57 protein-coding genes and 1 pseudogene (1 of these 58 cut by a window edge) are annotated in these 55,564 nt (G+C 61.1%); 18 read left to right on the top strand and 40 right to left on the bottom strand.

Annotated features, from left to right (window positions below; translation table 11 throughout):
- A protein-coding gene (locus P3T24_RS00290; RefSeq protein WP_429431428.1) for a diguanylate cyclase domain-containing protein crosses the window boundary here: on the top strand, window positions 1-907 show its 3' portion. 311 nt of this gene lie to the left of the window's left edge; only the last 907 of its 1,218 coding nucleotides appear in the window; its start codon lies beyond the left edge, outside the window; it ends in the stop codon at window positions 905-907.
- 234 nt (window positions 908-1,141) lie between these two features.
- On the opposite strand, the gene P3T24_RS00285 is transcribed toward P3T24_RS00290, so the two are convergent.
- Entirely contained in the window at window positions 1,142-2,443 is a 1,302-nt protein-coding gene (locus tag P3T24_RS00285) for an aspartate aminotransferase family protein (protein WP_429431425.1), read from the bottom strand.
- Between the two features lie 78 nt (window positions 2,444-2,521).
- Between P3T24_RS00285 and P3T24_RS00280 the strand changes: the two genes are divergently transcribed.
- Window positions 2,522-3,406, top strand: coding sequence for a LysR family transcriptional regulator (locus tag P3T24_RS00280; RefSeq protein ID WP_429431422.1), 885 nt, complete (start codon window positions 2,522-2,524; stop codon window positions 3,404-3,406).
- A gap of 16 nt (window positions 3,407-3,422) precedes the next feature.
- On the opposite strand, the gene P3T24_RS00275 is transcribed toward P3T24_RS00280, so the two are convergent.
- Both P3T24_RS00275 and P3T24_RS00270 read right to left on the bottom strand, forming a co-directional pair.
- On the bottom strand, window positions 3,423-4,145 hold the full coding sequence (locus tag P3T24_RS00275; protein ID WP_429408534.1) for an alpha/beta hydrolase: 723 nt from the start codon (window positions 4,143-4,145) through the stop codon (window positions 3,423-3,425).
- Window positions 4,146-4,386: 241 nt separating this feature from the next.
- Window positions 4,387-4,731: a DUF4148 domain-containing protein gene (locus P3T24_RS00270; RefSeq protein ID WP_074266262.1), complete on the bottom strand. Its 345-nt coding sequence runs from the start codon at window positions 4,729-4,731 to the stop codon at window positions 4,387-4,389.
- 589 nt (window positions 4,732-5,320) lie between these two features.
- Between P3T24_RS00270 and P3T24_RS00265 the strand changes: the two genes are divergently transcribed.
- On the top strand, window positions 5,321-5,578 hold the full coding sequence (locus P3T24_RS00265; RefSeq protein ID WP_074269206.1) for a DUF2866 domain-containing protein: 258 nt from the start codon (window positions 5,321-5,323) through the stop codon (window positions 5,576-5,578).
- Here P3T24_RS00265 and P3T24_RS00260 read toward each other — a convergent pair.
- Together P3T24_RS00260 and P3T24_RS00255 are read right to left on the bottom strand one after the other, a co-directional pair.
- The gene (locus P3T24_RS00260) at window positions 5,575-5,949 is read right to left on the bottom strand and encodes a GFA family protein (protein WP_074266263.1); all 375 of its coding nucleotides are present in this window, start codon (window positions 5,947-5,949) and stop codon (window positions 5,575-5,577) included. The genes P3T24_RS00265 and P3T24_RS00260 overlap by 4 nt on opposite strands.
- A 119-nt stretch (window positions 5,950-6,068) precedes the next feature.
- Window positions 6,069-6,692 carry a 2-hydroxychromene-2-carboxylate isomerase gene (locus P3T24_RS00255; RefSeq protein ID WP_429431419.1) on the bottom strand — a complete coding sequence of 208 codons (624 nt, stop codon included), beginning with the start codon at window positions 6,690-6,692 and terminating at the stop codon, window positions 6,069-6,071.
- Between the two features lie 552 nt (window positions 6,693-7,244).
- Here P3T24_RS00255 and P3T24_RS00250 point away from each other — a divergent pair.
- The gene (locus P3T24_RS00250; RefSeq protein WP_429431416.1) at window positions 7,245-8,099 is read left to right on the top strand and encodes an oxidoreductase; all 855 of its coding nucleotides are present in this window, start codon (window positions 7,245-7,247) and stop codon (window positions 8,097-8,099) included.
- A gap of 48 nt (window positions 8,100-8,147) precedes the next feature.
- Here the strand turns inward: P3T24_RS00250 and P3T24_RS00245 are convergent, their stop codons facing one another.
- A complete protein-coding gene (locus P3T24_RS00245) occupies window positions 8,148-9,629 on the bottom strand; it encodes an HD domain-containing phosphohydrolase (RefSeq protein ID WP_429431413.1) in 1,482 nt (493 codons plus the stop codon).
- Between the two features lie 70 nt (window positions 9,630-9,699).
- Here P3T24_RS00245 and P3T24_RS00240 point away from each other — a divergent pair.
- Window positions 9,700-9,810 (top strand): annotated as a pseudogene (locus P3T24_RS00240) (alpha/beta hydrolase); the annotation flags it as partial.
- 149 nt (window positions 9,811-9,959) lie between these two features.
- Here P3T24_RS00240 and P3T24_RS00235 read toward each other — a convergent pair.
- The 7 genes from P3T24_RS00235 to P3T24_RS00205 all read right to left on the bottom strand — a co-directional run bounded on the left by P3T24_RS00235 (window position 9,960) and on the right by P3T24_RS00205 (window position 13,823).
- The gene (locus P3T24_RS00235; RefSeq protein WP_074266267.1) at window positions 9,960-10,550 is read right to left on the bottom strand and encodes a BPSL1445 family SYLF domain-containing lipoprotein; all 591 of its coding nucleotides are present in this window, start codon (window positions 10,548-10,550) and stop codon (window positions 9,960-9,962) included.
- A 108-nt stretch (window positions 10,551-10,658) separates the two neighbouring features.
- Complete coding sequence (locus tag P3T24_RS00230; RefSeq protein ID WP_074266268.1) at window positions 10,659-10,838, bottom strand: CsbD family protein; 180 nt, start codon at window positions 10,836-10,838, stop codon at window positions 10,659-10,661.
- Window positions 10,839-11,106: 268 nt separating this feature from the next.
- Window positions 11,107-11,295: a hypothetical protein gene (locus tag P3T24_RS00225; protein WP_429286068.1), complete on the bottom strand. Its 189-nt coding sequence runs from the start codon at window positions 11,293-11,295 to the stop codon at window positions 11,107-11,109.
- 142 nt (window positions 11,296-11,437) lie between these two features.
- A complete protein-coding gene (locus tag P3T24_RS00220) occupies window positions 11,438-11,821 on the bottom strand; it encodes a DUF4148 domain-containing protein (RefSeq protein ID WP_429408535.1) in 384 nt (127 codons plus the stop codon).
- A 58-nt stretch (window positions 11,822-11,879) separates the two neighbouring features.
- Window positions 11,880-12,221 carry a DUF4148 domain-containing protein gene (locus P3T24_RS00215; RefSeq protein WP_429431410.1) on the bottom strand — a complete coding sequence of 114 codons (342 nt, stop codon included), beginning with the start codon at window positions 12,219-12,221 and terminating at the stop codon, window positions 11,880-11,882.
- A gap of 145 nt (window positions 12,222-12,366) precedes the next feature.
- Entirely contained in the window at window positions 12,367-12,633 is a 267-nt protein-coding gene (locus P3T24_RS00210; RefSeq protein ID WP_429286070.1) for a DUF4148 domain-containing protein, read from the bottom strand.
- Window positions 12,634-12,884: 251 nt separating this feature from the next.
- Window positions 12,885-13,823, bottom strand: coding sequence for a hypothetical protein (locus tag P3T24_RS00205; RefSeq protein ID WP_429431407.1), 939 nt, complete (start codon window positions 13,821-13,823; stop codon window positions 12,885-12,887).
- 352 nt (window positions 13,824-14,175) lie between these two features.
- On the opposite strand from P3T24_RS00205, the gene P3T24_RS00200 reads away from it, so the two are divergent.
- The 3 genes from P3T24_RS00200 (at window position 14,176) to P3T24_RS00190 (ending at window position 17,710) form a co-directional block, all read left to right on the top strand.
- Window positions 14,176-14,865: an O-methyltransferase gene (locus P3T24_RS00200; protein ID WP_429431404.1), complete on the top strand. Its 690-nt coding sequence runs from the start codon at window positions 14,176-14,178 to the stop codon at window positions 14,863-14,865.
- 759 nt (window positions 14,866-15,624) lie between these two features.
- A complete protein-coding gene (locus tag P3T24_RS00195) occupies window positions 15,625-16,719 on the top strand; it encodes a porin (RefSeq protein WP_429431401.1) in 1,095 nt (364 codons plus the stop codon).
- Between the two features lie 397 nt (window positions 16,720-17,116).
- Window positions 17,117-17,710, top strand: a complete 594-nt coding sequence (locus P3T24_RS00190; protein WP_074266277.1) for a LysE family translocator — start codon at window positions 17,117-17,119, stop codon at window positions 17,708-17,710.
- Window positions 17,711-17,735: 25 nt separating this feature from the next.
- Here P3T24_RS00190 and P3T24_RS00185 read toward each other — a convergent pair whose 3' ends face one another.
- Both P3T24_RS00185 and P3T24_RS00180 read right to left on the bottom strand, forming a co-directional pair.
- Entirely contained in the window at window positions 17,736-18,575 is an 840-nt protein-coding gene (locus tag P3T24_RS00185; protein ID WP_429433200.1) for an AraC family transcriptional regulator, read from the bottom strand.
- Between the two features lie 78 nt (window positions 18,576-18,653).
- Window positions 18,654-19,460 carry an alpha/beta fold hydrolase gene (locus P3T24_RS00180; protein ID WP_429431398.1) on the bottom strand — a complete coding sequence of 269 codons (807 nt, stop codon included), beginning with the start codon at window positions 19,458-19,460 and terminating at the stop codon, window positions 18,654-18,656.
- Between the two features lie 485 nt (window positions 19,461-19,945).
- On the opposite strand from P3T24_RS00180, the gene P3T24_RS00175 reads away from it, so the two are divergent.
- Both P3T24_RS00175 and P3T24_RS00170 read left to right on the top strand, forming a co-directional pair.
- Window positions 19,946-20,185, top strand: a complete 240-nt coding sequence (locus P3T24_RS00175) for a hypothetical protein (protein ID WP_074266279.1) — start codon at window positions 19,946-19,948, stop codon at window positions 20,183-20,185.
- A 41-nt stretch (window positions 20,186-20,226) separates the two neighbouring features.
- A complete protein-coding gene (locus P3T24_RS00170) occupies window positions 20,227-20,481 on the top strand; it encodes an H-NS family nucleoid-associated regulatory protein (protein WP_122158068.1) in 255 nt (84 codons plus the stop codon).
- 24 nt (window positions 20,482-20,505) lie between these two features.
- Here P3T24_RS00170 and P3T24_RS00165 read toward each other — a convergent pair whose 3' ends face one another.
- The 4 genes from P3T24_RS00165 to P3T24_RS00150 form a co-directional block, all read right to left on the bottom strand.
- Window positions 20,506-21,054: a glutathione peroxidase gene (locus tag P3T24_RS00165; RefSeq protein WP_429431395.1), complete on the bottom strand. Its 549-nt coding sequence runs from the start codon at window positions 21,052-21,054 to the stop codon at window positions 20,506-20,508.
- An 84-nt stretch (window positions 21,055-21,138) separates the two neighbouring features.
- Window positions 21,139-22,596 carry an efflux transporter outer membrane subunit gene (locus P3T24_RS00160; RefSeq protein WP_429431392.1) on the bottom strand — a complete coding sequence of 486 codons (1,458 nt, stop codon included), beginning with the start codon at window positions 22,594-22,596 and terminating at the stop codon, window positions 21,139-21,141.
- Between the two features lie 7 nt (window positions 22,597-22,603).
- The gene (locus P3T24_RS00155; protein WP_429408537.1) at window positions 22,604-24,193 is read right to left on the bottom strand and encodes an MDR family MFS transporter; all 1,590 of its coding nucleotides are present in this window, start codon (window positions 24,191-24,193) and stop codon (window positions 22,604-22,606) included.
- 19 nt (window positions 24,194-24,212) lie between these two features.
- Window positions 24,213-25,334, bottom strand: coding sequence for an HlyD family secretion protein (locus P3T24_RS00150; protein ID WP_074266284.1), 1,122 nt, complete (start codon window positions 25,332-25,334; stop codon window positions 24,213-24,215).
- Between the two features lie 105 nt (window positions 25,335-25,439).
- Between P3T24_RS00150 and P3T24_RS00145 the strand changes: the two genes are divergently transcribed.
- Window positions 25,440-26,210 (top strand): CerR family C-terminal domain-containing protein, encoded by a 771-nt coding sequence (locus P3T24_RS00145; protein ID WP_429431388.1) that lies wholly within the window; start codon window positions 25,440-25,442, stop codon window positions 26,208-26,210.
- Here the strand turns inward: P3T24_RS00145 and P3T24_RS00140 are convergent.
- The 8 genes from P3T24_RS00140 to P3T24_RS00105 all read right to left on the bottom strand — a co-directional run bounded on the left by P3T24_RS00140 (window position 26,151) and on the right by P3T24_RS00105 (window position 34,080).
- Window positions 26,151-27,293, bottom strand: a complete 1,143-nt coding sequence (locus P3T24_RS00140) for an NAD(P)/FAD-dependent oxidoreductase (RefSeq protein WP_429431385.1) — start codon at window positions 27,291-27,293, stop codon at window positions 26,151-26,153. The two genes, P3T24_RS00145 and P3T24_RS00140, sit on opposite strands and share 60 nt — an antisense overlap.
- A complete protein-coding gene (locus tag P3T24_RS00135) occupies window positions 27,286-28,680 on the bottom strand; it encodes an NAD(P)/FAD-dependent oxidoreductase (protein ID WP_429431382.1) in 1,395 nt (464 codons plus the stop codon). The genes P3T24_RS00140 and P3T24_RS00135 overlap by 8 nt, the downstream gene beginning before the upstream one ends.
- Window positions 28,670-29,044, bottom strand: coding sequence for a (2Fe-2S)-binding protein (locus P3T24_RS00130; RefSeq protein WP_074266288.1), 375 nt, complete (start codon window positions 29,042-29,044; stop codon window positions 28,670-28,672). Before P3T24_RS00130 ends, P3T24_RS00135 begins: the two co-directional genes overlap by 11 nt.
- Window positions 29,045-29,058: 14 nt before the next feature.
- Window positions 29,059-30,198: an NAD(P)/FAD-dependent oxidoreductase gene (locus P3T24_RS00125; protein WP_429431379.1), complete on the bottom strand. Its 1,140-nt coding sequence runs from the start codon at window positions 30,196-30,198 to the stop codon at window positions 29,059-29,061.
- Entirely contained in the window at window positions 30,195-30,992 is a 798-nt protein-coding gene (locus tag P3T24_RS00120) for an ABC transporter permease (RefSeq protein ID WP_429286083.1), read from the bottom strand. Before P3T24_RS00120 ends, P3T24_RS00125 begins: the two co-directional genes overlap by 4 nt.
- Window positions 30,993-31,005: 13 nt before the next feature.
- Entirely contained in the window at window positions 31,006-31,878 is an 873-nt protein-coding gene (locus P3T24_RS00115) for an ABC transporter permease (protein WP_429431376.1), read from the bottom strand.
- On the bottom strand, window positions 31,865-32,935 hold the full coding sequence (locus P3T24_RS00110) for an ABC transporter ATP-binding protein (RefSeq protein WP_429431373.1): 1,071 nt from the start codon (window positions 32,933-32,935) through the stop codon (window positions 31,865-31,867). The genes P3T24_RS00115 and P3T24_RS00110 overlap by 14 nt, the downstream gene beginning before the upstream one ends.
- A 77-nt stretch (window positions 32,936-33,012) precedes the next feature.
- Window positions 33,013-34,080: an ABC transporter substrate-binding protein gene (locus tag P3T24_RS00105; RefSeq protein ID WP_429431370.1), complete on the bottom strand. Its 1,068-nt coding sequence runs from the start codon at window positions 34,078-34,080 to the stop codon at window positions 33,013-33,015.
- A gap of 137 nt (window positions 34,081-34,217) precedes the next feature.
- On the opposite strand from P3T24_RS00105, the gene P3T24_RS00100 reads away from it, so the two are divergent.
- From P3T24_RS00100 to P3T24_RS00085, 4 genes are all read left to right on the top strand, one after another.
- Window positions 34,218-35,141: a LysR substrate-binding domain-containing protein gene (locus tag P3T24_RS00100; RefSeq protein ID WP_429286086.1), complete on the top strand. Its 924-nt coding sequence runs from the start codon at window positions 34,218-34,220 to the stop codon at window positions 35,139-35,141.
- Between the two features lie 94 nt (window positions 35,142-35,235).
- Window positions 35,236-35,961 carry a GntR family transcriptional regulator gene (locus P3T24_RS00095; RefSeq protein ID WP_143787623.1) on the top strand — a complete coding sequence of 242 codons (726 nt, stop codon included), beginning with the start codon at window positions 35,236-35,238 and terminating at the stop codon, window positions 35,959-35,961.
- A gap of 75 nt (window positions 35,962-36,036) precedes the next feature.
- The gene (locus P3T24_RS00090) at window positions 36,037-37,290 is read left to right on the top strand and encodes an MFS transporter (protein ID WP_429431365.1); all 1,254 of its coding nucleotides are present in this window, start codon (window positions 36,037-36,039) and stop codon (window positions 37,288-37,290) included.
- Window positions 37,291-37,312: 22 nt separating this feature from the next.
- The gene (locus tag P3T24_RS00085; RefSeq protein WP_429431362.1) at window positions 37,313-38,179 is read left to right on the top strand and encodes an amidohydrolase family protein; all 867 of its coding nucleotides are present in this window, start codon (window positions 37,313-37,315) and stop codon (window positions 38,177-38,179) included.
- Here the strand turns inward: P3T24_RS00085 and P3T24_RS00080 are convergent.
- From P3T24_RS00080 to P3T24_RS00040, 9 genes are all read right to left on the bottom strand, one after another.
- Window positions 38,176-39,126, bottom strand: a complete 951-nt coding sequence (locus P3T24_RS00080) for a dihydrodipicolinate synthase family protein (protein ID WP_429431359.1) — start codon at window positions 39,124-39,126, stop codon at window positions 38,176-38,178. The genes P3T24_RS00085 and P3T24_RS00080 overlap by 4 nt on opposite strands.
- Before the next feature lie 58 nt (window positions 39,127-39,184).
- Window positions 39,185-40,507: an MFS transporter gene (locus P3T24_RS00075; protein WP_429431356.1), complete on the bottom strand. Its 1,323-nt coding sequence runs from the start codon at window positions 40,505-40,507 to the stop codon at window positions 39,185-39,187.
- A gap of 66 nt (window positions 40,508-40,573) precedes the next feature.
- On the bottom strand, window positions 40,574-41,920 hold the full coding sequence (locus P3T24_RS00070) for an MFS transporter (RefSeq protein ID WP_429431353.1): 1,347 nt from the start codon (window positions 41,918-41,920) through the stop codon (window positions 40,574-40,576).
- Window positions 41,921-41,989: 69 nt separating this feature from the next.
- A complete protein-coding gene (locus P3T24_RS00065) occupies window positions 41,990-43,414 on the bottom strand; it encodes an FAD-binding oxidoreductase (protein WP_429431350.1) in 1,425 nt (474 codons plus the stop codon).
- A gap of 86 nt (window positions 43,415-43,500) precedes the next feature.
- Window positions 43,501-44,385, bottom strand: a complete 885-nt coding sequence (locus P3T24_RS00060; protein ID WP_429431347.1) for a dihydrodipicolinate synthase family protein — start codon at window positions 44,383-44,385, stop codon at window positions 43,501-43,503.
- Between the two features lie 203 nt (window positions 44,386-44,588).
- On the bottom strand, window positions 44,589-45,284 hold the full coding sequence (locus P3T24_RS00055; RefSeq protein WP_143787624.1) for a GntR family transcriptional regulator: 696 nt from the start codon (window positions 45,282-45,284) through the stop codon (window positions 44,589-44,591).
- A gap of 112 nt (window positions 45,285-45,396) precedes the next feature.
- Complete coding sequence (locus P3T24_RS00050) at window positions 45,397-45,636, bottom strand: hypothetical protein (protein ID WP_074266301.1); 240 nt, start codon at window positions 45,634-45,636, stop codon at window positions 45,397-45,399.
- Window positions 45,637-46,054: 418 nt separating this feature from the next.
- The gene (locus P3T24_RS00045; protein WP_429408436.1) at window positions 46,055-46,345 is read right to left on the bottom strand and encodes a DUF4148 domain-containing protein; all 291 of its coding nucleotides are present in this window, start codon (window positions 46,343-46,345) and stop codon (window positions 46,055-46,057) included.
- A gap of 159 nt (window positions 46,346-46,504) precedes the next feature.
- Window positions 46,505-46,954, bottom strand: a complete 450-nt coding sequence (locus P3T24_RS00040; RefSeq protein WP_429431344.1) for a hypothetical protein — start codon at window positions 46,952-46,954, stop codon at window positions 46,505-46,507.
- 116 nt (window positions 46,955-47,070) lie between these two features.
- Here P3T24_RS00040 and P3T24_RS00035 point away from each other — a divergent pair, with 116 nt between their 5' ends.
- Window positions 47,071-47,661 carry an IMPACT family protein gene (locus P3T24_RS00035; RefSeq protein WP_429431341.1) on the top strand — a complete coding sequence of 197 codons (591 nt, stop codon included), beginning with the start codon at window positions 47,071-47,073 and terminating at the stop codon, window positions 47,659-47,661.
- A gap of 14 nt (window positions 47,662-47,675) precedes the next feature.
- On the opposite strand, the gene P3T24_RS00030 is transcribed toward P3T24_RS00035, so the two are convergent.
- The 4 genes from P3T24_RS00030 to aldA all read right to left on the bottom strand — a co-directional run bounded on the left by P3T24_RS00030 (window position 47,676) and on the right by aldA (window position 53,524).
- Window positions 47,676-49,337 carry a GMC family oxidoreductase gene (locus P3T24_RS00030; RefSeq protein ID WP_429431338.1) on the bottom strand — a complete coding sequence of 554 codons (1,662 nt, stop codon included), beginning with the start codon at window positions 49,335-49,337 and terminating at the stop codon, window positions 47,676-47,678.
- Window positions 49,338-49,392: 55 nt separating this feature from the next.
- Window positions 49,393-50,610: a mandelate racemase/muconate lactonizing enzyme family protein gene (locus P3T24_RS00025; protein ID WP_429431335.1), complete on the bottom strand. Its 1,218-nt coding sequence runs from the start codon at window positions 50,608-50,610 to the stop codon at window positions 49,393-49,395.
- Window positions 50,611-51,933 (bottom strand): MFS transporter, encoded by a 1,323-nt coding sequence (locus P3T24_RS00020; protein WP_429431332.1) that lies wholly within the window; start codon window positions 51,931-51,933, stop codon window positions 50,611-50,613.
- Window positions 51,934-52,099: 166 nt separating this feature from the next.
- A complete protein-coding gene (gene aldA, locus P3T24_RS00015) occupies window positions 52,100-53,524 on the bottom strand; it encodes an aldehyde dehydrogenase (protein WP_429431329.1) in 1,425 nt (474 codons plus the stop codon).
- A 141-nt stretch (window positions 53,525-53,665) separates the two neighbouring features.
- Between aldA and P3T24_RS00010 the strand changes: the two genes are divergently transcribed.
- Together P3T24_RS00010 and P3T24_RS00005 are read left to right on the top strand one after the other, a co-directional pair.
- Entirely contained in the window at window positions 53,666-54,271 is a 606-nt protein-coding gene (locus P3T24_RS00010) for a GNAT family N-acetyltransferase (RefSeq protein WP_429431326.1), read from the top strand.
- A gap of 652 nt (window positions 54,272-54,923) precedes the next feature.
- Window positions 54,924-55,181: a hypothetical protein gene (locus P3T24_RS00005; RefSeq protein WP_429408448.1), complete on the top strand. Its 258-nt coding sequence runs from the start codon at window positions 54,924-54,926 to the stop codon at window positions 55,179-55,181.
- The last annotated feature ends 383 nt before the right edge of the window (window positions 55,182-55,564 follow it).

Raw genomic sequence — 55,564 nt, 5'->3', positions numbered from 1 at the left:
GCTGGTGTGGGCAATCGCCGGTGCGCGATGGCCGAACGCCGTGTGGAGCTATGTCTGTGCGTTTCCAATTGCGATAGTTTCCGTTATGACGTCTCGCGAGTTGCTGCGAAACGATGAGATGAAATCGTTGCAATCGCGGCACATCGCCGCGATGGTGACCACTATCCATGCTGTCCTTTATGCCGCCAGGGCATTCGTGTTGCCGTGGCTAGCGGCCATATATGGACAGAACATAGTGGCTATTGCCGGTGAAATCACAATCTACGAAGGCGTTTTATATTCGGTAGTTCTACCGATGACCTTGCTCAGGTTAATTCGCGAGGAAACTCATGGCCGGCTTTTGCAGGAATCCCAAACCGATTATCTGACCCGCCTTGGCAATCGCAGATGGTTCTTTGAAGAAGGCGGCCGGGTCATCCGCGAAGGGGACATGTGGCGGCCAGTTTCGCTGCTTGCCTTCGACCTCGATCGCTTCAAGGCGATCAACGATCAATACGGTCACAAAACGGGGGACGAGGTCCTTAAGTCGTTTGCGGACATTGCCCGCAGCGTAATGGGACCCGAGGCAATTCTCGCCCGCATCGGAGGAGAAGAATTTGCTGCCCTGCTGTTTCGTCATGACACCCTCCGCGCCAAAGAGGTGGGCGAAACCGTTGCCAGACTTTTTGCCGAAACGGCCCCGCTCAGAGTAAGCGGCCTCGGGATCCGGGCTACGGTCAGCATTGGACTCGCGCAGTTTGAGGACGAGGCATCCACGCTCGTCGACCTGCTGGCAGCCGCCGATCAGGCGTTGTACAGAGCGAAGTCGCTGGGTGGGAATCGGCTTGAACTCGCGCAGAGCGGCGCGCACCCGATGGTCGAGCCGGCCGGTGGACGGCAAAAAACTGGCGCTCGGGAACGCTCGTAACTCCCGATGCGGCACACCGTGATCGAAAAAAAGCCGACCTGTTAGGGTCGGCTAAAAAGATTCTGGCTATTCCGAGGGCCATTGCCAGAACCTGAGAGAGCCACATTATGCCGCATTTTGCCGCAAGGCGTCGTCGCACCTGCTGCGAGCAGCCAGCAGCAGCGGCATTCGTGGCCCTCATTGCGGATCATCGGATGACCGCTCATCGCCTCATCAACGATGACGTTGGGGTGCTTACAGCGAGTGTTCAATCGCCTTCCCGAGCAGTTCAAGACCCAGGTCGATCTCATCCTCGCTGACAGTCAACGGCGGGGCAATCCGGAACACGCCGCCCATACCCGGCAGTTGCACGATGTTCATGCTGAGGCCCAGGTTCATGCACTCGCGGGTGATCTTTGCGCCGAGTCCATCCGCCGGCTCCTTCGTGCGGCGATCCTTGACGATCTCCATACCCAGAAGCAGCCCGCGTCCGCGGATGTCGCCGATGCACTCGAAGCGCTCCATCAGATCCACAAGGCCGCGTTTGAGACGCTCGCCCATCACGTTCGCCCGCGCAACCAGCCCCTCGCGTTCGACCACATCCAGCACCCGCAGACCGACGGCGGCGGGCAGAGGGTCGGACACGTGCGTCGTATAAAACAGATAACCCAATTCATGGGCCCGCTCTTCGATCTGCGCGGAGGTCACGATGGCCGCAAGCGGCAAACCGGCGCCCAGCGTCTTCGACAGGGTGAGAATGTCGGGCGTGACACCATCGCGCTGGCAGGCGAACATCGTGCCGGTGCGCCCGACGCCGGTCTGCGCTTCATCGAGAATCAGCAGCATGCCGCGCTCCTCGCACTTGCGCTTCAGCGCGGCCATGTAGCCTTGCGGCAGTTCGATGATCCCGCCGGAGCTGAGAATCGGTTCTGCAATAAAGGCAGCGAGATTGCCGCTGGACTGGCGGTCGATGAGATCGAACGCGTAGTCCAGTTCTGCGAGGTAATCGTATTCACCGTTGCGCTCGAAACGCGGCCGGTAGAGGAACGGTGCGGGAATCGCGAACGAGCCGACCGCAGCCGGGCCGACGCCCTTGCGACCGGCACTGTACGTCGCGGATGCCGCGGCCCCTGTCATACCGTGCCACGACTGCGCAAAACCAACGATTTCGTATTTGCCGGTGACGAGCTTCGCCATGCGAATTGCAGCCTCATTCGATTCCGCGCCGGTGCTGAGGAGCAGCGCGCGGTCGAGTCCGTCAGGCGTGATGTCGGCGAGGCGGGTCGCCAGATCGACCACCGGTCGCGAAAGCATCCCGCTGAAGAGATGGTCGAGCTTGCCGGCGTATTCGTTGATGACCGAGACGATCTCCGGATGGCTGTGTCCGAGCACCGCGCTCATCTGTCCCGAGGTGAAATCGAGGATCGCGCGGCCGTCTGCGTCATAGACGAAACTGCCCTGGGCGCGCTCGATGATCATCGGCTCGAAGGTGCCGCCATAGCGGATGAGGTGCTGTCTGGCGTTGCGCCAAAAAACTTCGTCGTTGTTCCGGGACACCGTGGTTCTCCTGGGCTATTGGCGAGAATAGCTTGCAGTCTAGATGGCTCTCTGCTTTCATAGAATCGAATAGTTCTAATGGAAGCTAGAAGCGAGCCTAATACCTTGAGCCTTTCACTCGAAATCGACCTGCTGCGCTCGTTCGCCGTCATCGCCGAAGTGCGGGCGTTCAGCCGCGCGGCTATCCGGATAGGCCGGACCCAGTCTGCGCTGAGCCAGCAGATGAAGCGCCTCGAAGAAATCGTCGATCAGCCGCTATTCCAGCGCACGGGGCGCGGGGTCGTGCTGACGAACCCCGGTGAACGCCTGCTGGTGCATGCCCAACGCATTCTGCGACTCCACGACGAAGCGATGGCCGATCTCTCCGGCAAAGGGCTTTCGGGCACGATCCGCTTCGGTTGCCCGGACGACTACGCTGCCGTGTTCCTGCCGCCCCTGCTCCGGCAGTTTTCAGCCCACCACCCGCATGCCCAGGTGGACGTCATGTGCGCGCCCACCCCACGCTTGATCGAACAACTGGAGATGCATGCGCTGGACCTCGCCCTGATTTCGTTGCCGGAGGATGCGCCGGATGACGGCATCATTCGCCGCGAGCCGCTGGTCTGGGTGGGCTATCCGGGACTGGATCCCGCGCACTTCGACCCCTTGCCGCTGGCGCTTTCCGATCCGGACACGCTCGATCACGTAGCGGCCTGCGAAGCGCTGCAACGCGCGGGCAGGGCTTACCGCGTTGCCTGTGCGAGCAGCAGCCTTGCGGGCCTCACAGCGCTGGTGCGCTCGGGGCAAGCCTTTGCTGTAATTACGCAGACAGCCGTCGCGCCGGACCTCGCCATAATCAGCGGCGATCCAGCGCTTCCGCCGTTGCCCACCATCGCCATTACGCTCAGGTTCGAGCGTAAGCGCCCGGCGCCGCTGACCGCGGTATTCGCGGAGCACATCAGGCTTACGCTGCCGTTGCTTTGATTGCGCTTCGGGCGCATTACTGTTGGGCGTGCTTCGCTGCGTCTTCAATTACAGCCGCCACTTCCTTCGGACGCGATTCGTACACCGAATGACTTGCGCCGGCCAGCACCGTGGTGTGGCTATGGGCACGCTGGTAGTAGAAGCGTTCGAGATCCGGATTGATGATCTTGTCGTCAGCGGCCACGATGCCCCAGCTTGGCTTGGTGGTCCATGCAGCGACCGTCATCGGCGCCGAGAAGACCTTCGCTGCCGTCAGGATCTGCGATTGCGCTTCGAACTGCGCCTGCTTCAGCGGCAGGTCCGCAGCGAAATCCTTGGGGAAATCCGCCGGATTCAGGTACGTATAGCCATCGTCGGTCTTCTTGATGGCGCCCGGCTGCTTCGACGTGTAGCTCGGGTATTGCTTGCCCAGATCCGACTCGTCTTCGCCGACAGCCGGCGCATGCGCGGCCACATACACGAGTCCAGCCACTTTCGGATCGACGCCAGCTTCGGTGATGATCGAGCCGCCGTAGCTATGCGCGACGAGAATCGTAGGACCATCCTGCAGGTCGATCACGCGCTTCGTGGCCGCGACATCGTCGTCCAGCGAAGTCAGCGGTTCCTGCACCATGGTGACGTGGTAGCCATCTTTGGTGAGGATGTCGTACACCGGCTTCCAGCCCGAGCCATCCACCCACGCGCCGTGTACCAGAACAATGTTCTTGATCGGGGTGGCGGGTTGTGTCTGTTGCGCCATGGCACCGGTCGATGCAAACAGGCATGCGGACAAGGAAAGAATCGATGCAGCGAGAGGTAAGACTTTCACGATCAAACTCCATTAATAAGGAAAACGAAATTTTTAAAAAATAGCTGGCTTGACTGGCAAGTCATGCTCGACTGTGCGACGCACTCGTCTATCAAGCCACCTACTTCTACGACTGGAACAACTGGCGATCCTGCACAAGACAACCCATCGCGCAGGATCCTGGATGCAGCATTTAGCTACCGAAGTACACGTTGCAGAAGCTGACCGGGCCGACACAAGAGCGCATCGCCGTACGGGATGCCGAACCCGATGCCGAGCTACCGTTCTGCGTGACACCGCCGACGGCCTGGTTGGTCAGTTGCTGATCGTTCTGCGAAGCGATCTTTGCTTCGGCAGCCTGAATGTCAGCCGGGTAGTTGATGTCGTTTTGACCCGGGGTATATCCGGCCTGCTCGACACGCACGAGATCGGCACGAACTTCCGCACGGGTCACGGGTGCATTCGACTGAGCAAAGCTGAGAACAGGGGCGCCGAGCGTGGCAGCGGCGAGAGCAAAACCTGCGAGCATCTTGTACATGATTAAGATTCCTAAGTAACGTTAAATTTAGTTGGCAGTTAAAACCGCCTTCGGGGTTGAGATAAACAGTCCGGTTCTGGCCTACGGCCTATGACCCATGGCCTTGTGCTACGCGCCTCGTACTGCGTCTACATAAGGGCGAACACAGGGTGCCAGGGTTTATTCCAGGATTTTTCGAAGCAACCTCTCGGCGGCTCGTGTTCATCCCTCGCAAGCCCTTGCTGGCTGGAGCCGGAGACCAATTTCCTGCGACAGACAAATATTCGCGCAGGCGCATCGCGGCCTCCAGCCATTTGCGACCAGTCGGCAATACGCAGCGTGAAATGCTTCTGAGGGTCGCGAAACACGCGTTACCGATGCGCCGTTGCGTTTCTGCAAACGCTTAACGCCGGTTACCACGTCAATCGTTAAGTTCTGTCCCGATCAGGGCTTTCTGACGTGGTCTTAAGTCTGGCTTAATTTTCCCCTGCAACTATGACGCTCAACATCCCCTGTTGAGCCGCCTGAACATCGGCGGCGTTTTTTTATCTGAGGGATGCTGTCGGCGCATCGCAAGATGTTGCGCACTCCTGCGAGGGAAGAACAGACCATGGTTGAAGATACGGTATTCGAACATCTGCGGGCCATGCCCGACCACGACTGGGTGCGCCAGATTCAATCCTGCACGGTCTCGGACCCATTGCAGCACCCATGGGGACGCTCCTACCGTCTGGTCGAATGGACGCTGAAGCACACTCCCGATTCCTGCCGTCGCGTGGTTCCCGCGGAAAGCACACCGCTTGAAATCGCTCAAGCTGTCGTATCGCACGTTCCGGGCCGACGCTTCTGCCAGCACGGCGATAATTAACGGTAGCACGCGCTCACAGCACGCTTCGGCGTCAGGGCCGGATTGGCGTTGTCGAGGCAGGCGGCGGCAATCGACACGTACTCGCTGCCCGTCGCATCCACCGCGCCCCGCCCGAAGGTGGCCGCTCCACAGGTCCGGCAGAACAGATGGTGTCCGCCGCCCGTGCCGAACTGATAGTCACCGAGTTCCGCTTCGCCAGCTAACAGGCGAAAATCCTCTGGCTTGACCAGCGTCTCCGAGACGCGCTGCCTCGCACAGATCCAGCAATTGCAGCGGCGACGCCCGTTGTTCAGTTGACCGGTGTTCAGTTCAATATCCGCCTCGAATCGCACTGCGCCGCAATGGCAACTGCCGTGGTAGGTCTTTTTCATGGCTCAATCTCCGCAACCGCTGATGGGAAAGGCTTCTACGCGATGTTGAAGCCCATTCTAGGCAGGGGCTCCTGCCAGCGTGCTGTCAGGAGGGAAGCGGATCGTGCCGTTTTTACGTCTTAAGGCGCGCCTGCGGCAAACGCCAGTGCATCGTCCAGCCGGTCGTTGCCCCAGAACATCTCCGTGCCAACGAAGAACGTCGGCGCGCCGAAAATGCGCTGTGCTCGAGCCCGTTCAGTCTGCTCGCGCAATTTCAGCTTGTTGGCATCGGTAAGCGCGTCGGCGATGATCTGTTGCGCCGGCAAACCCAGATGCTCCAGCACCTCGCCCACCGCCGCCGGTGAGTCGATCTCGCGGTCTTGCGCGAAATTGAGCTGCATGACTTCGCGGCAAAACGCACCGATCCACGGCTCATTGGCCCCGAGCGTCGCCACACGCAATGGCAGCAACGCACGGCGTGGAAAGTCCGACGGTTTGCGCCACGGGACGGCGTATTTTCTGCCCTGCCGCTCCATGTCCTTCCAAACGTACTCGCCTTTCTCCTTCTGCGCGACGAACGGCGACGTGTCATAGCCCAAGGACTGCAACACAGGACCCAGCAGAAACGGCTGCCAGCGAACCCGCACATGATGCATGGCCGCCTGCGATTCAATGCGCATCACGCTGAGGTAGCTGTAGTTGCTGGCGAAGTCGAACCAGAAATCGATCTCCGGCGTGCTTTGGACGGGCACAGCTGTATTCATTCAGAAAACTCCCCTCGTTATAGGCAACAAGTCAGCGCAGGCAACCTGAGCGCGACATCTCGAAAGCCTACAAATGCCACACAACGCCTCGAATTTGCAATCGTTGACAGTCGTCTCATGCGCTTCGTCCTATGATCTCGCCATCAACTCATCACGTATATGGATATCGCAATGGCTTACCCATATGACCTTTTGACCGCAGCCTGCCTCTTCATCATCGTCATATCTTCGTCGATCCTGCTGGCGCTGTCCTGACTGCCCCTCGCTGGCACCGTTCTCACGCGGAATCGCCAGATCAGCGACAATGGACGGGCTAACCTGCCGTCCATATATCTACATTTGAGCCGCGCACGCCCCTTCTCGCTCCTGCAGCGACTCGACGCGCCTTGTGTCCTCAGGCGCCGCTTCCGGCCCCTCGCCGTACCCGGCGAAGATGAGCCGAACGGTCAGGCACGCTAATAGCAACCATCACCCCTATGCTGCCCGCGGCGCACCACGCCGCCAGGCAGCTTCACTCTTTTTGCCTCTGCAAAACGAACAGGAGTTTCCCAAATGATGAATCGAGACAACCCCGTCTGGCTGATCACTGGCTGTTCCACAGGCTTTGGCCGCGAACTGGCGAAACTCGTGCTGGAGCGCGGCTGGCGTGCAGTGGTCACGGCGCGTGACACGTCGAAAGTCGCGGACATTGTCGAAGGTCACGGCGATCGCGCCCTCGTGCTGCCGCTGGATGTCACCAAACGTGCCCAGATCGACCACGCCGTCGCCCAGGCCAAAGAGCATTTCGGCCGCATCGACGTGCTCGTCAATAACGCCGGTTACGGTTACCTGGCCGCCATCGAGGAAGGCGAGGACGCGGCCGTGCGCGAGATGTTCGAGGCGAACGTGTTCGGCCTCGTCGACACGACCAAGGCCGTGTTGCCGGTGATGCGCAAGCAGCGCAGCGGTCTGATCGTCAACGTGTCGTCGATTGGCGGCCTCACCAGCTTCGCCGCGACCGGCTATTACCACGGCACCAAATACGCGGTGGAAGGCATCTCCGAGTCGCTGGCGACCGAGGTCAAGCCGCTCGGTATCGACGTGCTGATAGTCGAGCCCGGCCCGTTCCGCACCAACTGGGCGGGGCCGTCGATCAAACAATCGGCGACGCAAATCGAGGATTACGCGGCCACCGCCGGCGAGCGCCGCAAGCAGACCGCCGCCCGCAGCGGCAATCAGGCGGGTGACCCGGTACGGGCCGCGCAGGCCATCATCGATGCCGCGCTCTCCGACACGCCGCCGTTGCGTCTGCTGCTCGGCAAGGCCGCGCTGGAACTGGCCCGCAAGAAGCTCGATTTCCTGCGCAGCGATTTCGACGCGTGGGAAGCGACCACTGTGGGCGCGGACTTCCCGGAAGGGACGAAGTAAGGGGCTTTATCCGTGCACGGTGAACACGTGGTGCGCACCGCCCGGTGCTCAGATCAACCCGAGCGTCGACGCCTTCAACGTAGCGGCGGCCCGGGTTGAGCATTCGAGCTTGCGAAACACGCTTTCCACATGCGTGCGCACCGTGCTTGGACTCATCTGCAGGGCGCGGGCAACTTCCTTGTTGCTTGCGCCCAGACTGATCTGCCGCAATACCTCGGATTCGCGCGGAGAAAGCAGCGACACCCGCGCCGGCCGGGCCCGTGCTCCGGCACTGCCCGGCTCCTGAGCGTTCTGCTCGCAGGACAACAACGCGTTGACCGCATCGGCATCGAAGCGCCCCTGACCCACCTCTTCGTTGATCAAGGCAGCCGCATCGCCGACGGACAAAGCGGCGCGCCACGGACGCGGCGAGCGCAACGCCACCCAGCATGCCGCAGCAGCCAGCACGCGGGCCTCCAGCCCGATCGTCGCGCCAGCCGCGCTGCGGAAATAACCCGAGCCGTCGAGCCGCTCGTACGCGTGCGAGGCAAGCTCCGTTTCCCGCGCGAGCGCGCCGATCTGTCTGCCGGCGCGTGCGGTCCAGTAGGGCACGAGGCGTACCTTCTCCCAGGCGGCGGGCGAGAGCCGCCCGGGCGTGTTCCAGATCGCGTTCGACACCGCCATGCGCCCCATGCCGTGAATCAGACCGGCCAGATAGATGCGTTGACCGACCTCGCCGTCGAAGCCGAGTTGCGCACAGCATCCCGCCGCGGCCTCGGCAACGCGCCGCGAGTAACCGGCCATCCACGGCAGTTTCAGGTCGATTACGTCGGCGACGATCTCCGGCGCAGTGGACTGCTGCATCGGCAGCGCATCCAGCGGTTCGTCGCGGCCCACCGCGGTTTGCCGGTCGAGTTCGGCGAGCCATCCAGCTGCGTGCGCACAGGCGACGCGCGCCAGTTCCTCAGGGTACTGATGCCCCGCCTTCTGCGCGATCAGCTTTTGCGCGCCGTCCAGTCCGTACACACGGCTGAGAATCTCCAGATCGCTCGCGAGCGCGACCAGAAATACCGCCTCCGGCACCTGCTTACGGTCGAGCCGTTCGGGCAACCCTGCACCGTCCCATGCTTCGAAGATGTGCCGCAAGGAGGCTTGCGTCATATCGTCGAGACCTAGCATGCGGGCGATTTCCCCCGACACCTCGCAATGGATCTGCGCGAGCGGCTGGATGGTCGACTCAAAGCTCCCGTGTGCTTCAGCCTCGCCGGCCCATCCTGGCCGCATGGCAAGCATCGCCTCGCGGCCGCCGATATCGTCGCCGAGCCACTCGGAGAAACCCGCCGCATTGGCCGTGCAACCCGACCAGCGCAACAGCGATACCTCCTGCACCACGCAGCATTGGACCTGGTCATAGCCGGCTTGCGCCGCGAGGCGCGCGGCCAACCAACTGGTGCGCAGCGAATGATCCGTCGGCTGTCCCATGCTGAGATCGCCGATGAACGCCAGTGCCTTGACGGCGTCGAGCGAGCGGATTGTTGAAACGTCTGCCATAGGTGTGTCGACCTGTTCAAAAACGCAAAGGCGCCTTCAGCGCCGCGGCCAGCCTCAGCTGTCCCCCGGTAAGGATCGCATGATCTCGCCGCAACTGCAGGAAGCGATGGCGCAGCGGATCGGCGCGACGGTGGTCAAGGTGGACGCGAGCCACGCGGCGATGCTGTCGAAGCCGGCTTAAGCAGCAGCGGCGATTATCGAAGCGGCGCGTTCGGTCAAGCAACTGGCGGGGCAAGCGGCCAGGCAGCCGCAGTATGAAAAAACGGCGGGGCGATCGTTATCGCCCCGCCGTTTTTGCTGACACCTCCCCTCGAAGCCGAGGTCAGATGGTCAGATCATCAGCCGTGAAATCTTCGAGCCTTCCAGCGAGACACCTGCCATCAGCCCTTCGTTCGTCAGCACAAAAGCCTGCACCGGGCTCGTCGCAGTCGAGGTATCGACATCGCCATTGGCGCCCACCTTCAGCACGGCCACCGTTGCATCGGCGCCTGCGGCCCAGCCCTGGCTTTCGCGGAATTTGTTCAGCGCGTCCTGCGTCATGAACATCATCACGATCGCCTTGGATTGCGCACCAATCTGCAGACCGAACGAACCGGCAGCGATGCTGTAATAGCCTGAGGGTCGTCCGGCGACGCGCAGCGCACCCTGGCCATATTGGCCGCCGACCCAGAAGCCAGCCGCGATAACCGATGGGAATACCAGTACGCCCTGTGATTTGGCGACGAGCTCATGCGAGCCGTGCACCGTGTCATAGAGACGGGCCAGCGTGGAATCGACACCCGCATTGATGGTTTGACGCTTGCCTGCATCGGAGGATGCGCCGGTGTCTGATGACGGCGGAGTCGTCGTGCAGCCAGCTAACGCGAGACCCGTTGAGGCGAGCGCTACACTGGACGAGAGGATGAATTGTCGGCGACGCATGGTTGATTCCTTTGTTATGTGATGTGGTTGTGAAGCCGCGGTCGGTCGCACCGCGAACGGCAGCAACAGCAGTTGCCGATAAGCGGCGCCCAAGCTTCAGGCAGTGAATCAGCGGACCGTCTTTCTGATGCGCGCCTTCGCATTACCGAAGGACTGACGGATCCCGCCGGCCACCTGCTGCAAATCGCCCTTGATCTCCTGCGATCTGTTGCCGGTCGCTTTTCCGACTGCTTCATTCAGCTTGCCCTTGACCTTTTGGGCCGTGCCTTTGACCTGGTCCTTGTTCATGCAACCTCCTTGAATGATGAGCTAACTCTCGCGGCTGCCTCTTTACTGCAAAATGCGGGCCAAGTCGCAAAACGTACCGTTTCAAAGCCGCTGCAAGGCACAACGCCCGCATAAGCGGGCATGAAATCAAGGGGATAAAGACGGGAGGGAGAGATACGCGGCGAAATGCCGATTCATCGGGCAGACAGGGAAAAACGACATCCGCCCGGTACGTCTTACGTGTGTGCTTGCAGGCACACGCGAACCAGCCGGTCAAACGGCCCATCATCTAACGGGGTGGGCGCGTACCTGGCCGACGGTTCTTCCAGTTTTGCACCAGCAACGCGACCACGCCGCCTAGCGCGAGCGTCGCCACATAACCGGCCATCCGCACCACGCCCTCGCCATAGGAACCGGCAAATACGATGACAAGCGTCGCCGCCACGAAGAGTATGAGCAATCCGACCATCGGCTTCATCTAAAGGCGCCTCCGCAGTGGGCTTCAGAACCGGCATCACAACTGAAATGAGAATCGCGATGGGTGAAACGCGCAAGTGCGGCAAACCCGGCAAAGTCGAACTGCGCTGCTAGCGCGATTGGGTCGCGATAGCTTACTCAACTTAGCCACCGGAATACAGCGAACAAAAACTGACCGGACCGACGCACGCAGCATTGCTCCCCGTACCATTCAACGGCGCGCGAGTGCCGCTTTCACTGGATCCCGACGACGGGACGCCCATGCTGGTCGTTTCGGCCGCATCACCCGCAGTACTGTTTGCGACAGCTGCGCCGTTTTGCGCCGCGATTTTCGCTTCGGCGGCCTGAATGTCGGCCGGATAGTTTGGGTCGCCGGCGGCCGGACTATAGCCAGCCTGTTCGACGCGTACGAGGTCGGCGTATACCTGTGCCCGGGTGACCGGAGCGTTGGCGGATTGCGCAAAGCTAAGCGCGGGGCTCGCGAATGCGCAGGCAGCGAGAGTGAGGCTGATGAACGTTTTCATGATGTAAATCTCCTTGCTTCAATGGGAGAGACCAGACAGGGACGGCAACCGGACGACGACCTTAGCTGCCGAAAAACGGTGTGCAGAAATCGACCGGACCCACACACGCTTCACCGGTTGTATTGCTGTTCATTCCCTTGGGTTGACCACCGGCGCTGGTACCCGACGTATCCGAACCGACGCCGCTGGTGTCCTGCTGCTTCAGGTGCGCGACCTGCTGCGCAAAGACCGGACTCACGTCGGGATATGACGCGTCGGTCACGAAACGCGAGCCGTTGTTCTCCGCCTGAATCAGTTCCTGACGAACCTCGGCACGGGTCTTTTCCTGCGCAAAGGCATTCGAGAACACGCCGCTCGATGCGAGGACGGCAACTGACATAGCAACCATGGCAAGCTTTTTCATTTCTAACTCCTAACTAATATGGGTTTAAACTGGTCGAGAAATCTGGCGATGCGTTCATCAACCACTCATCAACGTTAACATCGAGACTGCGTCGGTTATTCCAGGATTTCAAAAACTATCTGTTGCACCAACTGGTTCCAGCCGTTTAGTTCGCAGTGCTACCATATGTAGAACCGTCAACGATCTTGCTGGTGTTTGCAGACGAAGCCATCGCCTGTTGCTTCAACCGGGAGACCTCCTGCGCGTACACCGGGCTCACATCGGGATATGAGGAGTCGGTCACGTAGTTGAGGCCGTTCTGTTGCGCCTCGATCAGTTCCTGATACACCTGCGCACGTGTCTTCCCTTCAGCGAAAGCGCTAGACGAGGCAAGCACAGCAACAGACAACACCGCAAAAGCGATCTTCTTCATGATGAACTCCGGTGAATTTGGGTTGGCCTACACGAAGGAGAACCCGAGTTGCGCGGCGTTTATTCCCGGCGAACGGAGAAATGCACGAACGAGTGCGCCCGAACGCTACTCGCGGGCGAAAAAATCGGGAGAGGGGGAATAGAGCGGGTTGCGGACGTGTTAACGGATACGAACGGGCGTGCGCCCACCTTCATATGCCGCAATGCGAGCGCCGTTCAGCACAGGCTGCGCTGGCGACGCGTGCTGTCGTACTACCAGTTGAGCACCACCGGATGGCTGATCATGCTCGGCGCACCGCCGGGCCCGGCAGGGTCGGGGTTGCCGAAACGCGGCAAAGCGCCGTCTGTGCGGGCGCGTTCAATTTCCATCTCAACCTCGGCACGCGTCTTTGGGGCCTGACTGGCCACCGCCGGTAGCGAGGCCGGCTTTGCGTCGGATTGCGTCGTCTGCGTGGCCTGCGTGACGGGTGGAGAGAGCACAACAGATTGCGTGACGGGCGGTGCATCGACCACAGGCTGCGCGGGCCTCGGCGGCGAGGCAGTCACTGGCTGATTGACGGAAACGGAGCTTGAGACGTCGCTAGAGGCATCGTTCTTTGCGCTTACGCTCGGGTTCGGCGCGATTTCAACGCCAGTTGCATGCCTGCCCTGTTCATATTGCGGCCCGCTATCTGCATCTGCCTGAATCGGTTGCGAGACGGTGCGGCCATGCCCGGTTCGCGACGCGGATCGCCATGCAGGGCGCCCCGAATGCGGCACCGCCGTCGACCTGAGCGGATTTTCGACCACGGCAGGCGCATGATTCGTGGCACCTTCGCGCGCCTGCAATTCCGTCTGAAGCGCTGCGATTCGCGGATCATCCTTGTAAAGTGACTGCTCGGCGCCCAGCAGTACCCTGGCGGAACCAAGATCGTTGCGTTGCAGGCTCGCGCGAATCGCATCGAGAACCTGGGTCAGACTGGCATCTGCAGTAGTGCCCGGCGCAAGCGACACCTTTCCGCTGGCCAGCGTGGCCGGCCGTGAACCCACTGGCGAGTCGGCGGCGGGCACGTCGCGACGTTCAAAAACGGCAGAATCGCCGAAAAGGTCCCCTTTCCGTTGACCCAGCGTAAAAGCTGCCACCGCAAGAGCGCCCAACAACAGGCTGGTGAGAATCGTTACTTTTGGGTTGCCAATCGGGTTCGTGATCATGACGTCAGTTCCGTAAAGCCCTCGATAGGTTATGCCTCTACCTGGGTTACGTACGGTGTCACGCATCAATTGGATGCGACAAGTTTTAGTCGGTATCCGCCACGATGAAGGTTGCGGGCGCATCTATTCGATGCGATGGGGAACGTCGAACGCCGCTATTCTTCAGTCTATTCGGATGCGTCAAAGTTCGACCGCTGTGGGTCAAAAAGTAGAGCATGGAGCGTCTGCCAAACTCCGTCCCAGTTGCAAACCAGCATCCACGAATGCCTCCCAACCTCGCCTGTCATACCCCGATAAACTACCCTGCACACGGCAAAACGTTAAGTTCAGGATCTCACGAACGGAGAATTCGATGATTACCGACACATGGAACGCTGTAGACGACTACCTTTCTCGAGGACTCGTCAAGTCCGACACGGCGCTCGACGCCGCGCTGGAAGCCAGCACCAAAGCAGGCCTGCGAGCCATCAACGTAGCACCCAATCAGGGCAAGTTTCTCAACCTGCTCGCAAAGATACACGGCGCGCGACGGATTCTCGAACTCGGCACGCTAGGAGGGTATAGCGCCATCTGGCTTGCACGAGCGCTGCCCGAAGATGGCAGCATGATTTCGCTGGAAGCCAACCCGGACAATGCCGATGTCGCGAGAAAGAATATCGCGGCTGCCGGACTGGCAAACAAGGTCTCCGTGATTACCGGTCTTGCGGCCGAAAGTCTCGAGCAGATGATCCAGAGCAAGACGCCGCCGTTCGACTTTATCTTTCTCGACGCTGACAAAAGCAGCTACCCCGAATACTTGCGGCTCACGCTGCGGTTATCGCGGCCGGGAACGGTCATCGTAGCCGACAACGTCGTGCGCGACGGCAAGCTCGTCGACCCGCAGAACAACGAACCGGATGTGCTCGGCGTGCGGGAGTTTTTCGACATGCTCGCCGCAATGCCGGGCACCGAAAGTACGGCGGTTCAAACGGTGGGCTCGAAAGGTTACGACGGTTTTTCCATAACGATCGTCTCCGCACCACCAACGGACGTCGGCAGCTAACGAGCATTGCGCGCCAGGGGAGTGGTCGCTCCCAGATGAGTCCAGCAACTATCGAACGGGCGACCGCTTGCGTCAGGCTTTATGTTGTGAACCGGCACGCCAAAACCATTGTGGATCCCTAATGTAATTGTGGAAAAATCCTTACCAAAAATTGCATTCATCCCGTCGAGGCAGACAAGATTGCGATCTCTTTTCTTTAATATCTTTTCTGCTTATTGCCATGTCATCACTCATCCTCAGCGTCCCTGTTCCATCCAGGCCCCTGACGCCGTGTTAAGCCCTTATCCCAACGGCGCTTTGCCCTCTCTTTGTTTCATCAATCCATAGCACAAAAGCTATCGTGAACCTCTATTCGCCTTTCGAATGTGGTTAACCCGCACTTCCCGATCGCGGTCAGTTTTCGATATCTTCGCTTCCTAACAAAATCATGATTCGTATTCGATGGAATCGGATACGGAAAAGTATTTCGGGGATGCGTATGTTAGCTGCAGGACTTATCGACATCACAGCGCTCATCGACGCTCGCAGGATGTCGGCACATCAATGTGCGAGTCATCGAGACCGTCGTCGCCTGCCTGCCTAGTAGCCTTTTGTCTTCACGCTAAGAGCTCTTCGCCGGGCTCGCCTCTTGAGGCGAGCCGCGATCCGCGATCCGCTTCGTCACCCAGAAAGTGACCTTTCACCGGCTTTCCCCAAGAAAGATAAAGAAATAATTTATTCGATCTGTAGTACTAAGAGCACGCAAGGAGATCTTCAAGCATGAAAAAGAAACAGATTACGTTAGCCATCCTCGCCGCTGCCTGCACGACGACGGCAGCACACGCGCAGAGCAGCGTCACGCTCTTCGGCATGGTCGATACCGGTGTCACCTACGTCAGCAACGAGTCCGGCAAACGAAACGTCAAGATGGACGACGGCGTCAACGGACCGAATCTTTGGGGTTTCCGCGGCGTTGAGGACCTCGGCGGCGGCACCAAGGCTATTTTCGAACTGGTCGACCAGTTCGAGCTCGACAACGGTGCATTCATGCCGAATTCGAGCCTGTTTAGCCGGACTTCGTTTGTCGGACTGGTGAACGACAAATTCGGTAAAGTCACCGCCGGCAACCAGTACGACTTCATGACCGACTCGCTGTATTTTGCGGGCGATGATCCGGCGGAGCTCTCGGGGCATTTTTACGACTTCCGCGCAGGCCCGTTCACGAAGCTCGACTTACCGAGCAATGCCACCGGAGCTTTCGACTGGGACCGCATGGCCGGCGAACGCGTAACGAATTCGGTCAAGTACGTCTCACCGGTTTTTGCCGGCTTGAGCGCCGGTGCGATGTATGGTTTTGGTGGTGTGGCAGGGTCGATCGGCGCGGGCAACTCCACGAGCTTCGCGCTTAACTATGCTGCCGGATCGTTCGGTGCCAACGCGGCTTATACCAACATCAAGTACTACACGGCGGGATCGCCGCAGGTCAGCGTGCGTAACTGGGGATTGGGCACGCACTACCGTTTCGGTGGCTGGGTCACGAACGCATTGTTCACAACGGTCCACAATTCCGCCAACGGTGGCGCGGTGTATGAAGGCTCATTCGGCGCGCACTATAACTTCACGCCGGCTTTGAGCGCAGGGGCGTCGTACATGTACATGAAAGGCAATGAAACCGTCGACAATAACCACGCTCACCAGATCGCGGGCATCGTCGACTATGCGCTCTCCAAGCGCACCGACGTGTACCTGCTTGGCGTCTATCAACGGGCTAATTCGGGAGCGGATGCGCAAATCAACGGCATGAACGATTCGGGCGATGAATCGGACAGCCCGAGTCAGGCTGTTGTCCGCATCGGCCTGCACACGCACTTCTAAGCTCTCGACTTAGCGGGAATGACGGCCGCGACCGCGCGATGCGATCGCGGCCTTTATCACTAGAGGTTGGTCGTCCGCTGCCTTTGACGAGACCTCCTCGTACAAGTCTTTATTGGGTATCAGACTGTGCGATGCGATACTGACATTGACCGATCAACTCGATTCATGTCGCATACAAAGACACATGTCACTTACCATTTTCGGCACCAGCCGCTCGCGCGCACTCCGCGTTCTCTGGATGGCAAGCGAGCTTGGTCTCGCGTTTGAACACGATCCGCTCACCTGACTCATCCCGCCCATCCCCCCAACAAAATCACCAAAGGGTAGTTTTCTTCAATACGCATCCCCCCTCCCCCGATACCTTCGAGCCTTCAGATCGAACGTATCAAGGGGACCCATGAGCATCTTTCTATCCATGGCAGCGTTTGCACTCGCTGCATCAATTTCACCCGGGCCGGTCAATATCGTCGCGCTCAGCACCAGCGCCCACTATGGACTGGCGGCAAGCATGCGGCATGTGACCGGCGCGACGGTCGGCTTTACGCTGCTGCTCCTGCTGATAGGCCTGGGACTGCGTGACGTGCTTGACCAGTGGCCGTGGTTGACACGATTCATCCAATGGGCGGGCGTAGCGTTTCTATTCTTCATGGCTTACAAGCTGGCCATCGACGATGGAAAGATGGGTGCGGACCGGCCCAAGGCAGCCCGAGGCCCGTCCGCGGTGTCTGGAGCCGCAATGCAGTGGCTCAATCCGAAAGCATGGCTAGCCTCCATTGCAAGCATGGGTGCCTATGCAGCTAACGGAGACCGGACTTTGATCTGGCAGTTCACCGCGCTTTACTTTGTGATCTGCTATGCGTCCATCGCTTGCTGGGCCTACGCAGGGTCGTTTCTGCGGCAGCATCTGCGCAATCCCGCCCGGGTGCGGATATTCAATCGCATCATGGCGCTACTGCTGGTTGCAAGCGCTATCTATCTGCTCGTAGCCTGAAAAGCGTTGGCGACGCGCGTCGCAATCACCCCTTGTACTGCCCCGGGGTGGCTGCGACGAATTTCCTGAACGCCCGCTGTAGATGAGCCTGATCGGCAAAGCCAGCTTCAACGGCTACCTCGGCGATCGCTCGCCCGCGTTTGAGTTGCGAGCGGCTATATTCGATGCGGCAATTAACCAGGTATGCGTGCGGCGTCATGCCGTAACGTTCCTTGAACGCACGAATCAGATAGGAAGCAGAGAGATCCGCCGCAGCGCAAATCTCGTCCAGGCGCAGCGATTGAACGCAATTCTCCCTGATGTATTGGGCCGCGCGCGCGAGCTTGAGGTTAACGCTGCCGGTCGGCACCGGCGCAGGGGTCAGCGCGCGATACAGATCTGAAAAGAAATCGACGGCAACGCTGTGCTTTTGCAAAGTGTCCGAATCTTCATCGGTTAGCGCTGCATACAAACCGTTCAATCCGCCATAGAGACCCGCCTGCGTGGTCAGCGTAGATGAGAATGGGCGGAAATTGGCGCTCTGACTAACACCGAGGTCGCGCTGAAGCTTGCCCAGCCATGCGGCATCGACATAAAGCATACGGTACGACCAAGGTTGATCGCCGTCCGGATTACAGGCGTGGACTACTTCCGGATTGATGACCACCACTGACCCCGGCCCCGCACGTTCCACCACCTTGCCGTTCAGATAGGTACTACGACCGCCTGTCACTGCCCCAATCGAAAACGTTTCGTGAGAATGCTTGCCATAGCACACCTTACGACCGTCTTCGACCGAACGCGCTTCGATAAATGGCAGCGCTTCATCGCGCCAGAAGGTCTGGACCGTAGGCTCCTTCATCGGTGAGTTCGGACTGCTTTTCATGATCAGCGTTTTTTTAAACCCGGTATGCGGCACGGCAAAGCTCGATACGTCCAGCATGCCACAGAGCGCCACTTTGCGTCAGGCCGGAACCTTGCGAAGAAAATCGAGCATCACATCGTTGAACTGTTCGGGCCTTTGCAGCGGCGCAAAATGGCTTACACCCGGCATCAGGATCAACTCGGCCCGCGGAATACTGCGGGCCAGATACTCCGCATGTTCCGCCTTGATGAATTCATCATGCTCGCTTTGCACGATCACGACTGGCACTTGAATCTTCGCCAGGTCGCTAGCGGAGTAATTCGGCTGGGTCTTCATCATTTCGCCGACGGCGCCGACAAAGGCCTCGAACTGATCCGGCGTGGCCGACAATTGAGCATAGTCCGCAGCATGGCGTCCGAGGCACCGCTCGATGACCGGTGTCATAACGAATTCCTTCGTGCCGGTAGCGTCCATGTTGCAGCCAAAGAAGAAGACGCCGGCAACACGCTCAGGGGCTTTGGCGCCGAGGATCAACGCGGTGCACGCCCCGTCGCTCCAGCCCACTATGGCGGCTTTTTTCAGTTGCAGGACGTCCATGACGGCAAGCACGTCGGACGCCATCAACTCGTAGGAATAGGGACGCGCATCACGCGTACTGCGGCCATGACCACGACTGTCGATCAACACGGCGCGATATCCCGAGCCGACCAGCGCAGGCACCTGCCAGCCCCAATTTCCGCTGTGGCCCAGGCCTCCATGCAGCAGAATCACCGGCGTGCCGGTTCCGTAGATCGAGTACGCGATTCGCGCACCGTCGTGCTCCACAATTCCTTGATCGCTTGCCGCAGGCAACGGAGGTGCGCCATGGGCAGCAAAATTTTCGAGCTCGTCGTCGTACGGTTCCATGGCGGTTTTACCTGTATAGGCGTATACGGATGGAAGAATAACCGACTAACAGCAACATGGCACCCGGCCATTCGCGCGAAACTACGACTCGCCGAATCCTGCGGATGGAACTGAACAAGTTAACACCGATCCAAAGAAGTTAACACCCCGGCGTGATATTTAACAACATTCCCCTGGCGCGCGGACGCGGTTCCTGGCAAGCTATGCAAACCGGTCGCTGTTCTCAGGCTTTTCTCCTGGCGTATCGCCAATTAAAGTGGTGTAATTAACATCATCTGCAGGTTGCCTGGGACTGCCATACTATTTGCTTCCAGTTGCAATGCAAGACCAGCGCGCTAACCATCGCATCATCACGCATCGCCTGATTTCGAAACGCAGAGAACCTGACCAGAATACGTCACCCCTGAGTAACGTCCCTGCGCCTTGCCCCTGCGGACAATCATCCTGTTTGATTTGAAGTTCGATTTAAAGAGTGGAGGTTTATTATGTCGACCCATGCGCACTCACGTGAAGCAAATGCTGCCGAACGATTCGTTCGTGCAACCAGGCAAGTAGATATTGCCTTTCGCGTAGTCAGAGGCGAGGACGTGCCGCAAAACCGGCACATCGAGCACTCCCTTGCGCTTCGCCAGCTCGAACAGGCGTTGGACGAACTCGCAGAGGCTCAGGATTTCTTCGACTCGGCGGTGGTCAAGATCGCCACGCAACCGAAGAGGACCAATTGATACCGTCCCGCTCGCTTTCGTTTCCTGGCCTATCAGAAACCATGTCCACGACGATTGAACGACTTGATGGCGAAGCGCGCGAACGTCTGATCCGCTGGATTCGCCACCGCATGGAAGAATTCGGCATTACGCTGCCGGCGCTCGCGGAGTCTCTCGAGTCCGACCAGAAAAGCGAACAGGCGGTGGCGTACCGGGACGCCTGGGGAAATACCTGGAACGGTAGCGGCGATCTGCCGGAGTGGCTGCAGCGGGCCGTAGCGGCCGGCCAAAGTATCGAACACTTCCGCTGCAGCTAACAGCTCTGGGTCACACCGCCGAGTTTAGTGCTTTGCCAGTTCGGCGTCGATGGCCGCCAGCAGACGCGGGTCGTCAGCCGTGACGTCAGGGGCAAAGCGCCCCACTACGTCGCCGTTGCGGTTGATCAGAAACTTTTCGAAATTCCACAGCACGTCCGCCGGGTTCTCAGGGTTCACGCCGTAGCCCTTCAGCTTTTCGCGGAACGGGCCATCACCGGTTGCAACCGGCTGCTTTTCGGTCAGCGCCGCGTACAGCGGATGCTGGTCTTCGCCAAGCACGGAGATCTTCGAGAAGAGCGGGAAGTGCACGTCATACTGCGTGGAGCAGAACGAGGCGATCTCGTCATTGCTGCCGGGCTCCTGGCCTTTGAAGTTGTTAGCCGGGAAGCCCAGCACTTCGAGACCATCGGCGTGCTTTGCCTGGTAGAGACTTTCCAGGCCGCTGTATTGCGGCGTGAGACCGCATTTGGAAGCAACATTGACCACCAGCAAGACTTTGCCGCGGTAGTCGGCAAGGCTGCTGTCCTGACCGTCGATCGTTTTCAGGGGAATGTCGTGTAACGCTAATGCCATAAATCCTCCGTTGTCGCCTGGTGAGAAAAATAACGTGGGCGAGACAGAAGACTAACGGAGTTCTGCGTTTGCTGCCGGCGGTGCCTAGCCGGGGGTTTGCCACCCCAGGCCTAGACTCTTTTGCAGGGCCACGTAATCCTTGATTAACTGCGCTTCGCTCTGAATGCGGTTCTGCTCCGCCGAATAGCGGGTTCGCTCGGTATCGAGCCAATCGAGCGCCGTGGTCGTACCCGCGCGGTAGCGTTGTTCGGTCAGCACCGCGGCGTGCGTAGCGGAGTCTTCCACCTCGCGAAGGCTCACGGCGTTGTCGCGTTCGTGGCCGTAGCGCGAGAGCGCCACATCCGCGTCCTTTAGCGCGCCCAGCACCGTGCTCTCGTATTTCGCCTCGGCCTCGTCGCGGCCGGCCTTCGCCTGGTCGACGCTCGCCTTCACGCGGCCAAAATCGAATGCATTCCATTGCAGATAAGGCGCGGCAACCCACGTGTAACTGCTTTTGCGAAACAGATGACCGGGTTCGGACGCGCTAAAGCTCAGGTCGCCAAATAGCGTGACTTTCGGAAACCAATCCGCTTCGTGCTCGCCGATCTGCGCATTCTGCGAGGCAAGCCGCCGCTCGGCCGCGCGGATGTCGGGACGCTGACGCAACAGACGCCCTGGGTCGCCCACCGCCACCGTCGCCGGCAACGTGGGAAGCGGCTTCTGTGCCGACAGTTCGGCATCCAGCGCACCGGGCTCGCGGCCCGTGAGCACGGCGAGTTCGTCGAGCGATTCGGCCACCTGCGCGTCGAGCGGAATGATGCTCGCCTGGGTATTTTCGACCTGCGAGCGGATCCGTTCTACATCGAGATCCGAGGCCACGCCGCGCGCACGGCGCTGTTCGGTCAGCGTCAGAATGCGCGTTTCAAGCTCGGCGGATTCGTGGGCGATGCTCACGCGCTGCTGCTCATCGCGCAAGCCGACATACGCCTGCGCCACCTCGGCGGCGAGCTGCACATGCGCATCGGCGAGATCGGCCTGCGAGGCATCCGCCTCTGCCGACGCCGCTTCGATCGCCCGCCGCGTGCCGCCGAAAAGGTCGATTTCCCAACTGGCATCGAAGCCCGAGAGATAAAAACTGATCGGCCCGCTACCGCTCGAGGACGAACTCTGTCCGCCTTCGAGCGATGACAGATCCGGGGTAGGCGTGCGCAAATACGCGGCGCTACCCTGAACCTTGGGCAATTCGTTGCGCTGCTTCGCTGTGAGACCGGCGCGCGCCTCGCGGACGCGGGCCTCGGCGGCATGCAGATCGGGACTGTTCTTGAGCGCCGTATCGATCAATGCGTTCAGTTGCGCGTCATCGAGCGCGAGCCACCATTGCGCAGCCACAGGCGCCGTCGATACCGTGCCCTGCGGAGCCCGATTGAACGAGGTCGCCTGCGCGGCGATCGGTGCGGCCTGCGGCGCGCCGTGGTAGTCGGGCCCCACCGTGCAGCCAGCCAGCGCCAGCGCGGCCGCCACGGGAAGCAGGCCGAAACAGAGAGCAGAGTTGAGTGACTTCATATTGTTTTCAGTGTCCTGCCGACGGTGTGCCGGCAGCCGGCTTCTTCAGAAAGAATGCGAGCGGAATGCACAGCAGCAGAGCCACGCCAAGCACATAGAAGGTTTCGGAATAGGTAATGACCACCGCTTGCACCTGCATCTGCGCGGTAAGCTGGCCGATTGCCTGAAGCTTCGCGTAGGCCATGTCGCCGGTCTGCGCGAAGAAACTCGCTGCGCTAGCCGTTAGGTGCTCCTGCCCGATCAGCGAGTTGGCGCTTAAAGAATCGCGGATCACATCTTCGTGGAACGTGTTGCGGCGGTCGATGAACGTGCCCAGCAACGCGAGTCCGACCGAACCGCCCAGGTTACGCGCCATGTTGTAGAGACCCGCAGCGTCACCGGCTTCCTCGCGCGGTACGGCCGCCATCGACGCCTGGTTGAGCGGCATCATCGCCAGCACCTGGCCCACGCCGCGCAGCAGTTGCGACCACGTGAAGTCATGGCCGACGCTTTGTGCGGTGAGCGAGATGTCGAGCATGCAGCTCGCGGCAAAGCAGCAGAGCCCAGCGATCACCATCAGGCGCGTATCCACGCGGCCCATGAGACGAGGCAGCACCGGCATCAGCAGAAACGCGGGCACGCCGGAGATGAGCATCACGCCGCCCGACTGCTCCGCGTTGTAGCCCGATACGTTGCTCAGGAACTGTGGCAGCAGATACGACACGCAGTAAAGACCCGCGCCGACCGTGAACACAATGAAGATGACGCTCGCGTAGCGCGTATTCTTCAGCAACGTCAGACGCACGATGGGCTTCTTCGCCACGACCTGCGCAATCACCAGCAACAGGATGCCCACCACCGACACGACACTCAGCCACACGATCATCGACGATTCGAACCAGCGCTCACGCTGCCCTTCCTCGAGCACGACGGTCAGCGAACTAAGCCCCGCCGCGAGCCCGACAATGCCGAGCCAATCGGCCTTGATGAACTGCGACCAATCGGTGCGAGCGGTTTTAAGTCCCAGAAACAGCAGCACTACCAGTGCGCCGCCCACCGGAACGTTGACGAAGAAGCACCAGCTCCAGTCGATATTCTCCGCAAGCCAGCCGCCCACCACAGGACCGAGCAGCGGCCCGAGCAACACGATCAGGCCGAACATGGTCATGCCGATCGGCATCTGATGACGCGGCAGGCGCGTCGCCACAATCGTCTGCGCGGTCGGAATCATCGCGCCGCCCACAAAGCCCTGGCCGATCCGTCCCGCGATCATCTGCGGCAGGCTGTGCGAAACGCCGCACATGACCGAGAACAGCGTGAAGAGCGTCGCGTTGCCAAGCAGAAAATTTCGCAGTCCGAACACGCGCGTGAGCCACGCAGCAAGCGGGATCATCACGATTTCCGACATCAGGTAGCCGGTTGAAATCCACGTGCCTTCCGTGCCGGTCGCGCCGATTTGGCCTTGAATCTGCGGCAGCGCCGAATTTGTGATCGAGATGTCGAGCGTCGCCATCAAGGCGCCGAGCGCGCCGGCCGCTACGGCGATCCAGTCAGAGGCGGTGGCATTCGGCGGATGCGCCGGCTGCGCAGCGGATGCGTCTGCTCCGCTGCCCGGCATGCTTGCCGGCGTGCTGGAGTTAGCCACGTCCGTTTTCCCGTTCCATGCGCTCGGCGGTATCGCGGGCGCCGCGTGTGTCCACCTCCACGTTCACCGAGAGACCCGGCAGCAATACCTTGCGCGTTTCAGGACCGGCCGCGATGTGGATCTTCACCGGCACGCGCTGCACGATCTTCGTGAAGTTGCCGGTCGCGTTCTGCGCGGGCAACAACGCGAACTGTGAACCCGTGCCGGGCGAGAAGCTGTCCACGGTGCCGTGCAGATCTTCGCCCGGTAACGCGTCGACCCGGATCGTCGCCGGCTGACCAACCCGCATCAGGCCAATCTGCGTTTCCTTGAAATTGGCCGTCAGATACACGTCCTGCACCGGCACGATGGTCATCAGACGCGTGCCCGGCTGCACATACTGGCCGATGCGCACTGTGCGGTCGCCGACGCGACCCGCGATCGTGCTGCGTACCACGGTGTCCTGCTCGTCAAGCTGCGACTGTTGCGTGGAGGCGACGGCTGCGTCGAGTTGCGCATGAGCCTGCTGGATCTGCGCCTGCAGATTCGCGACCTGACGCTCGGCGACCTGCAGCGCTGCGGCGTCAGCGGCGCGCGTGGCAGTAGCCTGGCGAGCCGAGTTGCGCAGATCGGCCACACGTTCTTCGGTCTCTGCTCCCGTTGCGGCAAGCGGTTCGTAGCGCTTGACCTGGGCGAGCGCATGCGCCTCGTTCGACACCGCGCCGTCGAGTTGCGCCCGCGCCTCGCCGATGCTCGCCTGCTGCTGCGCCAGTTCGGCCTCGCCGCGCAGAATATCGGCCCGGCGCGCGGCCACGGTGGCGTTGGACTGTTCCAACGCCGCTTCGTACTGGCGGCTGTCGAGCCGCACCAGCGGCTGTCCGACCGCAACCGTCTGGTTGTCGCCAACCAACACTTCAGCCACGTACCCTGACACCTTGGGTGCAACAGTCATACTATCGGCTTGCAGGTAGGCGTCGTCGGTGCCCTGGATAAAGCGTCCCACCGTCCACCAGCGCACGCCCCACGCGGCCGCGGCGATCAGGGCGATCAGCCCGGCCGCCATGAGTAGCCGGCGTGTGGGGGAGCGGCGCGCGGGCGCAGCTCCAGCTTCGTTGACGGGAAGGGTGGCCGACATGACGACTCCAGATTTTTTCCAATTGATATAATTATTCCAGTTGGCACATTTCTGTCAATTGATATATTTTTGCTTCACTTACAAAAGCTTCTGAGGATCCAACGGATGTCCCCTGCCCCGAGACATCGCCACGCAATCGATGGCGGCTACCAGCGCGGCGAAGAAACCCGCGCACGCATCGTCGACGCGGCGCTCGCCCTATTCGGCGAATATGGCTTCGACGGCGCCTCGACGCGCGACATCGCCGAGCGCGCGGGCGTCAACGCACCGGCCATCGGCTATTACTTCGACAATAAGGAAGGGGTCTACCTGGCGTGCATCGAGCACATCGTCTCGCGGGTCTGGGCACAGATCCTCGAACCCGTAGAAGCAGCCGAGAAAGCGCTGGCGAACAATGTCGACGACGACGGGCTGATCGAAGCGTTCTGCGCGATCCAGGCAAGCATTGCCCAGTTCATGTTCACCTCGACCGAATCGGACGACTGGCGCCTGTTCATGGCGCGTGAGCAAGCCGGCCACGGTCCGTCATCGGGATTCGAGCTGATCGACAAGAAGATCAGTTGCCGCCTGACCAATATCAGCGCGACGATCGTCGGACGCCTGCTTGGACGTCCTGCAGATGATGAAGAGACGCTGATTCGCACGCTAACGCTCAACGGACCGGTCGTCGCGTTTCACATCCACGGGCGCAAATCGCTGAGAGTGCTGGGATGGGACGCTGTGGACGCAACCAGGCTCGCGTCGCTGATGCGCATCATCAAGGAGCAAACGGTCACGCTCATGCGAAGCATGACCGCGTTGAGAGACAGGCAGCCTTCAGGTGCAGCCAAGGCGGCCGGCGTCAAAGCGATCAATAGCAAACGCGTCCAGCGGTAACGACGGAACGCCGTCCAGCACCAGTTCCGACACCAGCTTGCCGCAGCCGGGGCCAAGCTGAAAACCGCTGCCACAGTATCCGAACGAGTAAGTCAGATTCGACGCCTTGCGGCTCGGTGAAATCACCGGCAGCGAATCCTCGGTAAATGCTTCCACCCCGGCCCACGCGCGATTGACGCCGAGGTGGCGCAGATGCGGAAACAGGTCGACCACGGTATGCGCGCTTCTTACGAGGCGCGCGAAGTCCACTTCGCCATGACGTCCCGGCAAATCCGCGATCCCGATCAGCTTGCCGCCGATCACGACCGTGCCATTATCGAACTGCTTGAACGACAAGGGCCTTCCCGTCGCGCCAAGCGTCGCCCGGCAGAATGGCGCAACGCGGTGCGTCACCATCAGCATCAGCCCTTCCGGATGCACCGGCACGGGCTCGCCAACTTGCCTCGCAAGCTCACCTGACCAGGCCCCTGCCGTGATCACCAGATGCTCCGCTGAAAAGAGGCCAGCGGGTGTGTGTGCGTACCAGCGCGTGCCACGCTGTTCGATCCGCTTGACGGGCGTACCTTCATGAAAGACCGCAGCGCGTGCCTGCGCTGCGTGACGAAACGCCATGGTGGCGCGGTACGGTAACGCATAGCCATCGCGTTCGACCCAGATCGCACCGGTCACATGCGGCGCGAGCGCCGGCTCCAGTTCGCGGACAGTCGCGCGGTCGATGATCTTTTCGTGAGTAAAGCCCTGCGCCTCGAGCGACGCAACGCGAGCGCGACACTCGTCGAGCTCGGCCTCGCTTTCGGCGATTTTCATCTGCCCCGAGGGCACGAAACCGGCGTCATCGCCGATGGTCGCGACGATGTTGTGCCAGATCTCGCGTGACATCAGCGCCAGCGGGATTTCCGGCAACGGCCGGCCGAGCGTGCGCACACCGCCCGCATTGACACCCGACGCATGACGGCCAACGTAATCCGCTTCGAGCACCGTGACACGCACGCCACGGCTCGCCAGATGAAATGCACTGCTCGAACCGTGCAGCCCGCCTCCAACCACCAGCACATCGGCTTCGCTGACCACGGCGCTATTCACCGGCGAGTTCTCCGAGCGTGAGCGGTTTGATCGGCGGACGGATACGGTAATAGCCGACCGTGGCCGGCGACACCTTGCGTGCCTCGGCGATCACTTCGGTCACGGTCAGCCCGCACAGACGCCCCTGGCACGGGCCCATCCCACAGCGGCCAAACGACTTGGCCTGATTCGGGCCCTGACAGCCGAGTTCCACGAAGCGACGCACGTCGCCAGCCGTCACCTCTTCGCAGCGGCACACCTGCACGTCGTCCTGCGGCACGCGGTTCTCATCGCGCGGGCGGTACAAGGTATCGAGGAACGGACGGATACGCTTCACTTCCGCGAGGCGCCGCAACAACGGCGCCGCGTTATGGTTACGCGTCGTCTGATCGAGCGCGCCCAATTGCGCGGCAATCGCCAGCGCGCTCAGTTCGCCTTGCGCCTCGGCCGCTTGCGCGCCGGCGATCCCGCCACCGTCGCCTGCGACGAAGATACCGGCGACATCGAGCTCGCCCCATGCATCGGTCTGCGGCGTGAAGCACAATTGCGCGTCATCCCAATGATGCGTTGCGCGCAGCGACCAGCTGAACTGCGTGTTCGGCACGACGCCCTGATGCAACAGGAAAACGCTGGCCTCGATCCGTTGCGGCACGCCGCGCACTGAGAAGCTCAACGCGTGCGCCCGGTCGGTGCCATCATCACCCGGCGCGCCTTCGATGCGAAGATCGTCGGCACCCTCGTGAATCGGCACACCCGCTTCGCGCAGCGCGCGGAGCAGTTGCAAGCCCTTGGCCAGATACGGCCACGCCCGCAACGCCGAGATCATGTGACGCTTGGCACGCCAGCGGTCCTCATGACGCGTGGTGTCGACCAGCGCGCGAATCGGCACGCCCGCTCGCACGTATTGCCAACCGAGCAGATAGAGCAACGGCCCACAACCGACCAGCACCGGTGGCTCCGCCGGCACCTCGCCGGCGCTCTTCAGCAGGATCTGCGCGGCGCCGGCGGCCAGCACACCCGGCAGCGTCCAGCCCGGTATCGGGAAGGGCCGCTCCAGCGCGCCAGTTGCAAGCACGACACGCTTCGCCTCGAAGCTCCCGGTTTTTCCATCCTTCAGATAATGCACGGAGCGCTCGCGCGTGACTTGCCAGACCGAGGCGTTCGGCTCATAACGCGCGCCGCTGCGCGCAAAGGCTTCCGCCAGCGCCGCGCCTGTGACGTAGTCCGGCCCAAGGATCTCGCGACGCTGCGCATCGCTGCGCTCGATCGCCCGATAGATCTGTCCTCCGACCGTCTCCTGCTCGTCGAGCAGCACTACCGACAGGCCCGCTCCCGCAGCCCGCGTCGCCGCAGCGAGCCCCGCAGGCCCGGCGCCGATCACCGCGACATCGACCGGTTCAACGAGCATCGGAATTCTCCTTGATGGATTGCGATGACGCCGGATCGGCGCTAAACGGCAAGTCGCGCGCGCCCTCCTGCGAGTGGATCCGCATGCCGTCCTGTACCGTCACCAGGCAGCTTTGCCGGCTCGGCACGCCATCGATTTCGACGAGACATTCGAAGCACGCGCCCATCATGCAATACGGCGCACGCGGCGCACCGGTAACCGGCGTAGCGCGAAAGCGCTGCACGCCGGCAGCGAGCAGCGCGGCCGCCACTGAGCGAGCGCCTGGCACCTCAAGCGGTTCATCGTTGAACCAGATATGGACGGTGGCCTCTGCGACGGCAGGCGCAAGCGGGGCAAGCACCCTGAAAAGCGGTTTGGAAGTCATATCAGCGTCGTGTATCAAGCATGACTAAGGATTTTCGCAGGCGAAAGGAACCGGCCACCGGGAAACGCGCCGAGCTCGTCAGGTATCGCGCCGCCCACGACCCAAGGGGCAATGCGTAGCGCGTGGGCGGCAGCCAGCGTCACGCCGCTGTGACAGGTGACAACAAACGCTCCCGGATACTGCGACGACTGCTCGTAGATCGGGAAGCTATCCGGGCTATACACGCGCAACGCCGCCCACATGCGCACCAAACGGACATCTTTCAGAAACGGAAAAGCTCTCACGCCGCGACGCGCGATTTTCGATAGCACATCGGTCGTCGTGAAGTCGTTGAAGCCGACCTCTTCCATCGAATCGCCCAGTTGCACAGAGCCCTCGTCGGTCTGCCGTACGTTGATCGTCGGATGATGCAGAAAAGGCGCGACGCGCTCGCTGACCAGTATCTGACCGCGATTCGGTTTCACCGGCGCATGCAGCCCGACCTGTGGCGCCAACGAGCTGTTGCCGAGGCCTGCAGCCAGCACGATCCGCGGCGCACGCCACACACCGTTGCGTCCATGCGCGGCGAAGCCGCCCTCCTCCGGCGCAATGCGGCCGATCTGGCTGTTCCCGACCAGCGTCACGCCGCGCCGTTGCATCGCATCGTGCAACGCGCGCAACAGCTTGAGCGGATTCACGTGGCCGTCCATCGGCGTGTAGCTCGCGCCGATCACCTCGGGTCCGATTGCAGGCAAACGCTCACGCAGTTCTTTGGCATCGAGCAGTTGATAGGGGTAATCGCCGCCTAACTCCGCCTTCAATATGCCGAGGCGCTTGTTGCGTTCGGCCAGTTCCTCGTCCGAGAAGCAGATGTGAAAGCCGCCCGGCTGCCGCAACGCTACGTCGATGCCGGTGTCCTCCAGCAACGCTGCCGCAAGCGCCGGCCAGCGGTCAGCCGAGCTGCGTGTCCAGCGCGCATATGGCGACAGGCCATAGCCTTTGCCTTGCACCCACACCAGACCGAAGTTGCCGCGCGAAGCGCGAAAGCCGCCGTCGCCTTCATCGAGCACGGTTACCTTTGCACCTTCTCTGGCAAGTCCATACGCCACCGCCGTACCGACCAGCCCGCCGCCTACCACCAGCACGTCGGGACTTTCGGCTACATCAACTGTCATCGTGTTTCTCCGATCAGGACGCGGTCCAGGCCGACCATCCGGTCCAGCACCAGCATCAGGACAACCGTGCCGGCGATCAACACCGTCGATACGGACGCCACCAAAGGATCGATCGTTTGCGCGATCTGGTTATACATCGCGACGGGCAACGTGGTCGTGCCCGGCGTCGCGACAAAAATAGTCATGGTCAATTCGTCGAAGCTTTGAATGAAGGACAACACCCAGCCGCCGACCACGCCCGTACGGATCATCGGCAGCACGACGCGGCGAAACGCGGTGAAGCGGCTCGCGCCGCACGATAGCGCGGCACGCTCAGCGTCGCGATCGAGCCCGACTGCCGACGACAACGCGAGCCGCAGTGCATACGGCACCACGATGATCACGTGAGTCGCACACAGCGCCCAGAACGATCCGCCGAGTCCGAGCAGGCTCAGAAAACGCAGGAACGCGATACCAAGCACGACGGCGGGAATCATCATCGGCGAAAGGAAAAAGCCGGTGAGTGCGCCGCGCCCCGGAAAGCGATAACGTGCGATCGCGAGAGCCGCCGGCACCGCGAGCGCGACGCCGAGCGTCGCCGCCACCAGCGCAAGCCGTACGGACAGCCAGAATGCGTCGACGATGTCCTCGTTCTCGAGGATCGCTCTGAACCAGCGCAGCGATGCGCCATCGAACGGCATCGAGATATAACCTTTGTCGGTGAACGACACCGCGACCACCACGACGAGCGGCGCAAGGATAAACGCGAGAAACAGCGCGTTGAACAGGAGACCCCAGAATCCGTTTTGTTTCATGGCGTCCTCCCCATCAATCGAAGATGTGCTTGAAACGACGTTCGGCGAGCCGGCTGCAGCCCATCACGATCGCCACGTTGGCGATCAGCAGCAACACAGCGATCGTCGCGCCAAGCGGCCAGTTGAGCGTGCCGAGGAATTCGTCGTAGGCCGCCGTTGCAACCACCTTTAGTCGCCGGCCGCCAATGAGCGCAGGCGTGGCGAACGCCGAGGCAGATAACGCAAATACGATGATCGAACCCGATAGCACGCCTGGCAGGATCTGCGGCAGCACGACTCGCCGGAATACTCGCACCGGCGACCCGCCAAGCGACAGGCCCGCCCATTCGACCTGCGGATCGAGCTTTTGCAGCGTTGCCCACACCGACATCACCATAAAGGGCACCAGTACGTGGGTGAGTGCAATCACTACACCGGTCATGGTGAAGACAAGACGGATCGGCTCGGAGGTGAAATGCAGCGCCTGCAGTGCGTTGTTAAGCACTCCGTTGTTGCCGAGCAGGATCTGCCAGCCCAGCGTGCGTACCACCACCGAGATCAGCAACGGGCCGAGCACGATCAGCAGGCACACCGACTGCCACGGCCGCTTCATGCGCGCGAGCACGATCGTCTCGGGCACGCCGAGCACAATGCACAGCGCAGTCACCGCGAAGGCGAGTCCGGCAGTGCGGGCGAAGATTGCGCCGTAGTAGGGATCGGTGACTACCTTTAAGTAATTCGACAACGTATAAGCCGCAAGCGTGCCTTGGCTGTCACTAAAGGCATGGAACGATAGCACCAGGGTCAGCATGAGCGGTACCAGCAGCAAGCCGCCAAACAACAGCAGCGCCGGCCCGGACAAAAGCCACGGCGCCGCGCCCGCGCGATCGTGGTCAAGAGTGGCCATCGGGCTTCTCCTTCTCGAGCATGCGCAGGTCGTCATCGGACCACGCAAGACCGACGTGCTGGCCTTCTTCTGGCGGTGGCGCACCGAAGTTAGGCTGCGCCACGCTCAGGCGTCCGATGCCGGTGTCGACCTGCAGCAGCCACTGGTTGCCGACGAACACCCGCGTCGTGATGCGGCCGCTCGCGCGCGCATCCACCTCTGCCAGACGAACCTTTTCCGGGCGGATATACACGTTGACATCGCCTTGTGCAGGGCGCCCTTCATGCGGCACCCTGAGCGTAGTACCCGCCACATCCACTTCGGCGCAGCGTCCATTGCGGCGTACGACGGCTCCCGACAACAGGTTGGTCTTGCCGAGGAAGGTCGATGCAAAAGCCGTCTTCGGCCGTTCGTACGCTTCGAATGGCGTGCTCAGTTGCGCGATCGTGCCACGATGCATGACCGCGATGCGATCGCTCATCGTCATCGCCTCGACCTGGTCATGCGTCACAAGGATCGTCGTGATGCCGAGGCGCTTCTGGATGGCGCGCAGTTCGATATGCATCTCCTCGCGCAGCTTGGCGTCGAGGTTCGACATCGGTTCGTCCAGCAACAGCAGTTCGGGACGCATCGCCAGCGCGCGCGCAATGGCCACACGTTGCCGTTGACCGCCCGACAGCTCGTTCGGATAGCGACTGCCCAGGCCGTTCAGACGCACGAGTTCGAGCACTTCGGCCACGCGTTCGGCACGCGCCGCGCGCTTCATATTGCGCATTTCCAGGCCGAAGCCGACATTGCCCTCAACCGTCATGTGTGGAAACAGCGCATAGCTTTGAAATACGACACCCATGCCGCGCTTTTCGGGCCGCTCGTGTGTGATGTCACGTCCATCGAGCCTGATCGTACCGGTGCTCGGCGTGATGAACCCGGCTACCATCTGAAGGGTCGTGGTCTTGCCGCAACCGGACGGTCCAAGCAGCGACAGGAACTCACCTCGCTCCACTTCAAGGTCGATCTGCTCGATCGCAGTGAAGTCGCCGTAGCGCTTCGATATGCCTTTGAGTGTCAGGAAACTCATGTGCGTCCCTGTGAGGGTAGCGATGGGCCGAACAAGCGGCGCGGCAGCCGCAGGTCCACTCGGCAGCGCTTAAGGACTCAACGCTCGACGCTGCGATTCCAGCGCTCGGTCCATTCCGCGCGATGCTGATTGATGGTCGTCCAGTCGACGGCGATCAGCTTCGCCACCTGATCTGGACCATACGGTACGCGTGCCGCGACTTCCGGTGCCAGCTTGACGGTCTTGTTGACCGGACCGAGCCCTATCGCCTTGGCCTGGATAGCCTGCACTTCCGGACTCAACAGATACTGGATGAATTGCTGCGACAATTCGGGCTGCGCGTTTTCGGCCACCACGCAAGCCGCGACCTGCAGCGCGACACCGCCTTCCTTCGGATAGAAGAACTTTAGCGGAAAGCCCGTGTTCTGCAACGCAACCGCGCGGCCGCTACCGTAGGGTGCGAGAATCACGTCGCCGTTCTGCATCAGGCCGTCCATTTCGCCTGGCGTCGGCGCCCACGACAGCACATCCGGCGCGACCTGGTTTGTCATCGCGGCGAAGCCTGGATCGATGTTCTTTTCGCCGCCGCCATTTAGCCGCGCGAGCATCACGAGCGCGTGCAAGCCGTACGTGTTGGTGATCGGCGGCATGCCAAGCTTGCCCTTCAGACGCTTGTCGGTCAACACGGTCCAGGAATCCGGCGCGGGCAGGCCCATCTTCTTGAAGGCTTCCTCGTTATAGCCGATCCCCGTCGCCACCATGCCGACGCCCACCGCAGTCGGGCCGAGGTGCGCGAGCGGATACAGGTCGTTCATGACCGGGGCGTCTGCGATTTTCGAGCACAGGCCCATCTGCATGGCCTGGTACATCGGACCGTCGTCCATGACAGCGACGTTGATCTGCTCATGGCCCTTCTGCGCCTGCAGCTTCGCCAGCGTGTCGCTCGAATTGCCCGCCACGTAGACGATCTTGACGTTGTGCGCCTTCTCGAACGCCGGGATGATCGTCTGCCGGTACATCTGCTCGTTCGAACCGCCGACGTTGGCCACGTAAAGCGTGGTGTCGGCCTGCGCCACCAGCGGCCCGCACAACACACCGGCAATGCCGAGTGCGGCCAGCAGCAAACGGACAGATAGCGGACGAGGGTTTCGCTGCGGGTATCGCATGGGCTGGTCTCCAGTCAATGTGCTGCCGGGCACTTGCGGGAATACATGTGAGTTGAAAAGATTCTGTCGGGCAAAATGCATAACGTCCAATACGAATAAAATAACAATCCATACCAATCTGATATGGGTTGCGCACGATGAATCTGAAGCACATTGAAGCGTTTCGGGCGGTCATGCTGGCGGGATCCATGACCGCAGCAGCAAAGGAGTTGTTCACTTCGCAACCGAACATCAGCCGGCTCATCACGCAGCTAGAACGCGAAACCGGGCTGCTGTTGTTCCAGCGCAGCGGCGTCAGACTGATCCCCACTAGCGAAGGCAACGCTTTCTTTCGCGAGGTGGAGCGCGCTTATGTCGGGCTTCAGGGACTGACCAACGCGGCCGCGCAGATCAAGAACCTGGGCAGCGGGCGCCTGCGCATCGCAGCCATGCCTTCCGCGGGTCTGACGCTGGTGCCGCATGTCATCAAACGCTTTCAGGAATTGCGGCCGGAAGTCACCGTGTCGCTTCACGTGAATACCTCGGGGACGGTCAATCACTGGACCTCCTCGCAGTTCTGCGATCTGGGCGTAGCGGTCTACAAGAGCGAAGCGTCCACCTGCGAAGTGGAACTGTTGTCGGAAGCCGCAGCGGTTTGCGTGCTGCCGGCCGGCCATCGTCTGACGAAGAAGTCCGTGCTGAAGGCCGAGGACTTTCAGGGCGAAGCGTTCATCTCCCTCTGTCATGGCGACGGCACCCGGACGCAAATGGACGAGGCCTTCGAACGCGCCGGAGTCCAACGGGTACTCGCCATCGAAGCGCAGTATTCGGCGATCTGCTGCGAGATGGTGCGTTGCGGGATGGGCGTAACGCTGGCGCACCCCATCGTCGCGCGCGACTTCGCGGGGCCCGGCATCGAGATCCGGCCATTCAAGCCCGCGGTGCTGTTTCCCACCTATCTGCTGTATCCGCCGCATCAGCCGCGCGATCGCCTGACGCTCGAGTTCGTCCAGTTACTGCGCAAGGAGCACCAGGACCTGCTGGACAGTTTTGAAAAGCCGCGCCGTCCGAGCCGGCGTTAAAAGCTTGATATAGCGGCCGTTCAGGGAAAACCCCGATCCTCATCCGAGGCGATTCATATAAACATATATATGAATTTTACCTAGCCATCGGACCTTGAAGATCTTGGACGACCGCATTCCCCGCTATCACCGCCTGCGCGACCAGTTGGCCGCCCGCATTGCCGCGCTTGAATGGCAGCCTCAAGACCCGTTGCCGACCGAACAGGAACTGGCGCTCGCCTATGGCCTCGCAGTCGGCACGGTACGCAAGGCGGTCGACCTGCTTGAGCGTGAAGGACTGGTCGAACGCTTCCAGGGACGCGGCACCTTCGTGCGCCGCGCCGCCTTCGACCGTTCGTTGTTCCGCTTCTTCCGCTTTCACTCGCCCTCGGGTGAGCGACGCGTCCCTGAGAGCCGCATTCTCGAGCGCGCCGTGATGCGCGCGCCCAAAGCGGTCGTGGCGAGATTCAGCCTCAAAACGGGCGCCAAAGCGATCCGGCTGGCGCGCTTGCGGCTGATCGACGACCAGCCGATCGTGGCCGAGCAGATCTGGTTGCCGTATGAACCGTTCGTTGCGCTGGCCGACTGCCCGATCGAAGAGTTCGGTCCGCTGCTCTATCCATTCTATGAACAGCGCTGCGCCCGCGTGGTGGCGCGCGCCGACGAACGATTGACGGTAGAGACCGCCAATGAAGAGGATGTCGCCACGCTGCGAGTGGCGGCACACAGTCCGATCGTCGTGATCGAACGGGTTGCCTTCGGTTACGACGGCGCACCGCTCGAATGGCGTCTTTCGCGAGGCGCCGCGCAACACTTTGCGTACGACATAGAGATTCGCTGAGCGGCGCGTCGTCACGCATTTTTGGGGTTTAACACGCAGCATCGTCGACGCCGGCATACGGCGCGTGGAGTCCAGATGTTTTCCTGGTATGGCGAAGTATCGAAGAACGAGCGGCGCACGTTCTGGGCCTGTTTCGGCGGCTGGGCGCTCGATGCGCTCGACGTGCAGATGTTCAGCCTCGTGATTCCTGCGATCATCGCCGAATGGGGCATCAGCAAGACCCAGGCGGGGCTTGTTAGCGGCGTCACGCTGGTTGCGTCGGCGCTGGGCGGCTGGATTTGCGGGGCGGCAGCGGATCGCTACGGTCGCGTGCGCACTTTGCAGGTCACGGTGGCCTGGTTTTCAGTTTTCACGCTGCTATCCGCGTTTGCACAAAATTTTCCGCAGTTCATCGTGCTGAAGGCTCTGCAAGGTTTTGGCTTTGGCGGCGAGTGGGCAGCCGGCGCAGTGCTGATGGCCGAGACCATCAGCAACCGGCATCGCGGCAAGGCAATGGGCGCTGTGCAAAGCGCATGGGCCGTGGGCTGGGCCGCAGCGGTGCTGCTCTATGCAGGGGTGTTCTCGTTCCTGTCGCCCGCGCTCGGCTGGCGTGTGATGTTCGGTATCGGTATCCTGCCGGCGCTGTTGATCATCTACGTGCGGCGCAACCTCAAGGAGCCCGTTGCCGCCGCGAAGAAGGGCGCGCAGGAAGGTAAGCCTGGCTCCGCCGAACGCGTTCCGTTGCTCTCGATCTTCGCGCCGGATGTGCTGCGCATGACGCTGATCGGCGGCCTGCTCGGCGTCGGCGCACATGGCGGCTATTCCGCATTGACCACCTGGTTGCCCACCTTTCTGAAGACCGAGCGGCATCTCTCCGTGCTCGGCACCGGCGGCTATCTCGCGGTCATCATCCTCGCGTTCTTTTTCGGCTGTCTGGCAGCGTCGGTGTTGCTCGATGCCATCGGCCGCCGCCAGACCATCCTGCTGTTTTCGGTCTGCTGCGTGGCGACGGTGATCCTGTACGTCTTCCTGCCGATGTCGAATCAGGCCATGCTCGCCTTAGGCTTTCCGCTCGGTTTCTTCGCTGCAGGAATTCCCGCGAGCATGGGCGCGCTCTTCAACGAGCTCTATCCGCGTGGCACGCGCGGTACAGGTGTCGGCTTCTGCTATAACTTCGGACGAGTGGTCTCGGCCGGCTTCCCGGTCATGGTCGGACATCTTGCCGGTCAGTTTTCTCTGGGCTTCGCGATCGGTATCGATGCTGCGATCGCTTACGCAATCGTTGCGGTTTCGATCCTCATGCTGCCGGAAACGCGCGGTCGTACACTAGACGAAGAGCCTGCAGCCTGATTTGAGTGTCACGAATTCACGAATGACTGCTTCCAACGGTACATCCGTCCTCCACGCTACTACGTTGCCCATCACGGGCATCGACGGTCACGCGCACGTGTTCGTGCACGGCTTGCCGCTCGTATCAGGCCGACGCTATGCGCCAGCCTACGAGGCCACGCTCGAAGACTATCGCGCGATGCTCGCGAGCCTGGGCTTATCGCACGGTGTTCTGGTTCAACCAAGTTTTCTCGGCACCGACAACAGCTTTCTACTTGCGTGCCTCGACGCGCATCCCGAACAGTTACGCGGCATCGTCGTAGTGGATCCAGCGCGCGATATCGCGCAGATCGAGGCGTGGCACGCGCGCGGCGTGGTCGGCGTGCGTGCCAATCTGATCGGCACCGCATTGCCCGACTTTGGCGATACGGTATGGGCACCGTTTCTCGAGCGCATGGCGGACCTGGACTGGCATTTCGAGGTGCAGATCGAAGCAGCACGTCTTTCCGCGATTGCGGCGGCCGTGCTTGCCAGCGGCGTGCATATGGTGGTCGATCATTTTGGCCGCTTCGATCCGGCGCTTGGCACCGGTGACCCCGGCTTCGCCACCCTGCTCTCGCTCGGCCCGACGCGACAGGTGTGGGTGAAAGTATCGGGTGCGTATCGCGTGAGCCCCGAGCGCGATGATCCGGCTGCGGCATTGGCGGCAGCAGTCAGCGCGTGGCCCGCGCTGGTTCGTGAATTCGGCGTCGACCGTCTCGTGTGGGGCACCGACTGGCCGCATACGCAATTCGAAGACGTGCAGAACGCCCGGCTGACTCGCGATCAACTCGAATCCTTCGTGGATCAGCCGGATCAGTTACGCGCCGTGCTGGTCGATACGCCCGCGTCGCTGTTCCAGTTCCGCTAACGCACCGCAGCGATCCGCGCGCGGAAGTGCTCGGTGCCGGCAACGATCTTGTCGAGCACCGCGTCGAGTGCCCAGAAGCGTTCGCGCACGTCGTAGTCGATCACGCGGCAGCGAATCGAGTTGAATGTGCCGATACGCTGATGGTAGATCTTCGCGAGCGCAGGGTAGCCGAGCGCCTCCGACACTGCCGCAATCACCAGAAACGTCGACAATTCTTCCGCTAGCGCCGGATCGCGAGCACTCTCGCTGCGCAGCCATTGGTAAAGATCCGGATGAAAGTTGGTGAATACGCCGTTGAAGCCTGCTGAGCCGGCCTTCATCGCATCCCACGCGATCGCGGCATTCGCATTCAGTATCTTCAGCGGGGAACCCTCGGCCAACGCGACACGCCGCTTCACGGTGTACAGATCGCAACTGACATCCTTAAGCATGACGAAGCGACCGGTGTCGATACAGGCCTTCAGTTCCTCGTCGGAAAGCAGCCGCCGATACGGCGCAGGGCACTCGTATAACCCAAGCGGCAGATCGGACGGCAAACGCTGCAGCAGGCGCCGCAGATTCGTCAGAAAGGTGGCCGTGCCCTCACGCTTCGGATCCAGTCGATTCGTGACCAGCACCACCCCTTGCGCCCCCGATGCCGCCGCAGCCAGCAGTTCTTCAGCCTGCGCATCCGGATCGTCGCTGATATGGCCGGACGCGACCACGGGCACCCGCCCCGCCACCTTGTCCACCACAAAGCGCGCGAGCGCGGCCCGCTCCGCGAGGCTGAGAAACTGCATCTCGCTCGACTGCGCGACTGCGAACAACGCATCCGAGCCATGCTCGAGATACCACTCGATCAGTCGCTCGAGTCCGCCGTAGTCGATCGCACCGCTCTCGTCGAACGGCGTCAGCATCACGGGAACAATGCCCTCGATAACACCTGCGGGCTTCGATGTATCACCCATCAACCTCTCCTCAAAGATACTGTTTTAATTGCGACTCGCAACGCGTGTCACGCTCCCGTCAGGCGGGTACGTGAGCCACGCCCGCCGCACCTTCCTGTTCGGGAATCGGTTTGCGCACCAGCAGCAGATAGGCCATCGCCCCGGCGCCCGCGATGCCCGCGGCCGTCAATAGCGCCGGCACGAACGACGACGCCTGGGCGATAAAGCCGGTCGCGATCGGCGCCAGCGCGCCGCCGAGAAAGCCGCCGAAGTTCTGGATGGCTGCCAGCGACGCGATCCGGCTGGGCGGCGCTGCCGCTGTCGCCAAAGCCCATGACGAAGCCGCCGCCGCGTTGCCTAAAAAGACCACCACCGAAATGCAGGCGACCGCGATCGCATTGCTCTCGACGAGAGCAGCCGGAATCGTGAAGACCATCATGCCGAGCATCGAGACCACCACCGCGTTGCGGCGGCTCGCCACCGGCGAACGGCTGCCCCGGGTAATCAGATCGGAGAACCAGCCCGCCACCAGCGAGCCGACGATGCCGCACAGGAACGGCACAGATGCCGCGAAGCCGGTATGGATCAGGCTCATGTGCCGCTCGATCGTCAGATAGCCCGGCAACCAGGTCAGATAAACCCAGTTGAGATACACCGAGCCGAAGAAGCCGATCAGCATCCCCCAGGTCGTCGCATACGAAAACAGACCTCGCCATTCGGCGAACGTGAGCTTGGAGGGTACTTCGCCTGCTGACTGGCTGACCTCGTCGAGATAGCGGCGCTCCGCCTCGGTCATCTGCGACTTGTCCGGATCGCGGTACAACGCAAACCAGATGACTGCGACCACAAGACCCAGCATACCCGTTGCAATGAAGGCCCAACGCCAGTTGAAGGACACCACGACAAACGACAGGCATAGCGGTGCAAGCGCGCTCCCCAACGGCGAGGCCGCGTTGTAGATGCCGGTGGGCGTGCCGCGCGAGCGCAACGGAAACCAGTTGCTCACGACCCGGGCGGCCGAAGGAAACTGCGGCGCTTCGCCAATGCCGAGCACGGCGCGTGCAACGATAAAGAAGCCGAAGCTGGACGCGAGGCCACCCGCCATCTGCGCCAGCGACCACACGACAAGCCCAATGCCCAGCAGCCGGCGTGGGCCAATGCGATCGACCAGTCCACCAATCGGTAACTGACACACAGCGTAGATCCACAGAAATGCGGACAGCAGCAGGCCCATCTGACCGAGCGAAAGTCCGAGCTCGGCACGAATCATCGGGTTGGCGACAGCCAGCGTGCCGCGATCCATGTAGTTGACGACACCGCTCACCATCAGCAGCACGAGCGCGACATGCTGGGCTCGGCGGATTGCTGGCGGGGCGGGCTGACTTTGCGCGGTATCGCTCATGCTCGCTGTCTCCGTCTCATAGCAGGTATGACTGCGTCATCGCAGTTGTTTGCCACCTCGTGCGTGTCAAACTTCAGCGCGCAAAGGCTCGGCCGGATCGGACACGCGGCGATCGGCCTGCGCGGGACGCAGCATGGCAAGCAGAAGCGCCGCCACTAGGCCGCTCGCCGCAAGCACATAAAGTCCCGCAGGCACCGAGTGAAACGACGCCTCGACGGCATTGCGCACGGTCGGCGCAAAGAAACCGCCAAGATTGCCGATCGCGTTGATCACCGCGAAACCGCCCGCCGCTGCGGTGCCGCCCAGATAGGCTGCTGGAAACGTCCAGAAGATCGGCTGTACCGTCATGATGCCCATCGTGACGAAACACAGGGCCACGATCGCCCCAACGGGACCCATATTGGCCGATACCGCAAGACCACACGCGATAGAGAACGCCGAGAGCACCGCGAAACCGCGCCGATGTCCGGTACGCACCGCGAAGCCTGGATAAAACGCACCCGCCACGATGGCGCAGGCCCACGGAATAGCCGAGATCAGCCCGACGTGCAGGCCCACTTTGACATGCAGCAGCGCGCTTACCTGGGTCGGCAAATAAAACGCCACCCCGTAGCCTGCAATCTGGATCGAGAAATAGAGGAGCGCGAAATGCAGCAGCTTCGGATCGACCAGTGCGGCACGGAAAGTCATCTTGCCGATTTTCTGTTTCTGCCGATCTTCAGCAGCAAGTGCGCGCGCGAGCGCTTGTGCTTCATCGCGCGGCATCCACTTCGCGTCTTCGGGACGATTACACAGATAGAAATAGCCCCACACGCCTACCACCGACGCCAGCAGGCCTTCGACCAGGAACATCAATTGCCAGCCGTGCAGGCCGAACAGGCCATCGAGATCAAGCAGCATGCCCGATAGCGGACCGCCCAGCATCAACGCGAGCGGCGAGCCGAAGTAGAAGATCCCCATGATCTGTCCGCGTGCGCGAGCGGGAAACCAGTACGTCATGTAGAGAACCGCACCTGGGAACAGTCCCGCCTCGGCGGCGCCCAGAAAGAAACGGATGAACGAGAACAGCGAATCGCTCGACGCGTATGCCATGGCCGCCGAAATCAGCCCCCATGTGACCATGATGCGCGAAAGCCAGACACGCGCGCCGACACGATGCATCATCAGATTGCTTGGCACTTCGAACAACGCGTAGGCGATGAAGAAAATACCTGCGCCGAAGGCGAACGCAGCGTTGCTCACGCCCGTCGACGCCTGATAGGACTGCTGCGCAAAACCGATGTTCGCCCGATCGAGGTACGACAGCATGTACATCAGGATCAGAAACGGCACGATCCGCCACTTGGCGCGCCTGATTGCACGCTCCACCAAAACCTCTTCATCGCCGTGCACGGGGTGCAGGTTCGTCTCCATCTCGTCTCCTTGTTGTTCCCTTGACGGGATACCGCATCCGGTCTCGCGCCGGTGGTCGTGGACGGCGGTTTAAACCACCTTGCCGGGATTGAGCAGATTCAGCGGATCGAGCGCGGCTTTCAGGCGGCGCATCAGGGCAAGCTCAGGTTCGCTGCGCGTGTACGGCAGCCACGGCTTCTTGGTGATGCCGATGCCATGTTCAGCTGAGATCGTCCCACCGAACTGTTGTACGAGACCATAGACAATCGCGGTGATCTCTTCTTTCGGTTGCGGCGAAGCACCCGGCACGCAGGCGACGATATGCAGGTTGCCATCGCCGATGTGCCCATAGAAGAGCGCAACCGCGTCGGCAAAGCGGGCGCGCAAGGCTGCGAGACACGCGTTCACGTATTCGTCCATCACCGCGACCGGCAAGCCGATGTCGAATGGTTCGTGAGGCCCGAGGACCTGCGGAAATTCCGCGCAGGCATCGCGCACGCCCCAGAACGCCTGTACGTCCGCGAGCGATTGAGCCAACGCTCCGTCGGCGAGTACGCCTTCTTCGATCTGATGCATCAACCAGGACTCGAAACGCGGGGCGTCGTACGCCGCATCCATTCCCTGGGCTTCGATCAGCACGTAGCAGGCATGCTCGCCCGGCAGCGGATTGCTCACGCCGGGTACACGCTGCGTGACCGTCTGCCAGTAATCCGGCCACATCACCTCGAAGGCGGACAGGAGCGGCCCCAAACCGCGGCGCGCCGCGTTTAGAAACACGACTAGCTTGTCGTAGCTTTCGAGTGCGCACAGCGCTGCCATCGTGCAGCCCGGTTTGGCAGACAGGCGCAGGACGATGCGCGTGATAATGCCGAGTGTCCCTTCGCTGCCGATGAACAGATGCTTGAGGTCATAGCCCGCATTGTTCTTGAGCATCTTGTTGAGATTCGTCACCACGCTGCCATCCGGCAGCACGACTTCGAGCCCCAGCACCATTTCACGCGCCATGCCGTAGCGGATCACACGGTTGCCGCCCGCGTTAGTCGACAGATTGCCGCCGATCGCGCACGAGCCACGCGCACCGAGGTCCAGGGGAATGAAGAAACCGGCCACATCCGCGGCCTCCTGTACGCTCTGCAGCGGCGTGCCCGCCTTGACCGTCATAGTTGCCGATGCAGGGTCGATCTCTTCGATCCCCACCATGCGCTCGAGCGACAACGCCACCGCCCCCTCGAGGGGCCTGGCGCCGCCGCACAGTCCCGTCAATCCGCCCTGCGGTACCACCGGGACGCGATACTGCGCACAGATGCGCATCGCCGCAGCCACGCCGGGCGTGTCCGTAGGACGCAACACCGCTAGGGGCCGCTGGGGCCCGAGCGTGCTCCAGTCCTGTTCGTTACGTGTGGGGATGTCGTTGCCGGTCAGCACAGCGGCAACACCGAGGGCATCGCGCAATGCGGCGAACAACGCCTCGGATGTATCGCCGGCCCTCTCGGGCAAGCAGATTTCGTGGTCCATCGTGTCTCCTTCCCTGTTTTCGCAGCGTGCGCGGGTTCGCATCGGCCCGGTGCGTGATTACCGGGCGGTGCGTTGCGCTTACCCCGTCACACCGTCGTCCGAGCTAGCAGCGCACGCGGCAATGCGGCTTTTACATCCGCGTCAATCGCCATGAGCGGCGCGCGTACGCGGCGCCATCCGTCGTTGCCTTGGCAAGCGGCGACCCATGCCTTGAGAAGCGGCACAAAGGGCTGACCTGCCACGGCCCGCAGCAGATCCTTTAGCACGCCGAAGTCTCGGTCCTGTTCGCTGTCGTAAGACGCGCGAACCTGCTCTGGCGCGATGTTGGCAAGCCCGCAGATCGATCCGGCACCGCCCGCTGCCCGCGCGCGTCCAATCGTGTCCTCTGCGCCCACATAGACCTTCAGGCCGGGATGATTGCGGATCAGCGCGAGCGAATGATCGAGGTTCCCGCTGCTGTCCTTGATACCGTCTATCACGTTCCCGTAGCGCTGACGCAGTGTCGCGATCGCCTCGTCGTCGAAACTCACTCCGGACACCTGAGGAATGTGATAGAGGATGACGCGCAAGCCCGGATCGCCGGCTGCGTCGATCACCTGACCGATCGATTCGACCACGCCGGCGCTGCTGACATCCTTGAAATAGAACGGAGGTAAAAGCAAGACACGGCGGCAGCCCTGCGCCAGCGCATGCCGCGTCAAGGAGATCGCGTCGCCCAGTGCTGCAGCGCCCGCGCCGACCACCAGATCACCACTGCCGATTCCGCGCCCGAGCAGCCCTTCGAGCGCTGCGCTCCGTTCGGCGACCGTGAACGACTGGCCCTCGCCGGTCGTGCCGAACAGAGTAATGCCGTGTAAGCCGCGCCGCAGCAGATCTGCCGAATGCTGCGCCAGCAGCGCCACATCTACGCGGTTCGCAGCATCGAGCGGCGTCGTCACTGCTGCCAGCACGCCCTGTCCTTCGAAAGACATAACCCGTCTCCTTCAGTCATACGTCCCGGCGGCGCCACCTCCGCACTGGGCGTTCGAAATCGATCCGGCGCAACCCAGCCATCATCCAATGACGGACCGAACTGTAGCTGACATGTTAGTTAGAAATCGGCGAAGCGTCAAAGAAGAATTTTTACGGAGCGTAAGCGATATGCCTCCGACCGACCCGGCGGCCCGTAGCCCTGCTAGCCGAAGTTGCCCATCGAGCGCTGGCGCGCGTTCTCGATATGCGTGCCGAGCAGACCGACCGCTTTTTCCACGTTGCGCTCACGAATAGCCGCGATCAGTTCGAGGTGTTCATCCATCGTCGGAACCACCACCTCGGGCTTCAGGACCACGTGTTCGAGGCGGATCAGGCGGATGCGCAGACTGTTGACGCGATAGATATTGGAGACGATATCGTTGCCCATCGCGTCGATCATCATGTCGTGCAGACCCCAGTCGACTGTCTGGGCGTCGTTGAGAAGACGATCGTCGATTTTCTTGGCAACCGCTCGGCGCACGATATCCCTGTGCGCCCGCTCGATTTTTTCGAGGTCGGCGTCGGATGCGGTACGGGTGAAATTTGCAACCGCCTCCCGCTCGAGCATGAGGCGCAGTTGAAAGGCGTTGCGGATCAACCGCAGATCGACATGACAGACCTGCAGACCGCGGTTCGGCACGGTCTTGATGAGACCCTCGGCTTCGAGGCGCGGCACCATTTCACGAATCGCGCCAAGCGGCATATCGGTCAGGACCATCAGTTCGCGTTGCGAGACGAATTGCCCAGGCCGGATATTGGCGTTCAGGATCTGCTGCGTGAAATTTTCATAAGCGACGAGGCGGAGAGACTTTCCCTGGCTCTCGTCCAGGTCCGTCTTTGCCGGTGTCATTGTATTCATAGCCGGTCTCGCGTACGTGTTGGTTGCACGGCAACATGTTAGCACGTACGTGTACGCTGCCAGCCGTCGCGAGACAGGGGTGGGGAGTTACGCGGCGATGCGCGTTGGCCCCTTACTCATATACATTGATGTGCCGATCAAGGTAGATAATTGCGGCATCAGGAGATTCGGCCTCATAGATCGGCTTGCCCGCGTAGAGAACTGTGCAGCCGCGTACCGAGAGTGCGGGAAGCGGATCCCTGGCGGTGAAGCCTGCTGTAGCGGTAGCGTCAATCTCGCAGGCGAACAGGAGATCGCCTGCGCTGGCCAACTCGAATTCGAATGAAGGCGATAAGCAAAGATCCCTTCGCATAGGTAATTCCGTTCACATGATCCGTCTGGGAGCACACATACTCTCACCACAATTTGAATATCCCTATGCGCAGACTCTTACACTTCATTTCCCGCGAATCGCAACAGACGAGTGCCCCCGTTTGCTCACCGGCGCAAGCGGGCGTAGCTCGAGGAAGATTTAGTAATGGTCGCAAAGGAAAAAGCGCCCAGACCGCGAAAGTCTGAGCGAAGCCATCGGGAGCCCGACGGCGGAGGTATTCAAGGCGACAAGGTGAAAGCGGCTCGCTAATGCGGTCGAAACCGGTAGCGAGCCCGCTCTCTGCACGGCGCCGCTCAGCGACCGTGCGTACTCATAGAGTGGTGTTCAAACGGCCACGTGCGCCCGCTATTCTTCCGCAGCGCGGAATCAGGGCATCAATGCATCAGTGGCAGGGCCTTTAGTTCTGGTTGGACTTCGACACGGCCGGCTGTGCCATATCCGACGAACCGTTTGCGACGCCGCCCACATCGGTCGCACCGTTTTGTGCTGCTATTTTGGCCTCAGCAGCCTGAATCTGCGCAGGATAAGCGTTTTGGTCACCGTCGCCCGGGTAATAACCAGCCTGTTCGACCTGGACCAATTGGGCGTGCACTTCCGCACGGGTGAGAGGCTGGTTCGATTGAGCGAACACAGCAACCGGTGCAGCAAACGCAGCGGCAACGACAACGGTTTGAATAAGGGATTTCATGGCTAATACCTCCAGACTTTTGTTTGTCCTGCAACGAACAGCCCTGTTCGTCAGTCAGTGTCTACAGTCTAGGTAAGTACGCGTTTAAGATTAACCCCCGCGTCCGAAAGGGATTATTGTCAAATAGCCGTTAACCCTAATGAAAGGTTGACCGTGAGCTCAGTGCCTGCTGGCTCTGCGAAGGCCCAAGGCGCCCATGATGGCCCCGGCGATGCCCGTAATCGCGCCCACAATGCCCGCGATCAGGGCCACGTAGCTGATCCAGTTGGTGGTGGTCTCGGGGACCTTCGCGGGAAGTGCCGATGCGATCACGACAGGCGGCGGCGCGGAGACTTTGTTCGGCGGAGCTTCCGCGGGAAGCGCGGTTGCGGTCACGCTCGGGGTCGCCACGACCGATACGGACGTGGACGTCCCAGGCGTTGCATAAAGCCCTGTAGCGAGCGCCATGGATGCGGCCGGGGTATCCCGTGTGATATCGCCAGCCAGAGCGACCGTCCCATGCGCTGAGAAAAGCAGCGTTGCCACGAGCGGTAGCAGACGGCCCCTCGCACGTCGTGATTGGCAAGCGGATGCGTCGATGCGCGCCGCTGTGAAGCGTTCTTGTTTCATCCCCCGTCCATCCAGGCACCGTGTAGGCATATCATGTCGTAGCCTGTCCATCGGGGTCAATATAGGTGCGGCAGAAAACGGCGTTCAGGCAAATGATTTAATCGAGTTCCATCAACGTGAGTCACACTCTTTCAACATCCGTCTCTGCAGAACTCGAAGTCCGCAAGAGCCGCTTTATCGCCTATGCCATTCCCGTTGCGGACCGCGATGCTGCGATGGTCGAACTGCGCCGCCTGCGTGAAGCGCATCCCGCTGCTACACACGTGTGCTGGGCGTTGCTCGCCGGGGGACATTCCGGCATGTCCGACGACGGCGAGCCTTCCGGCACCGCCGGCAGGCCGATCCTCGAAGTACTGCGCCATCATGATCTCGACGGCGTGCTGGCCGCCGTCGTGCGCTACTACGGCGGCGTGAAGCTGGGTGCGGGCGGCCTCGTGCGCGCGTATGCCGATTCCATTGCTCGTGTGCTGCAGGACGCGCCGCGCATCGAACGGATTGCGCAAACCTTGTTGACAGTGGAGATCGGCTATCCCGACGAAGCGCGCGTGCGCCGCTGGATCGAACAGGAAGGTTATGCGCTTGCTGATAGCGGGTATGAAATGGAAGTGCGGCTGACGATCGGCATGCCTGTTACCGCACTGGACGCGGCGCGCGAAGCCTTGCGGGATATGACGCAAGGGCGCGCCGTGTTGCACGACGCGCCGTGACACCCGGCTGATACTTAATGCGTCGCCGCTAACTCCGGTTGAGCGCGCTTGAGCGCGAATTCCATCAGCGCATCTTCGAGAATCATCTGAGCCCCTTTCTCCGCCACCATCATCGTCGGCGCATTGATATTGCCGGAGGTGATGTTCGGGAAGATCGACGCATCCACCACGCGCAAGCCTGCGATGCCGTGTACGCGCAGGCGTTCGTCGACCACAGAAGTCTGCGCATCGGAACCCATCGCGCACGATCCACACAGGTGGTAGATCGAGCCCGACTGCTCGCGGAAATACTGCAGAAAGCCCTCTCGCGTATTGACCTGCGGCCCTGGTGAAATCTCTTCGACCGTGATGCCCTGCAACGCCTGCGTGGCCATCACCTTGCGCACCAGTTCACAACCCTGAATCACTTCGTCGATGTCTTTGTCCGTGGTCAACGCGTTGATACGGATCTTCGCCGCGTCTTCCACGCGGTTCGAAGCGATTTCGATCGTGCCACGGCTCGTCGGCCGACATGGATTAAACGCCAGCAGGAAGCCAGAGTACGGTTCCGGCTCAAGGCTCGCCTTGCTGCTCTTAGGAATGCGATACGACAACGGGTTGAAATAGAGCTGCAGGTTAGGCTGCGCTTCCTGGTCGTTGCCCTTGAAAAAGCCACCCGACTGATTCACGCTCATCGCGAGCGGCCCCTTGCGGGTCAACAGATACTGCAAACCCAGCTTGAGCTTGCCGAGCAACGGCCGCATTTCGTCGTTTAACGTCTTCACGTTGGCGCGATAGTAGAAGCTTACGCACAGATGATCCTGCAGGTTTTGCCCGACTGCCGGCAATTCATGCACGAGCGGAATGCGATGCTGCGCGAGCAACGCCTTGGCGCCGACGCCGGACAGTTGCAACAGCTTCGGCGTATCCACTGCGCCAGCCGACAAGATCACCTCGCGATTCGCTAAAAACCTGCGCTCGCTGCCGCCCTGCTTGACCACCACGCCCGTCGCACGCTTGTTGGTGTCGAACAGCACCTGGCTCACCAGCACGTCACGTTCGACGCTCAGATTCTTGCGCTCCAGTACCGGATGAAGATATTCGAAGCTGCTCGACGAACGCTGCCCGTTGCGCGTGTTCACATCGTAAATGCCCGCACCTTCGAACTGCGCACCATTGAAGTCTTGAGTCCGCTGATAACCCGCCTGCTCGCAGCCCTTCAAAAACACCTGGCAAATCGGATGCACGGCATCGTTCATCGGGGAAATGCGAATTGGACCATCGTGGCCGTGATATTCAGTATTGCCAAGAGGATGCGACTCGAGCTTGCGGAAATACGGCAGCACGTCGTTAAACGACCAGCCTTTGTTGCCCGCGGCCGCCCAGTCGTCGAAATCGTGCGGTTGACCGCGCACGAAGATCATTGCGTTGATCGATCCCGAGCCGCCCTGCACCTTGCCGCGCGGACAATAGATGGGCCGGTTGTCGAGTTCCTTTTCGGGCTCGCTGTAGTACATCCAGTTATAGGTTTCGTTGTAGTACGTTTTAGTGAAACCCACGGGGACCTTGAACCAGAACGAGCTATCCTTGCCGCCGGCTTCGAGCAGCAGTACCGAGTATTCACCCGAGGCCGTCAGGCGATTCGCGAGGATGCAGCCCGCAGAGCCGGCGCCGACGATAATGTAGTCGTAGTTCATGGTGTAGTTCGCCCGATGGCGCCCGCTTCAGTGAATGCGAAAGTGACTCTCAAGTTCAACCCTTGGCCGGCGCAAGATCCTTGACGTCGGCGGGCTTCGCGGCCATCTGCAGATGCAGGCGTTCGCCGCTGTACGGCGAGTGTTGCCGCACCACATCCATTTCCAGTTCGACGCCGAGACCCGGCTCGCGTGACGGAATGATGTAGCCGTCTTCCCAGCGAATCGGTGTCTTCAATACTTCCGCATGGAATCCGCCCCACGTCCCGATGCTTTCCTGAATCAGGAAGTTCGGCGTGCAAGCCGCCAGTTGAATGCTCGCTGCGGCGCCCACCGGACCGTTGTAGAGATGTGGCGCGATCTGCGCGTAGTACACCTCAGCAATGCTCGCGACTTTCTTCGCTTCGAGCAGACCGCCTACGCGCGCCACGTTCAATTGCAGAATCGATGCCGCGCCCGCCTCGAGCAGCTTGAAGAACTCGTACTTTGTGGTCAGACGCTCGCCGGCCGCGATAGGAATGCTGGTGTGTTTGGCCACCTGCGCCATCGCGCCTTCTTGTCCCGGCGGCACCGGCTCTTCGAACCAGAGCGGATCGTATTTCTCGAGACGTTTGGCGAGGCGGATCGCCGACGACGGCACCATTTGCCCATGTGTGCCGAACAGCAAATCGGCCTTGCTGCCCACCGCTTCGCGCACCCTGCGGCAAAACAGTTCGCAACGGTCCAGTACTTCTATCGACAACTGGTGACCGGAATACGCGGTGTACGGACCTGCCGGGTCGAACTTGACCGCCGTGAAGCCGCGTTTCACGTTCTGGACCGCGCATTCGGCCGCGAGATCGGGATCGTCGTAATCGTATTCGCCGTCGCGATTCTTCGGATACAGATAGGTGTACGAGCGAAGCCGTTCGTTGACCATGCCGCCCATCAGTTCGTAGACAGGCTTGCCGGCAGCCTTGCCGATGATGTCCCAGCAGGCCATCTCCAGGCCGCTGACGATGCCCATCATGGTCAGGTCGGGACGCTGCGTAAAGCCGCTCGAATAGGCTTCACGCCACAGCCGCTCGACGTGATGCGGATCCTTGTCGAGCAGATAGCGGCCGAACACATCGTCGATCAGGTGGGTCATCGCATTCGGATGAAACGTCGCCGAATAGATTTCGCCGACGCCTTCAATCCCGCACGCCGTCTTCAGCTTGACGAAGATCCAGTACATGCCACCCAGATGCGGCGGCGGCACGGCGACGATATGCGTTTCGAGCGAGACAACTTTCATTTACAGACCTTCTTTCCTGTTAAGCATGTTTCTAAGTGCAAGAGCAGCGAAGCCGCCGAGCGCAGCGACTGCGGCTACATAACCAAAGTAGAGCTGGTACCCGAATACACCGGGATAGGTCTGCGTCAGATAGCCGTTGATAAGCGGCAGAAAGACGTCCGGCGAATAGCCGAGCACCGAGATCAAACCGATTGCCAGACCCATCGTTTCGACGGGCACATTGCAGCGATCGAGCAACGACCAGTACAAGCCGCGAATTGCGTAAGTCAGAATGCCGATGAACAACACGAGGAACACCAGCGCCACGTGACTGCCGATTCCGGGCGCAGCAACCAGTCCGAGCAGCGAGAGTGCGGCGAGGAACAGCGCGATCACCAGCACGGAGACCTTGGAAAAGCGGTCGCCGAGGAAACCGCCACCAATGCCGCCGATAGGCCGCATCCACAGCTTGAGCGTGGTGATCGTGCCGGCCATCACCACGGAGAGGCCAATCGCGCCTTCATGCAGATAGGCCGAAAAGCTGTAGGTCGCCCAGAAGACCTGATAACCGCAGAACACAATGGCGGCCACCAGCCACAGTTCCGGAATCGAGGCGAGCGTTTTCAGGTCGACAAACACGTTACTGCGCCTGCGTGCGGCGGCGTGGTCCGCCGCGGCTTTGCTACCCTGCGGATCCTTCACGAGACCAAGCACTACGCCAAGCGCAATGCACAGAAACGCGTACATGTAGACCACCAGCTTGAAACCTGCCGCGACCGGTTCGTTACGCGTCTGCGTCATCCAGGCAAACAAGGTGATCGCAACGGTCGCCAGCAGCGCTTCGATCAGGCCACGGCCACCGTCGAGAAAACCGAAGAAGCGGCCTTGTTCATCTGCTCCGGCGATCATCGACACGCGCTTGATGACGGCAGCCCAGAACGTCAGACCGGTCGACAGACCCCAGCCGCCGAAGATGACCATCAGCAGATGAAACGACGGCGCGGTCGAATACCACAGACCCAGCGCGCCGGTTGCGACCAGTGAGAAACTGATGAGCATGCGCGGCGCGATACGGTCGGCGAGCCAGCCGCTCGGCAGATAGCTGAGCAGGAAGATCGTCCCAAGCGACGAGTAGAGATAGCCGAGCTGGCTGTCGGTGATATGGAACACCTCCAGCATGGTCGGCTGATACACCTGCCGCAAATAAAGAATGGGATAAATCGCGCCGGCGGCGATCACCAGCAGCAACAGTTGCACATAGCGCTGTGCAACGTTTTTCCGCACGGCGGCTGCGTCGTGAGCAACCGACAGCGCGGCGTTGGATTGAACCGGTTGAGATGACACTGGGGTGCTCCTAAGAGACACACAAGGCCTGCAGCGCATTGCTGCCCCGGCTTTGTCGCATCTCCAATATCTTTGTTATGGTTGCAGCGTGCTTGCGCGAGACTGCAGGTTCAGAAAGGGCGCGCCGCTCTGTGCAGCGTGCCGGTTTTGAGTGTGTATCGAGCCTTTAGTACCTCATGACCACGAGGCGTGTCTGCGTAAATTCGAGCATGCCGTGCTTGCCATCGTCGCCGCCGAGGCCAGAGCGCTTCCAGCCCGCGTGGAAGCCCTGATACGGGTCGGCCGGCGTGCGGTTCACGTACAGCTCCCCTGCTTCGATGCCGTTGGCGATCTTCATCGCGGAACGATAGTTCTCGGTGTAAAGCACTGACGACAGACCGAACTGGTGATCGTTAGCCATCCCAAGCGCTTCGTCGAGCGTGCTGTATTTGACGACCGGCATGATCGGACCAAAGGTCTCTTCCTGGATGATCTCCATGTCCTGGCTGCAGTTCGAGAGCAAAGTTGCCGGGTAAAAGAACCCGTTGCCGCCGGGCAACTCGCCACCCGTCTCGAGCCTGGCGCCCGCTTCCACGGCGCGCATGACCATTGCATGGATCGACTGACGCGACGCCTCGTTCACAAGCGGCCCCATGAGGGCGGCGTTTTCAGCGCGGTCGCCGATTTTCACCGCACTCATGTGCTGCCTGAGCAGCGCCACAAAGCGATCGTGCACGCTCTCGTGCACATAGACGCGTTCGATCGCCGTGCACAACTGGCCACAGTGTGTGGTCTTGGACGCCACCAGTTCGCGCGCGGCCTTTTCGAGGTCGGCATCCGGCTCGATGATGGCGGGCGTTTTGCCGCCCAGTTCGAGCGACGGCTTGGCGATGTTCGCCTTGCAATACTCGAGCACCTTGCGCCCGGCACTGACGCTGCCCGTCAACGTGATCATGCCGACCGCCGGATGCGTGCAGACGTCTTCCGCGGTGGCGTGACTCATGGCCAGAATGTTCACGACACCTGCCGGCAAACCAGCGCGTTCGACTGCCCTGGCAATTTCGAATGCCGAGATCGGCGTGTTGTTGCTTGGGCGCACCACGACCGTGTTGCCGGAGATCAGAGCAGGCGCGATCTTGCGCAGCAATGTGTAGACCGGATAGTTAAACGGAATCAGGCAGGCGACGACACCGATCGGCTCGCGATGCAAGACCAGATTCTCGTCGGGGGTATCGCTCGGAATGACTTCGCCTTCGATGCGGCGCGCCCATTCCGCGTGATAGTGGGTGATCTGAGCGGCGTAGATAGCTTCGTTGGTGGCATCCTCGACGCTCTTGCCGGACTCCAGCGCGAGCGCGACGCCGATAGCTGGTGCACATTCCGTCAAGGCATCTGCAAGCTTGTGCAGATGGACCGCCCGCTCGGCGGCGGGCAGCTTACGCCAGCCTTTCTGCGCATCGGCGGCGGCGCCGACCGCGGCGATTGCTTCGTCTCTCGACGCAGCGGAGACCTGGGCAACCAGGGCGCCGGTAGCGGGGTTGTAGACGGAGATGAGGTCGTCGGTTGCGGGTTCGATGAACTGGCCGTTAGCAAAATTCCGCTCGAGTCGCATAGTCTTTACCAGGTGGCGTGGTGCGAAAAACACATTGCCGGCCGCGATGAATGGCACGCCGCCGGTGCATGGGCAGAATTCTTCTCCGCGCCGCGAGGACCGACAAGCGACTAATTCGAGCCACAAACATTCGAAAAACTCATGTTATGGTTCGAGGCCGGGTGTGAAACACGAGCGATTAAAATGCGAGGCCGGACACGTCTGGAAACGTGGTCCAGGCCGATCACATCTGCCGTACAGAGGGAAACACAAGTCATGTCCTCCCGCCGCAAATGGGAATTCGAGCTTTTCACGCACGCCGCCCCGGACGTATGCGCAGCTGTCACGCGGGCTATCGCAAGGGAGGACGTCCCCGCGATCGCCTCGATCATGTACCGCGCTTTTCAAGGCACCGTGGATGATGAGGGCATGCCGGAGGAGCAGGCCGCGCGGAAGGTGAACGCGATCATCGACGGCAAATATGGGCCGTTCATCGCAGCGGCGTCGCGTGTCGCCATCGTCAACGGCGAGTGTGCGGCGTTTTTGCTCGCGACCGATTACGAGCCGTACGGGATGCCGGTGATTGCAGCGATCGCTGTCGCACCGGAGTACCGCCGACGGCGATATGGCCGGCTTCTTCTGCAAGCGGCGACCCAGGCGCTTGCGACCCTGGGCTACTGCCGCTGTTGCGCCATGATCAGCCCCGGCAATGCCGCCTCCGAAGCCTTGTTCGTATCGATTGGGTTCAAAGAGGCGCAGCCGTCGTAAAGCGCCGATGACACCGGTTTATAGGCGGGTCGAGAACATGCGCCACCAGGCGCACCCAGAGCCGCTAGCCGAGGCGCAACAAGGATGCCTGACTAGCGAGCAAAGTTTGAAGTTCATTCGAATCGGGCCGAGTCCCCCAGTTTCGGGCGCCGGCCACTGACGCAATGGCGATCCACGAATTGGGTGGAAACCATTCCTGCACGACGGTTGTGCCCTGCAGAACACGAAGACGCCCCGTTTGCTCGCAATAGTCGGCGCACAGCTCCGTGCCGTCCAGTTGGGCAGTGACGAGGGGGTTACGCGTTCGCTGCATCGAGATCTCCCGCATAAAAGAACCTGGCGCGCGAGGGCGACGTACGACCCGTGCGCGATGCCGGTCGCGACGTACACGCGAGCGCGCACGACCTCGGTGATCGCCCCATGACCGGGTGCTACCGGCGACACGGGCAGTGACGGGAGTCTATGAAGAGTTCGGATTTACAGGTGAAACGTGCATGCGAGATTGGTAACGTGAGGTTACCGATCGCGTTTCCAGGAGCGCGGGACTTGTCGGGGGCTCTCGACTTTATTGCACCGTGCATCCAGTGATGAGGAGACCTCGTATATGAAGTGACGCGGCGCAATTTCTGCATCGCATTCTGGGAGAAATGAAATGAACAAGGCAATGCTGACTGTCGTTTTGACGGGAGTGGCTGCGGTTTCGTTTGGGGTGTCGGGTGTGGCGTTTGCCGGCAATGCGCATGGTGCCGCGACGGCGGGGATGACTTACCAGGGGGATCCGGTTTCCAGTCCCTGGACGACCAAGCCTGCGGGGTGGACTATGGGGCAGCGTGCAGACGCGGAGCCCGCAGTGGCCGGGGATACTTCTGAAAATGTAGTGGTGAGTCGCGCGCAGGTGGAGGCGCAATAAGAACTGAGGTTTGCTTTTGCCTGCGGCGCTTGACCGCGTTCCTGCGGAGCTGGCCTCTCCTTGCACTGCTATCGGTCTATCAGCTTCGCCCAGTGCGGAGCGGCAATTCAAAATAGTTAGAATACCTACACAGTTCGCAGGGGACGTTATGCCCGACGGCGTGGCGCGAAGCGCGACGCTGGAACGGATGAGCGCTGTGTCACTGACGGGTGTGATGCGAGGGCACAATGCGTGCGCGGACCACTCCGTGTTCACACAAGTGGTGGACACCTACAGGCTAGCGGTTGGAAGCCCGCTTTCTTTGCTTACTTGTATATTGGTCCCAGTGTCCGGAAACTGATCCTTTCCGTTCACCGGAAGCGGTAGCCCGTTTTGCTTACCGG

Source organism: Paraburkholderia sp. GAS33 (assembly GCF_050436645.1).
GTDB classification, from domain to species: domain Bacteria; phylum Pseudomonadota; class Gammaproteobacteria; order Burkholderiales; family Burkholderiaceae; genus Paraburkholderia; species Paraburkholderia phenazinium_B.
This window is presented reverse-complemented; position numbering and strand designations above follow the sequence as displayed.

What these genes read in the sequence shown, in the direction of transcription:
- P3T24_RS00280 (WP_429431422.1), top strand. Translation starts at nt 2,522, where the DNA reads ATGGAAGCTAGAAGCGAGCCTAATACCTTGAGCCTTTCACTCGAAATC.
- P3T24_RS00275 (WP_429408534.1), bottom strand. Translation starts at nt 4,145, where the DNA reads ATGGCGCAACAGACACAACCCGCCACCCCGATCAAGAACATTGTTCTG.
- P3T24_RS00270 (WP_074266262.1), bottom strand. Translation starts at nt 4,731, where the DNA reads ATGTACAAGATGCTCGCAGGTTTTGCTCTCGCCGCTGCCACGCTCGGC.
- P3T24_RS00265 (WP_074269206.1), top strand. Translation starts at nt 5,321, where the DNA reads ATGGTTGAAGATACGGTATTCGAACATCTGCGGGCCATGCCCGACCAC.
- P3T24_RS00260 (WP_074266263.1), bottom strand. Translation starts at nt 5,949, where the DNA reads ATGAAAAAGACCTACCACGGCAGTTGCCATTGCGGCGCAGTGCGATTC.
- P3T24_RS00255 (WP_429431419.1), bottom strand. Translation starts at nt 6,692, where the DNA reads ATGAATACAGCTGTGCCCGTCCAAAGCACGCCGGAGATCGATTTCTGG.
- P3T24_RS00250 (WP_429431416.1), top strand. Translation starts at nt 7,245, where the DNA reads ATGATGAATCGAGACAACCCCGTCTGGCTGATCACTGGCTGTTCCACA.
- P3T24_RS00245 (WP_429431413.1), bottom strand. Translation starts at nt 9,629, where the DNA reads ATGGCAGACGTTTCAACAATCCGCTCGCTCGACGCCGTCAAGGCACTG.
- P3T24_RS00235 (WP_074266267.1), bottom strand. Translation starts at nt 10,550, where the DNA reads ATGCGTCGCCGACAATTCATCCTCTCGTCCAGTGTAGCGCTCGCCTCA.
- P3T24_RS00230 (WP_074266268.1), bottom strand. Translation starts at nt 10,838, where the DNA reads ATGAACAAGGACCAGGTCAAAGGCACGGCCCAAAAGGTCAAGGGCAAG.
- P3T24_RS00225 (WP_429286068.1), bottom strand. Translation starts at nt 11,295, where the DNA reads ATGAAGCCGATGGTCGGATTGCTCATACTCTTCGTGGCGGCGACGCTT.
- P3T24_RS00215 (WP_429431410.1), bottom strand. Translation starts at nt 12,221, where the DNA reads ATGAAAAAGCTTGCCATGGTTGCTATGTCAGTTGCCGTCCTCGCATCG.
- P3T24_RS00210 (WP_429286070.1), bottom strand. Translation starts at nt 12,633, where the DNA reads ATGAAGAAGATCGCTTTTGCGGTGTTGTCTGTTGCTGTGCTTGCCTCG.
- P3T24_RS00205 (WP_429431407.1), bottom strand. Translation starts at nt 13,823, where the DNA reads ATGATCACGAACCCGATTGGCAACCCAAAAGTAACGATTCTCACCAGC.
- P3T24_RS00200 (WP_429431404.1), top strand. Translation starts at nt 14,176, where the DNA reads ATGATTACCGACACATGGAACGCTGTAGACGACTACCTTTCTCGAGGA.
- P3T24_RS00195 (WP_429431401.1), top strand. Translation starts at nt 15,625, where the DNA reads ATGAAAAAGAAACAGATTACGTTAGCCATCCTCGCCGCTGCCTGCACG.
- P3T24_RS00190 (WP_074266277.1), top strand. Translation starts at nt 17,117, where the DNA reads ATGAGCATCTTTCTATCCATGGCAGCGTTTGCACTCGCTGCATCAATT.
- P3T24_RS00185 (WP_429433200.1), bottom strand. Translation starts at nt 18,575, where the DNA reads ATGAAAAGCAGTCCGAACTCACCGATGAAGGAGCCTACGGTCCAGACC.
- P3T24_RS00180 (WP_429431398.1), bottom strand. Translation starts at nt 19,460, where the DNA reads ATGGAACCGTACGACGACGAGCTCGAAAATTTTGCTGCCCATGGCGCA.
- P3T24_RS00175 (WP_074266279.1), top strand. Translation starts at nt 19,946, where the DNA reads ATGTCGACCCATGCGCACTCACGTGAAGCAAATGCTGCCGAACGATTC.
- P3T24_RS00170 (WP_122158068.1), top strand. Translation starts at nt 20,227, where the DNA reads ATGTCCACGACGATTGAACGACTTGATGGCGAAGCGCGCGAACGTCTG.
- P3T24_RS00165 (WP_429431395.1), bottom strand. Translation starts at nt 21,054, where the DNA reads ATGGCATTAGCGTTACACGACATTCCCCTGAAAACGATCGACGGTCAG.
- P3T24_RS00160 (WP_429431392.1), bottom strand. Translation starts at nt 22,596, where the DNA reads ATGAAGTCACTCAACTCTGCTCTCTGTTTCGGCCTGCTTCCCGTGGCG.
- P3T24_RS00155 (WP_429408537.1), bottom strand. Translation starts at nt 24,193, where the DNA reads ATGCCGGGCAGCGGAGCAGACGCATCCGCTGCGCAGCCGGCGCATCCG.
- P3T24_RS00150 (WP_074266284.1), bottom strand. Translation starts at nt 25,334, where the DNA reads ATGTCGGCCACCCTTCCCGTCAACGAAGCTGGAGCTGCGCCCGCGCGC.
- P3T24_RS00145 (WP_429431388.1), top strand. Translation starts at nt 25,440, where the DNA reads ATGTCCCCTGCCCCGAGACATCGCCACGCAATCGATGGCGGCTACCAG.
- P3T24_RS00135 (WP_429431382.1), bottom strand. Translation starts at nt 28,680, where the DNA reads ATGCTCGTTGAACCGGTCGATGTCGCGGTGATCGGCGCCGGGCCTGCG.
- P3T24_RS00130 (WP_074266288.1), bottom strand. Translation starts at nt 29,044, where the DNA reads ATGACTTCCAAACCGCTTTTCAGGGTGCTTGCCCCGCTTGCGCCTGCC.
- P3T24_RS00125 (WP_429431379.1), bottom strand. Translation starts at nt 30,198, where the DNA reads ATGACAGTTGATGTAGCCGAAAGTCCCGACGTGCTGGTGGTAGGCGGC.
- P3T24_RS00120 (WP_429286083.1), bottom strand. Translation starts at nt 30,992, where the DNA reads ATGAAACAAAACGGATTCTGGGGTCTCCTGTTCAACGCGCTGTTTCTC.
- P3T24_RS00115 (WP_429431376.1), bottom strand. Translation starts at nt 31,878, where the DNA reads ATGGCCACTCTTGACCACGATCGCGCGGGCGCGGCGCCGTGGCTTTTG.
- P3T24_RS00110 (WP_429431373.1), bottom strand. Translation starts at nt 32,935, where the DNA reads ATGAGTTTCCTGACACTCAAAGGCATATCGAAGCGCTACGGCGACTTC.
- P3T24_RS00105 (WP_429431370.1), bottom strand. Translation starts at nt 34,080, where the DNA reads ATGCGATACCCGCAGCGAAACCCTCGTCCGCTATCTGTCCGTTTGCTG.
- P3T24_RS00100 (WP_429286086.1), top strand. Translation starts at nt 34,218, where the DNA reads ATGAATCTGAAGCACATTGAAGCGTTTCGGGCGGTCATGCTGGCGGGA.
- P3T24_RS00090 (WP_429431365.1), top strand. Translation starts at nt 36,037, where the DNA reads ATGTTTTCCTGGTATGGCGAAGTATCGAAGAACGAGCGGCGCACGTTC.
- P3T24_RS00085 (WP_429431362.1), top strand. Translation starts at nt 37,313, where the DNA reads ATGACTGCTTCCAACGGTACATCCGTCCTCCACGCTACTACGTTGCCC.
- P3T24_RS00080 (WP_429431359.1), bottom strand. Translation starts at nt 39,126, where the DNA reads ATGGGTGATACATCGAAGCCCGCAGGTGTTATCGAGGGCATTGTTCCC.
- P3T24_RS00075 (WP_429431356.1), bottom strand. Translation starts at nt 40,507, where the DNA reads ATGAGCGATACCGCGCAAAGTCAGCCCGCCCCGCCAGCAATCCGCCGA.
- P3T24_RS00070 (WP_429431353.1), bottom strand. Translation starts at nt 41,920, where the DNA reads ATGGAGACGAACCTGCACCCCGTGCACGGCGATGAAGAGGTTTTGGTG.
- P3T24_RS00065 (WP_429431350.1), bottom strand. Translation starts at nt 43,414, where the DNA reads ATGGACCACGAAATCTGCTTGCCCGAGAGGGCCGGCGATACATCCGAG.
- P3T24_RS00060 (WP_429431347.1), bottom strand. Translation starts at nt 44,385, where the DNA reads ATGTCTTTCGAAGGACAGGGCGTGCTGGCAGCAGTGACGACGCCGCTC.
- P3T24_RS00055 (WP_143787624.1), bottom strand. Translation starts at nt 45,284, where the DNA reads ATGAATACAATGACACCGGCAAAGACGGACCTGGACGAGAGCCAGGGA.
- P3T24_RS00050 (WP_074266301.1), bottom strand. Translation starts at nt 45,636, where the DNA reads ATGCGAAGGGATCTTTGCTTATCGCCTTCATTCGAATTCGAGTTGGCC.
- P3T24_RS00045 (WP_429408436.1), bottom strand. Translation starts at nt 46,345, where the DNA reads ATGAAATCCCTTATTCAAACCGTTGTCGTTGCCGCTGCGTTTGCTGCA.
- P3T24_RS00040 (WP_429431344.1), bottom strand. Translation starts at nt 46,954, where the DNA reads ATGAAACAAGAACGCTTCACAGCGGCGCGCATCGACGCATCCGCTTGC.
- P3T24_RS00030 (WP_429431338.1), bottom strand. Translation starts at nt 49,337, where the DNA reads ATGAACTACGACTACATTATCGTCGGCGCCGGCTCTGCGGGCTGCATC.
- P3T24_RS00025 (WP_429431335.1), bottom strand. Translation starts at nt 50,610, where the DNA reads ATGAAAGTTGTCTCGCTCGAAACGCATATCGTCGCCGTGCCGCCGCCG.
- aldA (WP_429431329.1), bottom strand. Translation starts at nt 53,524, where the DNA reads ATGCGACTCGAGCGGAATTTTGCTAACGGCCAGTTCATCGAACCCGCA.
- P3T24_RS00010 (WP_429431326.1), top strand. Translation starts at nt 53,666, where the DNA reads ATGTTATGGTTCGAGGCCGGGTGTGAAACACGAGCGATTAAAATGCGA.
- P3T24_RS00005 (WP_429408448.1), top strand. Translation starts at nt 54,924, where the DNA reads ATGAACAAGGCAATGCTGACTGTCGTTTTGACGGGAGTGGCTGCGGTT.